Below are 55,904 nucleotides of genomic sequence, written 5' to 3'. Positions count from 1 at the left end.
CTTCGGCGACGCCTGGGATCGCGCGATGGCGCTCGTGGACGCCGGAGTCGACGTGCTGGTGGTCGACACCGCCAACGGCGACAGCGCCGGCGTGCTGGACATGGTGCGGCGGCTGAAGGCCGAGCCGGCCGCCGCGCACGTGGACGTGATCGGCGGCAACATCGCCACCCGCCAGGGCGCGGAGTCGTTGATCGCCGCGGGCGCCGACGCGGTGAAGGTCGGCGTCGGACCGGGCTCGATCTGCACCACCCGCGTCGTCGCCGGCGTCGGCGTGCCACAGGTGACCGCCGTGTACGAGGCGTCGTTGGCCGCCCGCGAGGCCGACGTGCCGGTGATCGCCGACGGCGGCCTGCAGTACTCCGGCGACATCGCCAAGGCGCTCGTCGCCGGCGCCGAGACCGTCATGCTCGGCTCCCTGCTGGCGGGCACCGACGAGAGCCCCGGCGACCTCGTCTACACCGGCGGCAAGCAGTACAAGTCCTACCGCGGCATGGGTTCGCTCGGCGCGCTGCAGACCCGCGGCACCCGCACCTCGTATTCCCGTGACCGGTACTTCCAGGCGGATGTGCCGAGCGACGAGCAGTTGATCGCCGAGGGCATCGAGGGTCAGGTGCCGTATCGGGGGCCGGTCGCCACCACGGTGTACCAGCTGCTCGGCGGGCTGCGGCAGTCGATGTTCTATACCGGCTCCCGCACCATCGACGAGTTGCGCGAACGCGGCCGCTTCGTGCGTATCACCGCCGCGGGCCTGAAGGAGTCGCATCCGCACGACGTGCAGATGGTGAACGAGGCGCCCAACTACCGCCGCTGACCCGCCCGCCGCTACGCTTCCGGCCACGAGCGGACGGCGCCCGGGGTAGGGGCGACAGCGGCATGAGCGGCACGCGCACCTCGGATCGGGCGCCGTCGATCCGCGACGTGGCCCTGGCCGCGGGAGTGTCGTACCAGACCGTCTCGCGCGTGCTCAACGACCACCCGCGCATCCGTCCCTCCACCGCCGAACGCGTACACGCCGCCATCGGTCAGCTTGGGTACCGGCCCAACCGTGCCGCGCGTGCGCTCGTCACCTCGCGCAGCCACACCATCGGCGTGCTCATCACGGCGCGCTCGCTGCACGGCCCGTTCAGCAGCTTCGTCGCCATCGAGCAGGCGGCGCGCGAGCGGGGCTATGCGATCTCGGCGACGCCCAACACCTCCGAGGACGCGGACGGCATCGCGTGGGCGCTCGACGGCCTGCTCTCGCGCGGGGTCGACGGGATCGTCGCGATCGCCCCCCAGGACGCCGCGCGGGCGGTCATCCGGCGGATCGCGTCCCGGGTGCCGCTGATCGCGCTGCAGGGCGGGCCGGACGAGGCTGATTCGCTGAGCGTCGATCAGCAGGACGGCGCCCGCGCGGCGACCCGTCACCTGATCGAGCTGGGGCACCGCCGAATCCTGCACCTGCCGGGTCCGGAGGGCTGGGCGGAGGCGGCGGAGCGCCGCAAGGGGTATCTGGCCGAGATGGCGCAGCACGGCCTCGATCCACTGCTCGGCCCGGCGGCGGATTGGACGCCCGACGGCGGCTACGCGGCCGGCCGAGCCGTCCTGCCGATCGACGGCGCACGGCGCTCCGGCGACGATTTCTCCGCGGTGTTCTCCGCCAACGACGAGATGGCCATCGGGTTCGTCGCCGCCGCGCGCGAGGCGGGGATCCGCGTGCCGCAGGACCTCAGCGTGGTCGGCTTCGACGACATCCCCACCGCGCGGTACGCGACGCCGCCGTTGACCACGGTGCGGCAGGACTTCACGGGAATCGGGCGGCAGGCGATCGCCACGCTGATCGACGCCATCGACCAGGTCGAGCCCGCTGAGGCCGCGCCGGTACGGCCGTTCGAGCTGATCGTGCGCGAGAGCACCGCCGCCGCGCATCACGATCTGGTCGCGACCCGCGATCCCGGGTTGACCGCGGCCGGTGGTGCACGCGTATGATCTGCCGCGCGCCCATGTGAACGTTTCGCATACGGCGGCGGGCGGCAACAGCCGCACCGGTTGAAATCCGGGCACATCACACCCGATGTGGCAGGATCCACAGCAGCAGTACACACAAAGGAGTGCGCATGGCACAGCTCGGTTCCGGTCGGCACGAAGTCGACCGTCGCGTCGTGATGAAGGGGCTCGGCCTCGGTGCCGTGGGGCTCGCCTCGGTCCCCCTGCTCGCGGCATGTTCTCCCAGCGGTAGCGGCACCGGTGGCGGTGGCGGCAGCCTCACGTTCGGTTCGAACGCATCCGACCCGGTCCCGAAGAAGGCGATCGCGACGTTCGCTGCGGCCTTCACGAAGAAGACCAAGGACACGGTCAAGATCAACACGACCGACCACACCACGTTCCAGAACAAGATCAGCAACTACCTGCAGGGCAGCCCCGACGACGCATTCACCTGGTTCGCCGGATACCGCATGCGCTACTACGCCAACAAGGGCCTGGTCGGCGACATCAGCGACGTGTGGCAGAAGATCGGCAGCAACTTCTCCGAAGGGCTGAAGAAGGCCTCCACGGCCGACGACGGCAAGCAGTACTTCGTGCCGAACTACAACTACCCCTGGGGCATCTTCTACCGGAAGTCCGTCTGGCAGGCCAAGGGCTACGAGATCCCCGGCACGTTCGACGAACTGATCAAGCTCTGCAAGAAGATGAAGTCCGACGGCCTCATCCCGATCGCGTTCGCCGACAAGGAGTTGTGGCCCGCGCTCGGCACGTTCGACTACCTGAACCTGCGCATCAACGGCTACCAGTTCCATGTCGACCTGTGCGCGCACAAGCAGGGCTGGGACACCCCGCAGGTCAAGGAGGTGTTCGACACCTGGAAGGAGTTGCTTCCGTACCAGGATCCGAACGCTCCCGGCCAGACGTGGCAGGAAGGTGCGCAGAAGGTCGTCGAGAAGAAGGCCGGAATGCACCTGCTGGGCTCCTTCATCACGCAGCAGTTCACGGACGGCAAGGTGCTCGACGACGTCGATTTCTTCCCGTTCCCTGCAGTGAAGGTGGAGGGGACTGACGCGATCGAGGCGCCGATCGACGGGTTCATGCTGTCGAAGAAGGGCGCTTCCAACCAGGCGGCCAAGGACTTCGTGGGCTTCCTCGGCACCGGAGCGGGTCAGGAGGCGTACAACTCGGTCGACAACGCGAACATCATGACCGCCAAGGACGCCGACACGTCCAAGTACTCGGCGTTCACGAAGAAGCTCGCCGGCGTGATCGCCGACGCGAAGTCGATCGCCCAGTTCTTCGACCGTGACGCGCTGCCGGCCATGGCGAACAACGTGCTGGAGCCGGCGGTGCTGAACTTCATCAAGAGCGGCAACATCGACCTGAAGAACGTTGAGTCGCAGGCGAAGTCGCTGTACGCCCAGGAATCGTGACCGCACCACTCGTCGCGCTTGGTGGCAACGGCGCCGCGTCGGAGGTCTCCCCTCCGGCGCGGCGGCGCCGCCTGCGCCAGCTCGGCAAGCGTGACCGTCTGGTCCTCGGGATCATGGTCGGTATTCCGACGCTCATTCAGCTGGTCTTCATCTGGCTGCCGATGCTCGCGTCGATCGGGCTCTCGTTCGCGAAATGGGATGGCCTGACCTTCGGTAACATCCGCCCGGCCGGTCTGGCCAACTACAACTTCGTGTTCAATCAGACGCCCGCATTCTGGCCGGCCGTCCTGCACAACATCGCTTGGCTGGCGTTCCTGGCCATCATCGGCACGCCACTCGGGCTGCTGCTGGCGGTGCTGCTGGATCAGAAGATCCGGGGCAGCCGCTTCTACCAGACCATCTTCTTCCTGCCGGTCATGCTCTCCGTCGCCCTGATCGGCATCATCTGGGAGCTCATCTACTCCCAGGACAACGGCCTGCTCAATTACGTGCTCGGCACCGCCGGCAAGCCCGGCGCGATCGACTGGTACGGCAACTCCGACTTCAACCTCTGGGCGGCGCTGGTCGCCGCAACCTGGCGCCACGCCGGCTACATCATGATCCTGTATTTAGCCGGGCTGAAGGGCGTCGATCCCAGCATCAAGGAAGCCGCCGCCCTGGACGGGGCGAACGGTCGGCAGGCGTTCTTCCGGGTCGTCTTCCCGTCGATGGCTGCCACCAACGTCATCATCGTGGTCATCACGGTGATCGAGTCGCTGCGCGCGTTCGACATCGTGTACGTCATCAACCGGGGACAGAACGGTCTGGAACTGCTGAGCGTCTTCGTGGTGCAGTACCTCGTCGGCGAGACGCAGGTGATCGGCATCGGAGCCGCGTTCGCGGTCGTGCTGCTCGTGATCTCGCTGGTACCGATCACCTTCTACCTGACCCGGACCTTCAGCACCAAGGAGCGGTGAGCCGCATGACCAGCAGTTCGGCTACGACCACGGTCGCCAGGCGCGTCACCACCCGGGTGAGCTCGTCCACCACCACCCACATTCGCGGCGGCGGCGGCGTGGTAGCCACCTACGTGTTCCTGACGGTGATGGCGGTCCTGTGGCTGGTCCCCCTGCTGTGGTCGCTGTACACGTCGCTTCGGCCCATCGCCGATACCAACAAGTACGGGTACTTCAGCATCGGTGGCAGCTTCAGCCTCCAGAACTACATCAACGCCTGGAACCAGGGCGGCTTCCCCACCTACTTCCTCAACTCGGTGGCCATCACGATCCCGACTGTGTTGCTGACCCTGTTCTTCGCCTCGATGATGGCGTTCGCCGTCAGCCGCTTCACCTGGCGGTTCAACACGACCCTGCTGATCGCCTTCACGGCCGGCAACCTGCTGCCGCCCCAGGTGCTCGCCGCCCCACTGTTCGAGATCTTCAAGCTCATCCAGCTGCCGTACTGGCTGTCCGACTCCGGCACGCTGCTCAATCAACTGGCCGCGGTGGTCATCGCGAACACCGCGTTCCAGATCGGCTTCTGCACTTTCGTGTTGTCCAACTTCATGAAGGCCATCCCCATGGAACTGACCGAGGCGGCACGGGTCGACGGAGCCGGCGTCTGGCGTCAGTACATCTCGGTGATCATGCCGCTGACGAGGCCCGCCCTGGCCGCGCTCGGCACGCTGGAAGTCATCTTCATCTACAACGACTACTTCTGGCCGCTCATCCTGATTCAGAGCGGCAACCGGCTGCCGATCACCACGGCCGTCAACAACCTGCAGGGCGAGTTCTTGACCAACTACAACCTGCTTGCCGCGGGTGCCGTCATCATCGTGCTGCCCACGCTGATCATCTATCTCGCGCTGCAGCGGCAGTTCATCGCAGGCCTCACCCTGGGCGCCAGCAAGGGCTGACCCGCTGGTATCGCGGTCAAGGGGTGTCCGGTCTTCGGGCACCCCTTCACCGCGCGTGAGCCCGATCCCACGTCCTTGAAAGGCGCATGCCCATGTCCGGCTCTCCGACCGCACCCGAGCAGCGCTATCTGGCGAACGGCGGCGTCGGCCTGCTGATCGACCTGACCGACGGCGACCCCGTCGTCGTGCACTGGGGAGCCGACCTCGGCTCGCCGGTGCCGGACGCCGGGGCGTTCACGGACGCCGTGGCCCGCTCCAGCTTCGATGTGCCCATCCGGCCGAGCATCGCGCCCCAGTCGGCACGCGGGTGGCTGGGCCGGCCCGCAGTCCGAGGTAGCCGGGACGGTCGTGCGTTCTCTCCCCTGTTCGTGCTCGAGCAGGTTTCGGGGAGCGACGCCGATCTGCAGATGCAGCTGGTCGACGACCTGACCGGGCTGCGGCTGCAGGTGGCGCTCGAGCTCACCCCGAGCGGACTGCTGCTCAGCACCTGCACCCTGACGAACACCGGCGACACGCCCTACCTGGTCGGTGGGCTCGACACCGCGCTGCCGATCCCCGACCACGCGGTCGAGGCGCTGGACACCACCGGACGGTGGGGGCGCGAGAAGCATCCGCAGCGCCGGCGGATCGACCAGGGACTCTGGGTGCGGGGTGGTCGGCACGGGCGCACCGGGCACGACGCGACGGCGGTGCTGGCCGCCGGCACCGCGGGCTTCGACTGGGGGACGGGCGAGGTCTGGGCGGTGCACCTCGGCTGGAGCGGCGACAGCGAGACGTTTCTGGAGCGGCTGCGCAGCGGGCAGGGACTGCTGGGCGGCGGCGAGCTGCTGCAGCCGGGCGAGGTCGTGCTCGCGCCCGGGGAGTCCCTGACGACGCCGACGCTGTACGCGGCTTACTCTGCGACCGGGCTCGACGGCGTCAGCGCCCGCTTCCACGACTGGATGCGCGCCCGCCCCCAGCACCCCGTGACTCCGCGGCCGGTGGTGCTGAACACCTGGGAGGCGGTCTACTTCGACCACCGTCTGCAACCGCTGCTCGAGCTGGCCGACACCGCCGCCGAGCTCGGCGTGGAGCGCTTCGTGCTGGACGACGGCTGGTTCACCCACCGGCGTCACGACCGGGCGGGACTCGGCGACTGGACCGTCGACGCCGGGGTGTGGCCGCAGGGGCTCGGGCCGCTGATCGACCATGTGCACGGCCTCGGCATGCAGTTCGGACTGTGGGTGGAGCCCGAGATGATCAACGCCGACTCCGACCTGGCGCGGGCGCATCCCGACTGGATCTCGGGACCCGGTGGCCGCGAGCCGCTGGAGTGGCGCAATCAGCAGGTGCTCGACATCGCAAACCCCGAGGCGGCCGCGCACATCCTGGGCGCCCTCGACGCGCTGCTCACCGAGTACCGCATCGACTACTTCAAATGGGACCAGAACCGCGACCAGCCCGAGCTCGGCTCCGCGGGCCGCGCCTCCTCGCACGACCAGACGCTCGCCATCTACGCGCTGCTCGACGAGCTGCACGCCCGGCATCCCGGGCTGGAGATCGAGAGCTGCTCCTCCGGCGGCGCGCGGGTCGACCTCGGCATCCTGCAGCGCACCGAGCGACTGTGGGCGTCCGACTCCAACGACGCGCTGGAGCGCCAGACGATCCAGCGGTGGACCGAACTGCTGGTGCCGCCGGAGCTGGTGGGCGCGCACGTCGGTCCGACGGTCTCGCACACGAGCGGGCGCGTGCACGCGATCTCGTTCCGGGTGCTCACCGCGATGCTCGGATCCTTCGGCATCGAGTGGGACGTGCGCACGGCGACCGCCGACGACCGCCGCGTGCTGACCGAGGGGATCGACTTCTACAAGCGGTATCGCGGTCTGCTGCACACCGGACGGATGGTGCGGCTGGACTCGCCGGATCCCACCCTGCAGACCACCGGAGTGGTCTCGACCGACCGCTCGCAGGCGGTGTTCATCGCCGCCAGCCTGGCCAGCGGCGCCGCCGAGATCCCGCCACGCCTGCGGCTGCGGGGCCTCGATCCCGCCCGCACGTATCGGGTCGAGCTCGGCCTGCCGATCGAGCCGGGCTCGGGCAGCGAGCGCACCGCCGTGCCGTGGCCCTCGACCGGGCTGACCGCGTCGGGTGCCGCGCTGCAGCACATCGGCGTGCCGATGCCCATGCTGTTCCCCGAGCACGCGCTCGTCCTGACTGTGGAGGCCATCGCATGACCGAACCCTTCGACCTGACCGCCATCGTGGGCACGGGCGGCATCGCGCCGCGCGCCCGGTTCGCCACCGACGCCACTCTGCTCAGCTTGAACGGCGACTGGTCGTTCGCCCTGTCGCCGTCGCTCGCCGAGGCGCCGGACGGGATCGAGTCGCCCGACTTCGACGACTCCGGCTGGGGCACCATCCCCGTGCCGTCCAGCTGGCCGGTGCAGGGCCACGGCAGCCCGGCCTACACGAATGTGGTGTTCCCGTTCCCCATCGACGTGCCGTTCGTGCCCGACGAGAACCCGACGGGCGACTTCCGGCGCCGCTTCACGTGGTCGGAGTCGGACGGCGGCGCGCTGCTGCGCTTCGACGGCGTCGACGCCGCCGGGCAGGTGTGGCTGAACGGCACCCTGCTCGGCACCACGCGCGGCAGCCGCCTGCCGACGGAGTTCGACGTCTCCGACGCGCTCCGGCCGGGGGAGAACCTGCTCGTCGTCCGGGTGACGCAGTGGGCCGCCACCAGCTACCTGGAGGACCAGGACATGTGGTGGCTGCCCGGCATCTTCCGCGACGTGACCCTGCAGGCAACACCGGCGGGCGGTGTTCACGACGTGGCCGTGCACGCGGACTGGGATGTCGACCGGGGTGCCGTGCTGCGGATCGATGCGGCGACCCGCGACGGGGCGCAGGCCCAGATCGCCATCCCGGCCCTCGGTCTCGCCGCCCTGGCCCCGGGGGAGGAGCACGTGATCGCCGGGGCCGCTCCCTGGACCGCGGAGACGCCCGCGCTGACCGAGGTCGTCGTCTCGACCGCGACGGAGACGGCGACGCTGCGCGTCGGCTTCCGCACGGTGACCATCGAGGACGCGCAGATCAAGGTCAACGGCACTCGCATCCGACTCCGCGGAGTCAACCGCCACGAGTCGCATCCCGACCTGGGCCGTGCCGTGCCGCTGACGGTCGCCCGCGCCGAGATGCTGCAGATGAAGCAGTACAACGTCAACGCCATCCGCACCTCGCACTACCCGCCGCACCCAGGCGTGCTCGACCTGGCCGACGAGCTGGGCTTCTGGCTGGTCGACGAGAGCGATCTGGAAACCCACGGCTTCGAGCTGATCGGCTGGCGGGACAACCCGAGCGACGACCCCGCGTGGCGGGACGCGTACCTGGACCGCATCACCCGCACCGTGCAGCGCGACCGCAACCACGCGAGTGTGATCCTGTGGTCGCTCGGCAACGAGTCCGGCACGGGAGGCAACCTGGCCGCCGCGGCGGCGCTGTCCCACTCGCTGGATCCCAGCCGACCGGTGCATTACGAGGGGGACTACGACTGCGAGTACGTGGACGTCTGGTCGCAGATGTACCCGACGCAGTCCCATGTGGACGCGGTCGGGCGGCGTGCGGAGCAGCCGCTCGCGGACGCGGCGCTGCAGGCCCGCAGGCACGCGATGCCGCACCTGCTCTGCGAGTACGCGCACGCGATGGGCACCGGCCCGGGAGGCCTGTCGGAGTACGAGGCGAGCTTCGACACGTACGACCGCACCCAGGGCGGATTCGTGTGGGAGTGGGTGGAGCACGGCATCCGGCAGCGGACCGCCGACGGACGGGCGTACTTCGCCTATGGCGGCGACTTCGGCGAGCCGTTGCACGACGGCAATTTCGTCGCCGACGGCCTGGTCGACGCCGACCGCGTGCCGCGGCCCGGCCTGGCCGACTACAAGAAGGTCGTCGAGCCGGTCAAGCTGACGATCGCGGACGACCGCGCATCGCTCACGATCCGCAACCGCTACGACTTCGTCGATACGGCCCACCTGGCGCTGACCTGGTCCGTCCAGGGCGGTGCCGGAGGCGATCTTCCGGTGCCGGCGATCGCACCCGGTGACTCCGCGACCGTGCCGCTGTCGAGCGAGGCGGCGGCCGGAGCGCTGTTCACCGTGCGCGCCGTCCTGGCGCAGGACGCCCCCTGGGCACCGGCCGGCCACGAGATCGCCTGGGCGCAGGCCGGAAGCCTGCCCGCGGCGCCGGCCGCCGGGCCGGGCAGCGATTCCGTCGCCCCCGAGACGGCGGGCGACGTCATCACCCTGGGCCCGGGCGTCTTCGACGCGAACACCGGACATCTGACCGCGCTCGGCGCGATCGAGGTCGACGGTCCGGTGGTCACCCTGTGGCGCGCGCCGACCGACAACGACCGGGGGGTCGCACAGGACCGCCTCGATCTGCCCTCGGACGCCGAGCTCTGGCGCCGCGGCGGCCTGCACCGCCTGCGCACGCGCGTTGCCTCGATCGACGCGACCGGCGATGTGCTGCGGGTGACGACCCACGTCGGCCCCGCCGGCACCGACCACCGGGTGCAGGTCGTGCTGGAGTGGACCTCGGACGGCACCGCGCTGTCCTGCTCCGCCACGGTGACTCCGCACGGCGACTGGCCGAGTGACTGGGCGCGGGTGGGGCTCGAGTTCGCGCTGCCCTGGGCAGCGGACGGGGTGGAGTGGGACGGCCTCGGCCCCGATCAGCACTACCCCGACACGGGCCAGGCGGCGAGGCTCGGCACCTTCCGGGTCGACTCCGCACGCGACCTGCACACCGACTACGTGCTGCCCCAGGAGAACGGGTCCCGCGCGCAGGTGACCCGGCTGCGCCTCGGCGCACCGAGCTCGTCGGGTGCGGCGCTGCAGGTGTCGGGCGAGGGGTTCAGCTTCACCGGCAGCCCGTGGACCTCGGCGGAACTCGACGCCGCCTTGCACACGGTCGACCTGCCCGAGGGCCGCGCCTTCACTCGGCTGACGATCGACCTCGCCGAGCACGGCATCGGCACCGCCTCCTGCGGCCCCGGCGTGCTGGACCCGTACCGGCTGACGCCGCGCACGGTGACCGGAGTACTCCGGCTGCAGGCCAGCGCCTCCCGGTAGCGTTTGCCGCTTTTTTGTCCCGGTCAGCCGACCGCATCCGTGTGCGGTTGCGGCGCGGTGCGCATCAGGTCGTCCACCATCGCCAGGATGTCGCGCATCGCGTCGGTGCGGGCGATCAGCGCGCCGAGTCGGACCCCGGCCCGCCGCATCGAATCGTCCCCGAGCACCCGCAGCACCGCCTCGCGGATCGCCTCGGGGCCGGGCCGCTGCGTGCCCAGGTTCACTCCCACGCCCGCCCATGCGACCCTGGCGGTGACCTCCAGCTTGTCCTCCGAGGTCCCGGAGACGACCATCGGCACCCCCCACCGCAATGCGTGGTGCACCGTGGCGAACCCGCCGTTCGTCACGACTACCTTCGCGGCGGCCAGCAGGTGGTGGTACGGCAGGAACCGCGTGACCCTGACGTTCTCGGGGAGCGGCCCGCCGAACGCGTCGGCCACGACCGACGGATCCGGCCCTCCGGTCGTCGCGACGACCAGGACCGGCGAGTCGGCCAGTGCGCGGATCGTCGGCACGATCAGTTCGGTCGGGTCGTCGTTCGTGTAGGTGCCCTGGGTGACATGGACGATGGGACGCGGGTCGGAGTAGTCCCACCAGTCGGGCAGTTCGCCGACCGGTGGCGGGGGCAGCGGTCCGACGAACCGGATGCGCGGGTGCAGGCGGCGCCGGGGATATTCGAACTGCGGCACCGACATGTGCGCATAGGCGTCCGTGATGAAGGCCAGGTCGAACAGCCGCCCGGTCGGGCGGACGCCGAGGATCCGCTGCACCTCGTCGCGGAAGTCGCGCAGGGTGTGCCGCAGCACCGCGTCGGAGGCAGCGGTCAGCAGGCCGTTGCGCACACGGTTCAAGGGCCCGTCGAGCGGTGCCAGGCCGGCCCCGTACGGAGCGGTGTCGGGGCTCGACTGCGGCAGCGGGAACAGGCCGATCGACAGGACCGCGGGACGGGACTCGCGGGGGAGCAGCCCCAGCATCGAGGCGCCGAGGAACAGCGGCTCCGTGACGACGATGTCGATCTGCAGGGCGCGTACATGCTCCATCACCGCCTCGTGGTCGATCGCGACCGGATCGAGGAAGATCGCTCGAAGCGCCTGGCCCAGCTCGCGCACCCCGCCGTCCCGGCGGAGCGGCCTGACGAGGTCGGTGCCGTCGTAGGGCAGCACGAGCAGCGTCGCACCGCTCGCGGCGATCTGCGGGGCGAACTCGCGCCCGTTGAGCACCCACACGGAGTCACCACGGGCGGTCAGCGCGGTGGCGATCTGCAGCAGCGGCAGGAGGAACCCGGCGTTCCGGGAGCTCGTGATGAGGACCCGTGCCACCCGGTGCATCCTTCTCCTTCCACGGGCATGGGAGGGGGTCGCCGCGCCGCGGGCGCCGACCCGCCGGGGGCGGAGTCCTTGGGACTGAAGGCATGGAGGCGGCGTCGAAGCCGCGCGGTAGGTCTGCGTCACCCCGGCACTTCACGGAGGCGGACCACTCATCGATGCGTGCTCGCTGGAGAAGCCCATGCGCTCGGGCCCCCGGGCGGGCGCTGGATAGGGTTGCCGCGTGAGCATGGACTTCGAGATCGGGCGCGGCAAGCGTGCCCGTCGCGTCTACGCGTTCGACGATGTGGCGGTCATCCCGTCGCGACGCACCCGCGACCCGCAGGACGTCTCCATCGCCTGGGGCATCGACGCCTTCCACTTCGAGGTGCCGTTCCTCTCGGCCCCCATGGACTCGGTCAGCTCGCCGGCCACCGCGATCGCGATCGGCCGCCTCGGCGGCCTGGGCGTGCTCGGCCTGGAGGGGCTGTGGACGCGGTACGACGACCCGCAGCCGTTGCTGGAGGAGATCCGCGAGCTGCCCGCCGACCAGGTGACCCGGGGCATGCAGCGGATCTACGCGGCACCCATCCGGGCCGACCTCATCCGCCTGCGCCTGGCCGAGATCCGTGACGCGGGCGTACCGGTCGCGGCGGCGCTGTCGCCGCAGCGGACCCGGGAGTTCTCCGCGGAGGTGATCGAGGCGGGAGTCGACCTGTTCGTCATCCGCGGGACCACGGTCTCGGCGCAGCACGTCTCCAAGGCGACCGAGCCGCTGAACCTCAAGCAGTTCATCTACGAACTCGACGTGCCGGTGATCGTCGGCGGGGCCGCCACCTACACGGCCGCCCTGCACCTGATGCGCACCGGAGCCGCGGGTGTGCTGGTCGGCTTCGGCGGCGGCGCCGCGACCACCACCCGGACGGCGCTCGGCATCCATGCACCGATGGCCACGGCGGTGGCGGATGTCGCCGGTGCGCGGCGGGACTACCTGGACGAGTCCGGCGGCCGCTACGTGCACGTGATCGCCGACGGGGGCCTCGGCAACTCCGGCGACATCGTCAAGGCGCTGGCGATGGGTGCCGACGCGGTCATGCTGGGCACCACCCTGGCGCGGTCGACGGAGGCGCCGGGCGGCGGCTGGCATTGGGGAACCGAGGCCTACCACGACCAGCTGCCCCGCGGCGGCCGGGTCTGGGTCGGCCAGGCCGCGCCGCTGCAGCAGGTGCTGTTCGGCCCCGCCTCCGTCCCCGACGGCACCGTCAACTTGGCCGGCGCCCTGCGTCGCGCGATGGCGACCACCGGCTACTCCGACGTCAAGGAGTTCCAGCGCGTCGAGGTGGTGGTCGCGCCCTACCTGGGGGGCTGACCGCTCGGCCGCCCTGCCTGCCGAGAAATACAGGCGATCTCGAGTTCCGGAGCAGGTCTGCGGCGCGTCGCGCCTTCATTGCTCGGGATCGCCTGAATTCCTCGGGACACAGGCGCGCCGGCTCGATCGGCGCACGGGGTAGCCTCGCTGCCGGACGGAGGCGATGGGATGACCGCGGTGCAGCCGGATGCGCCCACCCTGGGGTCGGCGATGCTGCGCCCCCGCTCCATCGGGATGCTGCTCGTCGCGCTGGCCGTCGCGGCCCTCTTCGCCGGCCTCGGGCAGTGGCAGCTGCAGCGCGCGACCGCGACCGGCACGGTGGTGCACCGGACCACCGAGACCGTCGTCCCCCTGCAGCGGGTCGCGACTCCGCAGACCGAGCAGCGGAGCGCCTCCGTCGGTCAGTCGGTGCGCACGAGCGGCAGCTGGGTCGCCGGCGACTTCCTGGTCGTCGCGGACCGGTTGAACCGCGGCCGCGAGGGGTACTGGGTGACCGGCCACGCCGTCACCGGCGACCCGGCCGGGGCGCAGCTCGCCGTCGCTCTGGGCTGGGCGCCGGACCGCGGGGCGGCCGACGCGGCGGTCGCCGCTCTGAACCGCTCCGCTCCCACGGCCGGCGTGCTGACCGGCCGGTACATCGACAGCGACGTGCCGGCGGACACCGGCACACCCGGCGACGAGGGCAGCAGCGTGGGCGCCCGAGTCGGCGCCACTCCCACAGTCATGGCGGTGCCGCAACTGCTGAACCTGTGGCGCGGCGACACCGGGGGTCCCGTCTACAACGGCTACCTCACCCTGCGGGCGGCGCCCGCGGGACTGACGGACATCGACTCCCCGCCGCCGTCGCAGCAGGTGGAGCTCAACCTGCTGAACCTGTTCTACGCCGCCGAGTGGGCCCTGTTCGCCCTGGTCGCCTTCTACGTCTGGTACCGGCTGGTGCGCGACCGGTGGGAGTTGGAGCTGACGGCGGAGGACGAGGAGCCGGAGTCGGAGCCGGAGCCGGAGCTGGCTGCCCTGCAGCCGGACGGCGCGCAGCCGGACGCTCAGCAGCAGCGCCGACAGGACCAGGCGCGCTCGCCGGTCTGAACGCCCCGGGATCGCCGGTCTGATCCGCCGCGCGGCGCCCGAGTTGGCGGCGCGTACCATCGCAGCCATGGCGCGCGTGCCCCCGATCCGGGACTTTCCGACGATCCGGCGCAGCCTCACCTTCTACCGCGTCTTCGCCTACGCGACAGGCGTGGCCCTGCTGGTGCTGTGCCTGGAGATCGTCGTCAAATACCTGCTCGGGTATGAACTGCAGGCGTTCGGCCCCGGGGCGCCGCTGCAACTGGTGCCGCGGGACCGGGTGCAGGGCGTCAACCTCTCCGCGGTGGTGCAGTTCGTGCACGGCTACCTGTACTTGACCTACCTCGTCAGCGACTTCGTGCTGATCACCGTGATGCGGTATCCGATCACGCGCTTCCTGGTGATCGCGGCGGGCGGCGTGATCCCGCTGCTGTCGTTCTTCACCGAGCGGCGCGTGCGCCGCGAGATCACCGCGTACCTCGACCAGCGCGAGGCGGCGGCCCGGGACCGGGTGGCGGCCCAGCCCTTCCGCGCGGCTCGCTCCGGACCCGCCTAGGACACCCGGTCGGGACTCGCACCTCCGGGCGCCCGCAGGTGCGAGTCCCGAAGCGGTGTGGCAGCGGCCGGCGGCGCCTGGTCCGTCGAGCGCACGGGTGTCGGGGGCGCTCATAGACTTTCGGCGTGCAGCCGGCGCCCCGCGAGTCCCTACCCGCGAATGCTGCCGGGTCGGGGTCCGGCGAGGCGAATCCGGTGCTCGTGATCGACTTCGGCGCCCAGTACGCCCAACTGATCGCCCGGCGCGTGAGGGAGGCGAACGTCTACTCCGAGATCGTGCCGCACACGGTCACGGCCGACGAGATCCGCGCGCGCAATCCGGCAGGCATCGTGCTCTCCGGCGGGCCGTCCAGCGTGTACGAGCCGGGCTCGCCGGGACTCGATCCCGGCATCCTCGAGCTCGGGGTGCCGGTGCTCGGCATCTGCTACGGCTTCCAGGTGATGGCGCAGCAGCTGGGCGGCACCGTCGCGCGAACAGGTCAGCGCGAATACGGCTCCACGGCGGTCCGCATCGCCGACGCCCCAACCGGCGGAGGGAGCCTGCTCGACGGCGGGCCGCGGGCGCAGACCGTCTGGATGAGTCACGGCGACTCGGTGTCGTCGGCGCCGGAGGGGTTCGAGGTGCTCGCCAGCAGCTCCGCGACTCCTGTCGCGGCCTTCGCCAGCGTGCAGCGGCGGTTGTACGGGGTGCAGTGGCACCCCGAGGTGAAGCACAGCGATTACGGCCAGCGGGTGCTGGAGAACTTTCTGCACGACGCCGCCGGCATCGCTCCGGAGTGGAACAGCGGCAACGTGATCGCCGAGCAGGTGGAGCGCATCCGTGCCCAGGTGGGCGATGCGCGGGTGATCTGCGGCCTCTCCGGCGGCGTCGATTCGGCGGTCGCCGCGGCGCTGGTGCAGCGGGCCGTCGGCGACCGGCTCACCTGCGTCTTCGTGGATCACGGTCTGCTGCGGCAGGACGAGGCGCAGCAGGTCGAGCAGGACTATGTTGCGGCGACCGGGGTGCGGCTGGTGGTCGTCGACGAGAGCGAGCGCTTCCTGGACGCACTCGACGGCGTCAGCGACCCGGAGCAGAAGCGCAAGATCATCGGCCGCGAGTTCATCCGCGCCTTCGAGCGCGCGGCGGCGGGTGTCGTCGCCGAGGCGGCGGACGACGGCGCAGCGGTGCGGTTCCTGGTGCAGGGCACGCTCTATCCGGATGTCGTGGAGTCCGGCGGAGGTAGCGGCACCGCGACCATCAAGAGCCACCACAATGTCGGCGGGCTGCCCGAGGACCTGGACTTCGAGCTGGTGGAGCCGCTCCGGGCCCTGTTCAAGGACGAGGTGCGGGCCATCGGGCGGCAGCTGGGACTGCCCGAGGTGATCGTCGGGCGGCAGCCGTTTCCCGGCCCCGGCCTCGGTATCCGCATCGTCGGTGCCGTCACGGCCGAGCGTCTGGCGACCCTGCGGCGGGCCGATGCGATCGTTCGCGAGGAGTTGAGCGGCGCGGGTCTGGACGCGGACATCTGGCAGTGCCCGGTGGTGCTGCTGGCCGACGTGCGCTCGGTGGGGGTGCAGGGCGACGGTCGCACGTACGGGCACCCCGTCGTGCTGCGGCCGGTCTCCAGCGAGGATGCGATGACCGCGGATTGGACGCGCGTGCCCTACGACCTGCTCGCCCGAATCTCGGGCCGCATCACCAACGAGGTGGCGGGCGTCAACCGGGTGGTCCTGGACGTCACGTCCAAACCCCCGGGCACGATCGAATGGGAGTGACGAGAACCCACCCCAGCTACGGAGATCCGGAGCGACACGCCGCGTTCGTGCCGAATCGTCCGTAGTGACGGAGGTCGCTCCGTAGTTGTGGTGGATGTCCGTACTTGGGGTGGGGTGCGAAAGGGAGCAGACGACGATGGCGGCCACCACCCGAAGGTGATGACCGCCATCGTGTGCGTGAAGGTCAGCGGCGGTTCAGGATCGCGAAGATGCGCAGGAACTCGACGTACAGCCAGACGATCGTCACCATCAGGCCGAACGCGCCGGTCCAGCCGTACTTGGCGGGCAGTCCGCGGCGGACGCCCTGCTGGATCTGATCGAAGTCGAGCACCAGCGAGTAGGCGGCCAGGACCACCGCGAGCAGGCCGACGATCAGCCCGAGCGGGATCCCGAAGAGGGTGACGCTGCTCGAGATACCGAAGGCCGAGTTCGTGCCGCCGAAGAGCTGGATGCCCAGCTCGACCAGCCGGAAGACGGAGTAGGCGATGATCGCGATCATGAAGATCTTCGTCGCGCGGGCGGAGGCGCGGATCTTGCCGCTGGCGAACAGCGCCAGCGTGACGGCGACGGTGACCAGGGTGGCGACCACCGCCTGGATGGCGACGCCCGGGTAGAGCCGCTCGAAGATCGCGGTGATGCCGCCGACGAACAGACCCTCGAGCGCCGCGTAGGCGACGATGAGCGGCACGGACGGCTCACGCTTGAACGTGTTCACCAAGGCGAGCACGAAGCCCCCGATCGCACCGACGATCGCGAGCGCCGGAACCATCCAGCCGACCACGCCGGTCACGAGCAGTACCGCGAACAGCGCGACGGTCTTGACCGCGGTGTCCTGGTAGGTCATGCGACCGAGGTCCGCCGGGTCGGCGGCGGGGCGGTTGTAGAGGTCTTCCAGCGAGGCGGCCGTGACGGTGCTGTTGCGCCGGAAGGCCGGGTTGTTGGAGAGGGCGGGGTTCGCCATTGTTCCTGTTCCTTGTCGAGGGGCGGATCCGGCTCGTGCCGATCCTGAACTGACGAATCTAGGGTGCGAGACCCCGGGTCCGTCATCGACCACGTTATGGGTTCGGCAAGGATCCGGCGAGCGGGTCCGCCCAGGGCGTACCGACATCACCGGGCGCCGCACACACCCGGTTCACCGGAGCGTCACTTCGGGTTCCTACCGTGATTGCGTGTCCGCTCCGCTCGTCATCGGCCATCGCGGCGCTCCCGGCTACCGGCCGGAGCACACCCGGGCCGCGTTCGAGCTGGCGATCGCTCAGGGCGCCGACGCGGTGGAGGTCGACGTGGTGCCGACGCGGGACGGCCAGCTGGTCGTCCGGCACGATGCGGGCCTCGCCGGCACGACCGACGTGGCGGCCCATCCGCAGTTCGCGGACCGCCGAACCGTGCGCACCGTGGACGGCAAGCGCGTTCGCGACTGGTTCGCCGACGACCTCGACTGGGCGGAGCTGCAGCAGTTGCGCGCCCGCGAGCGCCTGCCCCGTCTGCGCCCGGGCAGCGCCGCCCACGACGGCGAGGAGGGCATCCTGCGGTTGGCCGACGTGCTGCGGATCGCTCGGGACGGCGGCGTGCGCACCGTGGTGGAGTTGAAGCACGCGACCGCGTTCGCCGAGCGCGGCCTGCCGCTCGACGAGCTGCTCGCTGCGGAGGTGCCGCCGGGCGACCGCGGCGACACCATCGTGGAGAGCTTCGAGCAGCAGGTGCTGCGCGACCTGGCGAGGCGCGGCTGGTCCGCGCCGCTGATCTCCCTGATGAAGGCGTGGGGCACGCCGCCCGACAGCGAGACGACCTACCGGGACCAGCGGCGGGACCTGGCCGGGTTCGCCGGGTTCGCGGGGCTGAGCGTGCACACCTCGCTCGCGCGGCGCTCCCTCGTCGAGCGTGCCGGCGCTCACGGGCTCGACGTCTGGGTCTGGACGCTGCGTCCCGAGAACGCATTCCTGCCGCCGCGCCACTGGTCGGTGGGCGGTCCGGCGACACATGGGAACTACGCACGGCACTGGCGCGAGATCGCCGTCAGCGGTGTGGCGGGGGTCTTCACGGACCATCCGGACCTGGCTCGGGCGGCCTTCGCGTCGACGCCCTCCCGTGTCTGACCCCCCGCTTACACTGCCGCTGTGGTTCAGACCGTGCAGCCCTCCTCGGCGCTGCTCACGGGGCTCAACCCGCAGCAGCGCGAGGCCGTGCTGTACCGGGGCAACGCCCTGCTGATCGTCGCGGGTGCCGGCTCCGGCAAGACCCGCGTGCTGACGCACCGCATCGCCAGCCTGATCGAGACGCGCGAGGCGTGGCCCAGCCAGGTGCTGGCGATCACCTTCACCAACAAGGCCGCCCGCGAGATGCGCGAGCGAGTGCAGGCGCTGGTCGGCGGCAAGGCCGAGAGCATGTGGATCAGCACCTTCCACTCCGCGTGCGTGCGCATCCTGCGCCGCGAGGCCGAAGCGTTCGGGTACGCCAAGAGCTTCACCATCTACGACGCGGGCGACAGCCGGGCGCTCGTCAAGCGCATCATCAAGGAACTGCAGGCCGACGTGTTCGGCTTCTCGGTGCCCAGCGCCCTTGCCCGCATCTCGCGGCTCAAGAACGAGCTCGTCGATGCCGACACCTTCGCGCGCGAGGCCAACCTGGCAGATCCGAAGGAGGAGATGTTCCTCCAGATCTTCCGCCAGTACACGCGCACGCTGCAGGCGGCCAGCGCGTTCGACTTCGACGACCTGATCGGCCAGACCGTCTACCTGTTCCGGGCGTTCCCGCACATCGCCGAGCTGTACCAGCGGCGGTTCCGCCACATCCTGGTCGACGAGTACCAGGACACGAATCACGCGCAGTACGCCCTCATCCGCGAGCTCACCAAGGCACCGGCCGGCAGCGGCGCTACTGGGATGGGCGCCGGTGGGACGAGCACCGACGGGATCGGCCCGGCCGCACTCACCGTCGTGGGCGACTCCGACCAGTCCATCTACGCGTTCCGTGGCGCGGACATCCGCAACATCGTCGAGTTCGAGCACGACTTCCCCGACGCCCGGGTGGTCAAGCTGGAGCAGAACTATCGCTCCACGCAGACCATCCTCGATGCGGCGAACGCGGTGATCGCCAATAACTTCGACCGCATCGCCAAGAACCTGTTCACCACCGGCGGTCCCGGAGCCAAGATCACGGGCTTCACCGGGTACTCGGGCCACGACGAGGCGCAGTTCGTCGCCGACGAGGTGGAGCAGCTGCACCGGGACGGCACGCAGTACCGCGACATCGCGGTCTTCTACCGAACCAACGCGCAGACCCGGGCGCTGGAGGACATCTTCATCCGCAGCGCCGTGCCGTACCGCATCCTGGGCGGCACCAAGTTCTACGAGCGGGCCGAGATCAAGGATGCGTTCGCCTACCTGATCGCCGTCGCCAACCCGGCCGACTCGCTCGCGGTGCGGCGCATCCTGAACACGCCGCGGCGGGGCATCGGGCCGGCCACCGAGACGCAGATCGCCGGCTACGCCGACGACCACGGCATCACCTTCCGCGACGCGCTGCGTCATGCGGACGAGCTGGGGCTGGGGCCCAAGGTGACCGGCGCGATCACCGAGCTGTCCGAACTGCTCGACGCGGCTACCGTGCTCACGGTGCCGCCCGCGCAGGACGCGGCTCCGATTCCGGTGTTCGACGTGCTGGCGCTGCTGCTGCAGAAGAGCGGCTACGTCGACGCGCTGCGGGCCAGCCGCGACCCGCAGGACGAGGCGCGGCTGGAGAACATCGAGGAGCTGCTGGCGGTCACCAAGGAGTTCCAGCGCGACAATCCCGACGGGCTGCTGATCGACTTTCTGACCGAGGTGTCGCTGGTCGCGGCCGTCGACGAGTTGGACGATGCCAGCGGCACCGTGTCCCTGATGACGCTGCACACGGCCAAGGGGCTGGAGTTCGACGCGGTGTTCGTGACGGGCATCGAGGAGGAGCTGCTGCCGCACCGCATGTCGGCGAACGAGCCCGGCGGCCCGGCCGAGGAGCGGCGCCTCTTCTATGTCGGCATCACGCGGGCGCGCAAGCGGCTGTTCCTCTCCCTGGCGATGACCCGGTCCAGCTATGGCGACACCTCCGTCTCGTCGCCCAGCCGGTTCCTGGCCGAGGTGCCGGCGGAGTTGATCGACTGGAAGCAGTCGCCCGGCATGGCCGGACCCGGGGCGGCGGCGCCCCGGCGGGCGGTCGGCAGCCTCTCCTTCAGCGGCGGCCGAGGGGCTGCTGCGGACGGGGCGTCGGCCAAGCCGAAGGCCGAGTGGGCCAACCGCGTCACCGCGCAGGTGCGCGACAACGGCGACCTCGAACTGGCGATCGGCGACCGCATCCGGCACGTCGACTTCGGCGAGGGCCGCGTGCAGGCGGTCACGGGCGTCGCGGCCAAGCGCATCGCCGACGTGCTCTTCGAGAGCGCCGGGCGCAAGCGGCTGCTGATCAAGATCGCGCCCATCGAGAAGCTCTGATGCTCGATCGCCGAGTGAGCGCCGAGCTCCGCCCCTTCGCCGATTCGGACGAGGAGCAGGTAGTGGCGCTCTGGCACGCGTGCGGCCTCGTCCGGCCGTGGAACGACCCGCACCGCGACATCGCCCGCAAACGCCTGGTGCAGCCGGAGCTGTTCCTGGTCGCCGACGACGGCGCCGTCGCCGCGACCGCGATGGCCGGCTACGACGGGCACCGGGGCTGGGTTTATTACGTCGCCGTTCGGTCCGACCTGCGGGGGTGCGGACTGGGGCGACGCATGATGGCCGAGGTGGAAGTGCGGCTGCTCGCGCTCGGGTGCCCGAAGGTGAACGTGCAGATCCGCTCCGGCAACGAGCCCGTGACCGCGTTCTACGACCGGCTGGGCTACGCGCCCGATGGAGCGTCGGGCCTCGGCAAGCGGCTGATCCCAGACGGGTAGGCGCTGACGGGTAGGCGCTGAAGGGTAGGCGCTGAAGGGTAGGCCCTGACGGGTAGTCACACACGGCTAGGCACAGACGGGTCATCGCCCCACATGCGGCGGAGGGCGTCCAGCGGCGCGGGGCTAGGCTCGGCGGCGGCTTTCGACCCGTCAGGAGCGCCACATGGATCTGTACGAGTACCAGGCCCGCGACCTGTTCGAGCGGTACGGGGTTCCCGTGCTCGCGGGCATCGTGGCGGACACGCCGGACGAGGTGCGCGCTGCAGCGGAGCGGCTCGGCGGCACGGTCGTCGTCAAGGCGCAGGTGAAGGTCGGCGGCCGTGGCAAGGCCGGCGGCGTCAAGGTCGCGCACGGTCCCGACGAGGCGGTCGCCGCGGCGCAGCAGATCCTGGGCCTCGACATCAAGGGGCACACGGTGCACCGGGTGATGGTGGCCGCGGGTGCCCGGATCGACCGCGAGTTCTACTTCTCCGTGCTGCTCGACCGCGCCAACCGCTCCTACCTCTCCCTCGCCTCCTACGAGGGTGGGATGGAGATCGAGGAGCTGGCCGTCGAGCGGCCGGAGGCACTGGCCCGCATCGAGGTCGACCCGATCGCGGGCATCGACGCCGAGACTGCCACGTCGATCGCTCGCGCCGCCAAGTTCCCGGAGGAGCTCGTCGACGGCGTCGCCGTGGTGATCGAACGGCTGTGGACCGTCTACCGCGACGAGGACGCCACGCTCGTGGAGGTCAATCCGCTGGTGCTGACCGAGTCCGGCGAGATCGTCGCCCTCGACGGCAAGGTCTCCCTGGACGAGAACGCCGACTTCCGGCACCCGGAGCACGCCGACCTGGTCGATGCGGCCGAGTCCGATCCGCTCGAGGCGAAGGCGAAGGCCAGCAACCTGAACTACGTCAAGCTGGACGGCCAGGTGGGCGTGATCGGCAACGGCGCCGGCCTGGTCATGTCGACGCTCGACGTGGTCAGCCAGGCGGGGGAGCGGCACGGCGGGGTGAAGCCGGCCAACTTCCTGGACATCGGCGGCGGCGCGTCCGCCGAGGTGATGGCTGCGGGCCTCGACGTGATCCTGTCCGATCCGCAGGTGAAGAGCGTGTTCGTCAACGTCTTCGGCGGCATCACCGCGTGCGACGCGGTCGCCAACGGCATCGTCGGCGCACTGGGGACGCTGGGCGACAGTGCCAGCAAGCCCCTGGTCGTGCGGCTGGACGGCAACAACGTGGAGGAGGGCCGCCGCATCCTGGCCGATGCCGCCCATCCGCTCGTCACCGTCGTGGACACCATGGACGCCGCCGCCGACCGCGCCGCCGAGCTGGCCGCGGCCTGACGGCCGACCCGCGCCGCCTCGCTCCCCAGCCTTCAACCGAACGGACACCTGTCATGTCGATCCTGCTGGACGCCGACTCGAAGATCATCGTGCAGGGCCTCACCGGCTCGGAGGGCACCAAGCACGCCACCCGCATGCTCGCCTCCGGCGCCCAGGTGGTGGGCGGCGTCAACCCGCGCAAGGCCGGGACGACCGTGCAGATCGGCGACGCCACCCTGCCGATCTTCGGCACCGTCGCGGAGGCGATGATCGAGACCGGCGCCGACGTGTCCGTCATCTTCGTGCCGCCGGCATTCGCCAAGGCCGCGGTCGTCGAGGCGGTGGAGGCGGCCATCCCGCTGGCCGTGGTCATCACTGAGGGCATCCCCGTGAAGGACTCCGCGGAGTTCTGGGCGCTCGCCAAGTCGAAGGGCGGGGCGACCCGCATCATCGGCCCCAACTGCCCCGGCGTGATCAGCCCCGGCAAGTCGAACGCCGGCATCATCCCGGCGACGATCGCCGGCCCCGGCCCGATCGGTCTCGTCTCCAAGTCGGGCACCCTGACCTACCAGATGATGTACGAGCTGGCCGACATCGGCATTTCGACGGCGGTCGGCATCGGCGGCGACCCGATCATCGGTACCACCCATATCGACGCGCTGCGGGCGTTCGAGGCGGACCCCGACACGAAGGCGATCGTGATGATCGGCGAGATCGGCGGCGACGCCGAGGAGCGCGCCGCGGACTTCATCCGCTCCAACGTCTCCAAGCCGGTCGTCGCGTACGTCGCCGGGTTCACGGCGCCCGAGGGGAAGACCATGGGCCACGCCGGCGCCATCGTCTCCGGTTCCGCCGGCACCGCGCAGGCCAAGAAGGAGGCCCTGGAGGCCGCCGGAGTCAAGGTGGGCCGCACGCCGAGCGAGACCGCCGCCCTGATGCGCGAGGTCTTCGCCGCCTGACCCCGCCGCTCACCGCCCGGGCCCGGCCGGCCCGAGCTGCGGGTGCGTCGAACCCGGGACCCCGGCCTCCGCCAGGCGCTCGACATTCCAAACAGGACCAAGCAGGACAGCAGGACAGGGTCCCGACAGCAGGTCGGTGGTCGACCAGGAGCCTGCTGTTTGGACCTGGTCCTGCTGACGGGACGGCGCCGGAGGCGACGGAGTCGGAGTGGGAGGCGCGAGCCCGGCGCCGGGCGGCCTACCGTCGGGGGCATCACCGAGACCACCGCTTCGACGAGGGCGACCGGGGCGGACCACGTGCCCGGAGCCGACAGCGCGACGCGGCCGAGCAGCGCGCAGCGCGTCGGCCGGGGCACCGCGCTGCTCGTCGGCGTGCTCGACGCGGCCCTGACCTTACTGGTGCCCGTGGCCGTGCTGGTGGTCGTCGCGCTGCTGGTCTGGGCCGTGGATGCCGGTGCCCGGCCGGGCTGGACGGGGTACTACTCGGCCGCCGCCGACCTGTGGTTCGTGGGCCACGGCGTCGACATCGCGTTCCGGCCGCCCGGAGTCGCCCCGTTCACCGTCACGATCGCGGCGCTCGGACCGGCGCTCGTCACGGTGCTGGCCGGCCTGCGCGCCGGTCGACGAGCCCGCCGCACGGTCGCACCGGGTGGCGTCGTGCTGGTGGGCACCGCGACCGTCGCATCCCTCGCCGCGCTGCTGCTGCTGACCGCGTCCCGGCCGATCGCCGCGCCGGACCCCGTGCAGGCGATCGCGCTGCCGGCGATCCTGTACGCCGCGGCCGCACTGCCGGGTGCGCTGCTCGGGCGAGGCGCCCTCCGTCCCGAAGGGGCGCTCGCGGATGCGGTGCGCCTGGGGCTCGGAGCCGCGACGGCGGTCGTGGCCGCCGCCGCGCTCGCGGTCGCGGTGCTGCTGATCGGTTCGCTGCCCGCGGTCGTCTCGCTGTTCGAGTCCGTGCACGCCGGCGCCACCGGCGGCCTCGCCCTGACCGCCGTCCAGCTGGCGCTGCTGCCCACGACGGTGGTCTGGGCGGTCGCCTTCCTGGTCGGTCCGGGCTTCGCACTGGGCGCCGGCTCCTCCATCGGTCCGCTGGGCACCCATCTTGGGCCGGTGCCGTCGCTGCCCATCCTCGGGGCGCTGCCGACCGGCTCGGCGCCGATCGATCTGGCCGTCGTGCTCGTGCCGATCGTCGCCGGCTTCGTCGTCGGAGTGCTGACCGCGCGACGCTCCGAACGGCCCCTGCCCGGCCTGCGACTGCTCGGCATCGGCCTGCTCGGCGGCCTGGTCGGCGGCGCCCTGCTCGCGCTGCTCGCTGCTGCGGCGTCGGGCGCGATGGGGCCCGGCCGGCTCGCCGTCGCCGGGCCGGATGCGCTGCTCGTCGGCTGCGTCGCGGCGCTCGAGATCGCGATCCCCGCCGTGCTCGGTCTCGTCACGGGGATGCGCGGCCGCGCGGCGACCCCCGGCGACGTCACCTGGCGGATGGACCAGCAGCCCTAGACGAGCGGATGGAGATCGAGTAGGCGCAGGGCGAGCAGGCAGAAGGGAGTGAACGCGGCCGAGCAGGCGGAGGGACGACCCCGCTCGTTAGGCTGCTGGCCGTGCTGCGCGTCGTCGTCCTGATCTCGGGCGGCGGCTCCAACCTGCGGGCCCTGCTGCAGCGCTGCGACGACCCGGCGTTCCCGGCGCACGTGGTGGCGGTCGGCGCCGATCGGGAGGCGGACGGCCTGGTGCACGCCGACGAGTTCGGCGTGCCCACCTTTCTGACCCTCTACCCGAGGTATCCCGACCGCGACGCGTGGGGAACCGCCCTGCTGACGGCAGTGCGCATCTGGGAACCCGACCTGGTCGTGCTGTCCGGCTTCATGCGGCTGCTGCCGGCCGCGGTGGTCGACGCGCTTGCCCCACGGCTGATCAACACCCACCCGGCCTATCTGCCGGAGTTCCCTGGAGCCCACGCCGTGCGCGACGCCCTGGCGGCGGAAGCGACGAGCACCGGCGCCAGCGTCATCGTCGTCGACCACGGCGTCGACACGGGCCCGATCCTGGCCCGGGAGCGCGTCGACGTGCACCCGGACGACACGGAGGCGAGTTTGCACGACCGCATCAAGCAGGTGGAGCGGCGTCTGCTGGCCGACGTGCTGGCCGGCATCGCGCAGGGCCGGATCGACCCCGCCACGGCGGCAGCGGCATGAGCGGCGGCATGAGTGCTGGCGAGCGCGACCGGATTCCGGTCCGGCGAGCGCTGCTGAGCGTCAGCGACAAGGCCGGCCTCGTCGAGCTGGGCGCGGCACTGACGGCGGAGGGCGTCGAGCTGGTCTCCACCGGTTCCACGGCGGCCGCCCTGCGCGATGCCGGCCTGCCCGTCACCGAGGTGGCCGAGGTCACCGGGTTCCCGGAGTCGCTGGATGGGCGCGTGAAGACCCTGCACCCCGCCGTACATGCGGGCCTACTGGCCGACCTGCGCCGGCCGGCGCACCGCGCGCAGCTGGACGAGTTGCACATCGCACCCTTTGAACTGGCGGTCTCCAGCCTGTACCCCTTCGAGCAGGCCGTCGCGAGCGGCGCGGCCGAGCCCGCGGTGATCGAGCAGATCGACATCGGCGGACCCGCCCTGGTGCGGTCGGCGGCGAAGAACCACGCGAACGTCGCCATCGTGGTCGAGCCCGGCCAATATGCGGAGGTGGTGCAGGCGGTCCGCGACGGCGGGACGACGCCGGCGCTCCGCCGCCGCCTGGCCGCAGCCGCCTTTGCCCGCATCGCCCAGTACGACGCGGCGGTCGCCGACTGGTTCCGGCGCGACGGCGATCCCGACCCCGATCCCGACCCCGATCCCGACCCCGACCCCGACCCCGACCCCGATCCCGACCCCGTAGCCGAGGTCGCCGGCTCCTACCGCTTCGACGCGACCCCACTGCGGTACGGCGAGAACGCGCACCAGGCGGCGTCACTCCTCCGGCCTGCCGGGCTGACCGTCCCCGGCCGGCCCGGCCTCGCTCAGGCGCAACAGCTGCACGGCCGCGAGATGAGCTACAACAACTACGTCGACGCAGACGCCGCGATCCGGGCCGTGTTCGACTTCGCCGAACCGGCCGTGGCGATCATCAAGCACGCCAACCCCTGCGGGATCGCGGTCGCCGGAGCGAACGCCCCCGACCCGATCGCCGCGGCCCACCGCAAGGCCAACGACTGCGATCCAGTGTCCGCCTTCGGCGGCGTCATCGCCGCGAACCGCGCGGTCACCCTCGGCATGGCCGAGGCCGTCGCGCAGATCTTCACCGAGGTGATCGTCGCCCCGGACTATGAGCCGGCGGCGCTCCTGGTGCTCGCCGGACGCAAGAACCTGCGCATCCTGCGGCTGCCGGAGGGATTCGCGCTGCCCGAGCAGGAGTTCAAGCAGGTCTCCGGCGGTGTGCTCGTGCAGCAGCCCGACCGCTTCACCGGGTTCGATCCGCACGCCTGGCGGCAGGTCACCGGCGACAGCGTGGACGAGTCGACGAAGGCCGACCTGACGTTCGCCTGGCGAGCCTGTCGCTCGGTGAAGTCGAACGCGATCCTGCTCGCCGCGAAGGGGGCCAGCGTCGGCATCGGCATGGGCCAGGTGAACCGGGTGGACTCCTGCCACCTGGCGGTCGGCCGCGCGGGGGAGCGGGCTGCCGGCTCCGTCGCCGCCTCCGACGCCTACTTCCCGTTCGCCGACGGCGCGGAGGTGCTGCTGCGCGCCGGCGTGCGGGCCATCGTGCAGCCCGGCGGCTCGGTGCGCGACGACGAGGTGATCGCGGCCGTGACCGCAGCGGGCGTCCCGATGTTCTTCACCGGGGAGCGCCACTTCTTCCACTGAGCGCCGGCTTGGCGCGAGTCGAGCGGAGGCAGGCCTGCGCGTTGCGGGGTCGGTATTTCGCGACGTAAGCTGGAGGGCTGTCGCGGCGGGTCCGTGGCAGCTGGCCGTACGCCTTCGCGTGCCGCCGCGACGGACAGGAGGTCGGCCAATGTCGAACATCGCGATCGACGCCGTGACGCTGCTCCCGACCGGCATCATCCCCGTCGCCAGCACCCGTGCCCGTGACGGTGCACGCGTGCCGTACGTTCCCGGGCCGCTCGTGCCCGGTCGCGCCGCCTGACTGGCGCACCAGCAGCACCGCTCCGCCCCACCGCCGCATCGTCGCGCCGCCGTTCGACTCGACCGCCGTTCACCTTCTGGCCCGGCGCGATCCCGTCGGCGCCCCATCACGTCCGCAGCACGCGCAGCCTGCGAGGAAACCTCATGACCAGTCCAGACAGTCCCTCAACAACGGGGCAACCGCGCGCCCGGCAACCCTCCGCCGGCCAGCCGACCACGCTGCAGGCGATGCGGCGCCTCGTCGTCTTCGCCCGTCCCGCCGCACCGTCCATCCTGCTCGGCATCCTCGTCGCGCTCGGCGCCGCCATCGTCTCGCTCGCCATTCCTCAGGTGCTCGAGCGACTCGTCGACGGCCCGCTGAAGAACGGCGACCCCTCCGCGGTCCCCGGCGCGGTGCTGCTGGTCGCGGTGCTCGGCATCCTCGAGGCCGTGCTGATCGCCCTCCGCCGCCTGTCCGTGGTCGGCCCCGCGACGAACGTGGAGGCCGCGATCCGCCGCGCCCTGTACGCCAAGCTGCAGGACCTGCCGGTCGCCTTCCACGACCGGTGGCCGAGCGGGCAGCTGCTGTCGCGGTCGATGAGCGACCTCAGCCTGATCCGGCGCTTCATCGCGTTCGGGTTCGTCTACCTGGTCGTGAACGTGCTGACCGTGATCATCGGATTCGTTCTGCTGCTCAGCATGAACCCGGTGCTCGCCCTGGTGTTCATCGTGTGCTCCATCCCGCTCTGGATCAACGGGTTCCGCTTCGAGCGCCGCTACCACGTGGTCGCGCGGCGCAGCCAGGACCAGCAGGGCGACCTGGCGACCCTGGTCGAGGAGTCGGTGCACGGCATCCGCGTGCTGAAGGCCTTCGGGCGCGGCCGGCACGCCCTCTCGAACTTCGCGGCCCGAGCGGAGGAGTTGCGCGGCACGGAGATCGAGAAGGCGCAGGCGCTCGCGGGCATCTGGCTGTGGCTGCTGCTCGTGCCCGACGTCGCCTTCGCGCTCTGCCTGCTCGTCGGAGTGTGGCAGGCGTCGGTGGGCGGCATCACCGTCGGCGGCCTGGTCGCCTTCTTCGCCACAGGCACCGTGCTGCGGTTCCCGCTGGAGTCCATCGGGTTCCTGCTGTCGATGCTCTTCGACTCCCGCACCGCCACCGACCGCCTGTTCGAGGTGCTGGACGAGCAGAACACGATCACCGACCCCGCCGACCCGCGGCACGTGCAGCGCGCGCTCGGCCGGCTGACGTTCGAGGGCGTGCACTTCCACTACCCCGATGCGCCTGCGGGCAGCCCCGACCTGCTGGACGGCGTCGACCTGGCGATCGAGCCAGGCGAGACGATGGCGCTCGTCGGTATCACCGGCGCGGGCAAGACCACGGTCGTCGAGTTGGCCGGCCGCCTGTACGACGTGACCGGCGGGTCCGTGAAGCTGGACGGCATCGACCTGCGCGACTTCGACCGCGAGGAGCTGCGGCGGCACATCGCCATGGCGTTCGAGGACGCGACCCTGTTCTCCGCCTCCGTGCGCGACAACGTGCTGCTCGGCCGCCCCGACGCGGGCGAGGACGTGCTGCGCGACGCGATCGACATCGCCCAGGCGTCGTTCGTCTACGACCTGCCGAACGGCGTCGAGACGACGGTCGGCGAGGAGGGGCTCAGCCTCTCCGGTGGGCAGCGGCAGCGCCTCGCGCTCGCCCGCGCGGTCGCCGCCGATCCCAGCGTGCTCGTGCTCGACGATCCGCTCTCCGCGCTCGACGTCGACACCGAGGCGCTCGTCGAGGCCGCCCTGCGTCGGGTGCTCACCCGGACGACGGCGCTGATCGTCGCCCACCGCCCCTCCACCGTGCAGTTGGCCGACCGGGTCGCACTGCTGCAGAACGGCCGCGTCGTCGCGGTCGGCACCCACTCCGAGCTGCTCGCGACCAGCGAGCAGTACCGCTACGTGATCTCCAGCCTCGACGAGCAGCCGATCGACGGCAGACCGATCGAGGATCGCACCGAGGACCTGACGGAGGTGACCGCGTGAGCACCGTCACCGGAGTCGCGGGCGAGGAGCGCACCGACCTGAACCGCGTCGAGAGCGCAGCGCTCCGCCGTCGATCGGTGCGGCTGCTCGGCAGTCTGCTCAGCCCCCTGCAGCGACAGCTGCTGATCACCGCCGTCGTCGTGCTGATCAGCACCGCGGCGCAGGTGCTCGGCCCCGCCATCATCGCCTGGGGCATCGATACGGGGCTGCCCGCGCTGTTGAAGGGCCAGCCGATCCCGCTGGTCGGCGCGGTCGTGATCTACCTGATCGCGGGGGTCGCCGCCGGCGTGCTGATGGCCGCCTACACCGTGCAGACGGCGCGGATCAGCCAGGCGATCCTGATCGACCTGCGCAAGCGGGTCTTCCAGCAGACGCAGCGCCTCAGCCTGGACTTCCACGAGTCGTACACGTCCGGCCGCATCATCTCGCGGCAGACGAGCGACCTGGACTCCATCCGCGAGTTGCTCGACGGCGGCATCAACGAGCTGGCGCAGGGCGTGCTGTACATGCTGTTCACGGCTGTCGCCCTGACGCTGCTCGACTGGCGCAGCGGCGCCGTGCTGGCCCTGTCGTTCATCCCGCTGACCTTCATCATCCGTTGGTTCCAGAAGCGGTCCCAGGCCGTGTTCCGCGAGTCCCGCACGGCCTCCGCCCGGCTGATCGTGCACTTCGTCGAGACGATGACCGGCATCCGGGCGGTGCAGGCGTTCCGCAAGGAGCCGCGCAACGAGCGGGAGTACGGCGCCCTCACCGAGGACTACCGCCGCATCAACGCCTCCGCGATCCGCCTCTTCGGCGTGCTGGACCCCGGCCTCGTGCTGATCGGCAACATCACCGTCGCCGCCGTGCTGCTGGTCGGCGGCTTCCGCGCCGCCGAGGGCGGGCTCGCGATCGGGTCGCTGCTGGCCGCGGTGCTCTACACCCGGCGGTTCTTCGACCCGATGGAGCAGCTCGCCACCTTCTACAACTCTTACCAGTCGGCGGAGGCGGCGCTGGAGAAGATCTCCGGGGTACTCGAGGAGCGCCCGAGCGTTCCCGAGCCCGTGTCGCCCACCGCGCTGCCGTCCGCTCGCGGCCATCTGCGGTTCGAACGGGTCCGCTTCGCGTACCAGACGGGCCGCGAGGTGCTGCCCACCTTCGACCTCGACGTGCCCGGCGGTCAGACGATCGCCCTCGTCGGCTCCACCGGCGCCGGCAAGTCCACCCTCGCCAAGCTGATCGCCCGCTTCTACGACCCGAGCGACGGCGCCATCATGGTCGACGGCATCGACCTGCGCGAGCTGGCCGGCAACGACCTGCGTCGCGCGATCGTCATGGTCACCCAGGAGGCGTACCTGTTCTCCGGCTCCGTCGCCGACAACATCGCGCTCGGCAAGCCCGGCGCGGGGCGCGACCAGATCGAGGCCGCCGCCCGAGCGGTCGGCGCCGACGGATTCATCCGCTCGCTGCCGAATGGGTACGACACCGACGTGAACAAGCGCGGCGGCCGCGTCTCCGCCGGACAGCGGCAGCTGATCTCGTTCGCCCGCGCCTTCCTGGCGGACCCGGCCGTGCTGATCCTGGACGAGGCGACCGCCTCGCTCGACATCCCCAGCGAACGACTGGTGCAGGAGGCGTTGCAGACGCTGCTCGCCGACCGCACCGCCCTGATCATCGCCCACCGGCTGTCCACCGTCGCGATCGCAGACCGCGTGCTCGTGATGGAGCACGGCCGCATCGTCGAGGACGGCACCCCCGACGACCTGATCGCCGGCACCGGCCGCTTCGCCGCCCTGCATGCGGCATGGCGCGGGAGCCTCGTGTGATGGTCGCCGCGTGCTCGACTGCTGTCTTCAGGTTCGGGTGAGGTGTTCCAGGAGTTGGGCCGGCGCGTCTTCGGGGAGCAGGTGGCCCGCACCGTCGATCCAGGTGAGGCCGCGGTTCGGAATGTGCTGCTCCAGCCACTCGCCATACGGTGGCGGCAGGATCCGGTCGTCGCGGCCCCAGAGCAGGGTCACGGGGATATCGATCGCGGCGAGCAGATGTTCGTACTCCGCGGTGTCCGCCTGGCTCAGCTGCCGGTACTGGCGATAGAACGCGGCCTGGCCGCCCGCGCCGAGCCACGGCTGCAGATAGGTCTCGAGCACGCCGGGCCGGTACCCCTGTCGTGTCCCGTTGCGCAAGTGCGCGGCTACCAGCGCCTCGTGCGCATAGGCGGGCAGTCGTTCGAAGACCTCGTGATGCTCGCGGATCAGCGCGAACAGGCCACGCTCCCACTCGCCGCCGGTCACAGCGTCGAAGAGGGTCAGATCGGAGTATGCGGCGCCCTCGAGCAGCAGCGCGCGCAGCGCGATGGCACCGCCGATGTCACACGCGACGATGCTCGGCCGATCGAGGCCCCAGCGCCGCAGCAGCTCGGCGAAGTTGCGTCCTTGCGCGGCGAGGGTCAGGTCCTGGCCCTCGTGTCGGTCCGACTGGCCATACCCGAGCAGGTCGAACACGAGCACCCGCCGGCCGCTGCGGCCGAGCGCGACCGCGATGTCGCGCCACAGGTACGACGAGTACGGCGTGCCGTGCACGAGCACCACGGGCGCTCCCACGCCGAACGCCCGCCACCGCACCACGCCGTCGGGCAGCCGGACCGATTCGTTCAGCGTCCACGTCATGTGCCAGCCCTTCGCCGGTCGTGCATCAGGCCGATCGCCCCTCAACCGATCGTGCGTCAGAGCGTGCATCAGCAGGCGACCAAGCGGCGCGGGGGAGGTCGATGCGGTAGGCCGCCGGGGTGTCGGTGGGGAGCAGCGGGGTGCCCTCCGCCTCGTATCGGGTGCGCGCCTCCGCCTCCAAGCCCGTCGGCGGATGGCCGTCGGCTCGGATCACCCGCCACCAGGGCACGCCCGAGCCGTGGTATCGCAGCACCATGCCGACCGCACGGGCCCCCGGCCGGCCGAACACCCACGCGACGTCGCCGTACGTCATCACCCGGCCCGGCGGGATGCGCCAGACCACCTCCAGCACCGCCTCGGTGTAGTCGCCGCCGCGGTCGAACACCCGTGCCATGAAGCCCCTCCCGTGGTCGTGCCCCGATCCGAGACGTCCGACCAGGCGCGCGCCTGGTCAGCTGACGCGAATTCGGGCGGACGGGTCAGAGGGCCAGCGCGCCCAGCGTCTCGCCGAACTGGGTCTCGCCGACGGGCGTGAACCCGATGCGCAAGAAGAACGACTCCGGGCCGTCGTCGCCCGGCTCCCAGATGACCGTCATGCGGTCGAAGCCCCGCGACCGCGCCTCCTCCGCCAGGCCGTGCACCGCGAATCGGCCGATGCCGCGCCCCTGTTGGTCGGCGCGCACATTGAGCCGCCACACGCAGCAGCGGAACTCCTCGCTCGCGGCGTTCGGATCCAGGTTGCCCATGATGGAGCCGACCACCTGGTCGCCGTCCATCACCACCCGCGGCCACGACGTCGACGGGTCCACCGACTGCTCCGCGTGCGCGTAGGAGACGGGCGTCGCGAACGCCTGCTGGCCCGGCTTCAGGTTCAGCGAATTGGCCGCCACGATGTTCGCCGCGTTCAGCGGTTCCAGTCGCAGGGCTGCCACGCAGGTCAGGCTACTGCCCCGCCCGATCCCGCCGCAGCGCAACCGGGTGCGCTCGCCGCCCCCCCCAGCGGTTCGCCCGTCCCGCCCTCCCGCGAGCGTCCAGATGGGCGCCGATAAGGTGAACGTCGCCCGCGAGACCGCTTCCGGGCGCCGAGACACGGGAGTCACGCACATGGCGAAGATCAAGGTCGAGGGAACCGTCGTCGAACTCGACGGCGACGAGATGACCCGCATCATCTGGCAGTCGATCAAGGACACCCTGATCCACCCCTACCTCGACATCGACCTGGAGTATTACGACCTCGGCATCGAGAAGCGCGATGAGACCGACGACCAGATCACCGTCGACGCCGCGAACGCGATCCTCAAGCACGGTGTCGGCGTCAAGTGCGCCACGATCACCCCGGACGAGGCCCGGGTCGCGGAGTTCGGCCTGAAGAAGATGTGGCGCAGCCCCAACGGCACCATCCGCAACATCCTGGGCGGCGTCATCTTCCGCGAGCCGATCATCATCTCGAACATCCCCCGGCTGGTCCCCGGCTGGAACAAGCCGATCGTCGTCGGCCGCCACGCGTTCGGCGACCAGTACCGCGCGACCGACTTCCGGTTCGAGGGCCGCGGCACGCTCACGATCAGCTTCCAGCCCGAGGATGGCTCGGAGGCGCAGTCGTTCGAGGTCTTCCAGAGCCCCGGCAGCGGCGTGGCGATGGCCATGTACAACCTGGACGACTCCATCCGCGACTTCGCGCGCGCCAGCCTGAACTACGGCCTGGACCGCAACTACCCGGTCTACCTCTCCACCAAGAACACGATCCTGAAGGCCTACGACGGCCGGTTCAAGGACTTGTTCCAGGAGGTGTTCGAGGCCGAGTTCAAGGAACGGTTCGACGCCGCCGGCCTCACCTACGAGCACCGCCTGATCGACGACATGGTCGCCTCCAGTCTCAAGTGGGAGGGTGGCTACGTCTGGGCGTGCAAGAACTACGACGGCGACGTGCAGAGCGACACCGTCGCGCAGGGCTTCGGCTCGCTCGGCCTGATGACGAGCGTGCTCAGCACCCCGGACGGCAAGATCGTGGAGGCCGAGGCAGCCCACGGCACCGTCACGCGGCACTATCGGCAGCACCAGGCCGGCAAGCCCACCTCCACGAACCCGATCGCGTCGATCTACGCGTGGACCCGCGGGCTGGCCCACCGCGGCAAGCTCGACGGCAACCAGGAGCTGATCGACTTCGCCGCGACCCTCGAGGACGTGGTCATCAAGACGGTCGAGGGCGGCTCGATGACCAAGGACCTCGCGGGGCTCGTCGGTCGCGAGCAGCAGTGGGAGACGACGGAGCAGTTCCTGGCGTCCATCACGACCAACCTGCAGGCCCGACTGGGCTGAACGCCGGCGCTACCGCGCGTTCTTGCTGTTGTTGAAGTGCGCCGTGACCTGCGTCTGGGTCAGGATCGCGCTGTAGACGGCGGTGTTGTCGAGCGACCCGGGCCAGCTCGTGTTCGTCGGCCCCGAGTTCGCAGAGGTGCCGGAGGCGGTGTTCAGGCTGTTCCCCGCCGTTTGCAGGTCGCCGACGGCGTCGCTTCCGACCCGCCAGTACCCGCCGTAGGACGAGGACGTGCGAGCCGATACTCCGGTCGCCTGACTCACGCCGTCGATGTAGAGGACCCGGGCTCCCTGGGCGTTGCCGCCGACGACCGAGACGTCGACGAGGTGCCACGTCCCGTCGTTGTAGGTGCTGCCGGTGCAGATCGAAGCCGGGTTGCCGAAGTTCATCTCGAAGCAGACATGGCCCGCATTGTCCATGTACGCGACCCGGTCGTATGTCGTCGACGACCCGTTCGGCATGTTCCCGTAGCCGATCATGCGACCGCCGCCCGTGGTGCCGTTGGCGGCGGTCTTGAACCAGGTCTCGATCGTGATGTCGGTCGGGGGCGCCGTCGTGTACGTCAAGAAGGCCCCACCCGATGTCGCCGTCGTCGTGAAGACGGGGCTGGCGTTCGCGATGCAGGTTCCGGCCGTCCGCGTTCCACTCAGCATCACTGCGCCGCGGTTGTTTCCGGAGGAGTCGGTGAAGCTCGTGCCCGACGCCTCGTTGTAGGCCCAGTAGAAGTAGGGCGAGTCCGCGGGTGACCGCGTGAAGCACGGGTAGGTGGTCGTGTTCACCGTCGTCAGCTGCGACGCGGTCGTCGCGGTGAAGGCGGCGGCCGCCGACCCGCCGACGACTGCCAAGGCGGTCGCGACACCGGCGACGAGCGCGGTCAGCGTCCGGCGTCGGGGCGATCCGACGGCGGCGCGCGCCACCGCTCCCGTCCAGTGCCGGAACGAACCGGGGGCCGCTCTCATCGGGTTCTGCCTCATTGGTTCTGCGCCTCCCAGGTCAGGGTGAAGGCGGTCGAGGAACCCTGCGTGGTGTTCGGCGCGGTCGACGACACGGCGTAGTCGACCCTGAAGTCGCGCGACTCGTTGACGCCGCCGGTCGGCGTCCACGTACCGAGACCTGTGGCGAACGACGACGCGGAGCCCGCACCGAGGAGCGTGCCGGTGTACAGCGTCGCTCCGGATGCGAGGGGGGTGAAGTCGGTGCAGAGCGAGTTCGTCCCCGTGCCCTGCGAGATCGTCACCGAGATGTAGGAGGACAGTGAATTCGTGTTCGCGCCCAGCGAGTCGTACAACCTCACCGTCGAGGGCAGCGATCCCGTGGAAGTCACCGTGAAGCAGCGTGAGCCGGTGGCGCCAGCAGATCCGGCGGTGGTGGGACCGGCGGCGGTGACCGTGGCATTCGCCGTGACGGTGTCGTTGTTCGTGAGGTTCAGGGTGCCGGCGCTGAATGAGCTCGTCGGGTTCGATGTGGTGCTGCTGAAGGCCACGTCCGCGCCGGTCAGCAGCAGCGAGCTGAGGCCCACGACCAGGGGGACGGCGACGAAGCCGGCGCGACGGCGCCAGACGGTCCCCCTGCTTTGCACTGCTCCCCCTCAGGAATCGGACCCGTAGCCTTCCCCCCGGAAGCCGTAGGCCCTCGCTCAGGGTACGCCGGTAGAACGATCGGTCGTCCCCCCAATTCGAGCCACTCGACGGCGCGGTTCCGCGGGTCCGGCCGTCGCCGCAGTGCCCGATCCCGCGCCGACCTCCAAGCGCTCGGCCCTCAGCGGAAGATGATCGTGCGGCGTCCATCGAGCAGCACTCGCGACTCCGCGAACCAGGTCACCGCCTGGGTGAGGGTGCGGCTCTCCTCGTCCTGACCGACCGCGATCAGGCGGCCCACGTCCGCACTGTGGTCGACGCGCACCACGTTCTGCTCGATGATCGGTCCCTCGTCCAGGTCGCTCGTGACGAAGTGCGCCGTGGCGCCGATCAGCTTCACTCCGCGAGCGTGCGCCTGCCGATACGGGTTGGCTCCCTTGAACCCGGGCAGGAAGGAGTGGTGGATGTTGATCATGCGTCCGGCGAGCAGCGCGCACGTCGCCGGCGAGATGATCTGCATGTACCGCGCGAGCACCACCAGTTCGATGTCGTGCTCGTCGACCGCCGCGAGCAGCCGACGCTCGAACGCAGCCTTGTCCTCGGGTCCGGCGATCGGATGCGCCTCGAACGGCACTCCGTAGAACCCGGCCAGGTCGGCCAGCTCGCTGTGGTTGCTGAGCACCAGGGGAACGTTCACCGGCAGGTCGCCGGAGCGCTGTCGGAACAGCAGGTCGCTCAGGCAGTGACCTGCGGTTGAGACGAGCACCAGGGTTCGGAGCGGCCGGCCGACCGTATCGAGCCGCCACTCGATACCGAACCGCTCCGCCGTCTGTGCCAGACAGGCCGCGAACTCGTCGTACGTCACCTGCGCCTGCACTTGCAGGCGCATGAAGAACCGGCCCGTGTCGCCGCTTGTGAACTGCTGCGACTCGGTGATGTTGCCGCCGGCGGTCACGACGGCGCCGCTGACCGCGTGCACGATGCCCGGCCGGTCGGCGCAAACCAGCGAAAGCACCCAGTGGGTCGGCGCCTCGATCGTCTGGGTTTCGGCCGGCTGGGCCCCGGCCGGCTGGGCTCCGGTCGGCTGGGCCGCCGTCGGCGCGGGCTCGCTCACGGCGCTCACTGTAGCCACCGGTCAGGACGGCACCCCGGATTCGTCGCCTATTCTGCTGGCAGCACGAGAGGGACCCATGGCTGAACGCTCCACCTCCGCCGCCCGCACGACCACCGACGCCGTCGTCGACGCCCGTCCGGTGGCGGAGGCGATCGTCGCCGCGGTCGCCACCGTGATCGACGGCAAGAACGATGTGATCCGTGCCGCGCTCGCAGTGATGATCGCGGGCGGCCACCTGTTGATCGAGGATGTACCCGGCGTCGGCAAGACGATGCTCGCCAAGGCCCTCGCCCGGGCGACGGGCGGCTCGGTCAGCCGCATCCAGTTCACGCCCGACCTGCTGCCGTCCGACGTGACCGGCGTCTCGATCTTCGACCAGGCAGGCGGCCGATTCGAGTTCAAGCCGGGAGCCGTCTTCGCCAACGTGGTTGTCGGCGACGAGATCAACCGCGCCTCACCGAAGACGCAGGCCGCGCTGCTGGAGAGCATGGAGGAGGCGCAGGTGACGGTCGACGGCACCACGTGGCCGCTGCCCGAACCGTTCACCGTCGTCGCCACCCAGAACCCCGTCGATATGGAGGGGACGTACCTGCTGCCCGAGGCGCAGCGCGACCGCTTCATGGCGCGCATCTCCATGGGCTACCCCGATCAGGCCGCCGAGCGCGCGATGCTGCGCTCCCACGACCGCAGCGACCCGATCGACGCGCTGATCCCGGTCGTCACCACCGAGCAGTTCTCCGCGCTCGCCCGCAGTGCCCGTTCGGTCTTCGTCTCGCACGCCGTCGAGACGTACGTGCTCGCGATCGTCGGCGCCACGAGGTCGCATCCCGACGTGCGGTTGGGTGCCAGCCCGCGCGCCAGCCTGCAGCTGATGCGCGCAGCGAAGGCGGTCGCACTGCTCGACGGCCGCGACTTCGTGCTGCCCGACGACGTGGAATCGCTCGCCCGCACGGTGCTGGCGCACCGGATCGTGCTACGACGGCAGGCCGTCGAACGGCGCGACGCGCAGATCGAGGCCGCCGAGCACGTCATCGACCGGATCGTCGCCACGACCACCGTGCCACTGCAGTGACCGCATCGCGCCGTCGTTCGGTGCGGCTCACCCCGCGCGGCTGGGCGCTGCTCGTGTCCGCCGGCATCGCCGCAATCACCGCGTACGCGCTCGGCTGGCCGGCACTGCTGGCCACGGCGGCGTTCGTGGCCGCGCTCGTGCTGGTCGGCGTGGTCGCGGTCACCGTGTCTCCGGTGCGGCTCGGCGTCACCCGCCGGGTCGTGCCCGAGACCGCGTCGCCGGGCATCCCGGTGGACGTGCACCTGCAGGTAGCCGGCTCCGCGCTGTCGGCGGAGTGGCGGGACCGGCTCCCTGACCGGGTCGCGGTGATCGGGGCGGCGGCCGGCGTGCTGCCCACGATGCGTCCAGGCGCTGCACCGGCCGACGTCTCCTACGGGGTCGCGGCCGCTCGGCGGGGACTGCTCGCGATCGGGCCGCTGGAGATCGACCGGCTCGATCCCCTGGGTGTCGCGATCGCCCGCCGGTCCGCCGGCGAGACGACGACGCTCACCGTGCTGCCCACCGTGCATCCGGTCGGACCGCCGGTGCTGCACGCCCGCGTCGACCTGGATCCGGCCGACTCCACCGCCACCGGTGCGACGGGCGACCAGCGGGACGCGATCGCCCGCGAATATCGCCCGGGCGACGCCCTGCGCACCGTCGACTGGCGTTCCACCGCCCATCGTGGCGAACTGATGGTGCGCTCCGAGACGGCCGTGCTGGCCACCTCGACGGCGATCGCCTTCGACGTGCGCGAGCACGTCTGGGCCAGCGGCAGCGACTTCGAATGGGCCGTGGAATGCGTCGCGTCGCTGATCGCGCACGCCGGCAGCGGTCGCGGCGTCGCCCGACTGATCACCGATCCGCGCCACGGCGTCGCCGACGAGCCCGAGACCGGATTCGCCGTGCTCGCCACGATCGAGCGGGCGACCGGCGGTCGACCGCTCCGCGAGCTGGTCACCGCGTCTCTCGGGGTGGACGTGCAGGTGCTGCACCTCGTCACCGGGCAGGGCGCGGCGGGCGAGCTGCGGGATCTGCCGCGGCTGACGGGCGGCATCGCGGGCGTCGTCTCGATCGTCGGCAGCGCATCGGGCGCCGTGCCCGCTCCCCGGGGCTGGCGTGCCGCCGGACTCGATCCCCGTCGGCCCGTGTCGGAGGCGTGGCAGGACCGTGCCTGAGCATCGCAACGACGCGGGCGTCAGCGCCGCCGGGCTGATCTCCGTGCTGATCGCGGGGCTCTCGTTCATCCCGATCGTGCAGGGCTCGCTCTGGTGGCTCGCCGGCGCCACCATGGCCACAGCGGCGGTGCTCGCGACCGCGGCAGGACGGCGGCTCGGGATGCCGAACCCCGCCGCCGCGCTGCTCGGCCTGACCACCATCCCGCTGCTCGCCACCGCCTTCGACGGCGAGGGTCGCGGCATCGCGTTGATCCTGCCGACCGCGGAGTCGTCCGACGCGGTCATGCGCGCGGTGCTCGCCGCGGTCGCCCAGATATCCACGGACAGCGTGCCGGCGATGCCCACCGAGGGCATCCTGTTGATCGTCGCGATCGGCTTCGCCCTGGCCGCCATCATCGTGGACACCGTCGCGGTCGGGTACCGGGCGCCGCTCGGCGCGATGCTCGTCCCCCTCGCGCTCGCGGTGGTACCCGGCAAGGCGCTGCGCACCGACACGAGCGGCGTGCTGCTGGTCGCCGTCGCCCTCGCCGTACTGGCCGTGATCGCGGCTGACCGCCGCCGCCGCCTGCTGCCGGCGCGCGTCGCCGGGCTCGGCGTCGCCGCCGCCGGCGCCACCGTGCTCGCCCTGCTGGTCCAGCTCGTGCTGCCCGTGCCGTACGTGGAGGATGCCGGTGCGGCACCGGGCCCACTGTTCGGCGCGGGGGTCGATCCGCTGATCCGCCTCGGCCAGAACCTGCGGCAGGGCGCCGACACCCCGGTGCTCAGCTACACGACCACCAGCACCCAGCCGGTGTATCTGCGGCTGGCCGTGCTGGAGCGGTTCAGCGGAACGACGTGGCGCCCGAACGACGCGGACGGGAACCGCGACCTGCTGCGCCCGCCCGCCGCCGCCGGACTCTCCACCGCCGCGGTCACGCCGGTCACCACCCGCGTCTCGGCGGCGTCACCCGGCTCGATCACCGAGCGCCTGCCGCTGCCCTACCCGGCCACCTCCGTGCAGGTGCCGGGCCGGTTCGCCTGGGACGAGCGCGGCCTCACCCTGGTCAGGCGCGTCGACGTCACACCCGTGACCGACTACACCGTCCAGAGCAACGACGTGCGCGCCACGGCTGCGCAACTGCGCGCCGCCACCAGCCCGTCGCCCGCGGGCGACGACCAGTCGCTCGACCTGCCGGCGACCGTCCCCGGCCGTATCACGAGTACGGCCGCAGCTTGGACGAAGGGTGCGGCGACGCCGTACGCAGAGGCCCTCGCCATCCAGAACCACCTGACGAGCACCGACTTCCGGTACGACGAGGCGACCCCGGCGCAGCAGAACTACAACGGCGACGGACTCGCCGTGATCGACAAGTTCCTGCAGGTGAAGGCCGGCTACTGCATCCACTACGCCTCCACCATGGCCGTGATGGCGCGGGTGCTGAAGATTCCCGCCCGGGTCGTCGTCGGCTACCAGCCCGGGGTGCGTGAAGCCGGTCCGACGGCCCGCTTCGCGGTGTCCAGCAACGACCTGCACGCGTGGCCGGAGCTGTACTTCGCCGGCATCGGGTGGACGCGGTTCGAGCCGACGCCCGGTCGCGGTGACGTGCCGGCGTACGCCCCACTACCGAGTTCGGCGGCGGCCGCGTCGGCGGATCCGAAGGCGAGTCAGGCCTCCGCGACGCCGTCCGCGGCGCCGTCGACCGCCGCGAACGATCCGGCGACCGGCGATCCCGCCCGCACCGCCCGCGAGACCGCGACGGCGTGGCTGCAGGCGCTCGGCATCGGCGCGCTGGTGGTCGTGGTGCTGCTGCTGCCCGGAACGGCCCGCGTACTCCGGCGCCGGCGGCGCTTCGGCCGGTTCCCCGATCCCGGCACCGCCGGCCTGGCCTGGCGCGAGGTGCTGGACACCGCCGCCGACCTCGGCGTGCCCCTGCCGGTCGGCGCCTCACCGCGGGTCACCGCCGCCGCCCTGCACCGCGCACTCGGTCAGGATGCGGCAGCGCTGCGGTCGGTGGACGCGCTCCGCTCGGCGTACGAGCGAGCCGTGTTCGGCGCCCGGGATCCCTCGATCGACGCCGCCGACGTCAAGCGCGTGCTCGACCGACTCCGCGAACGCGCCGGCGTCGCACAGCGGGCCGCCGCGACGCTCGCACCGCGCAGCCTCGTCGGCGCCCCCGACAGCACCGTGGGTAGAGTGGTGAACGTCGCAACTGGCGTTCGGGTGGTCACCACCGGGGAGCGACGAGCACGATCGCGTCGCACGCCTGGGCCGCAGTAAGCACCGGGTCCCTCGAAAAGACGGACCCCCTGGAAGACTGTGTAGCTGGAAGACCGTCCGCGTCAGAAGAAACGGAGCGACCATGTCGCAGTCGTTCGCAACCCGTCCCGACCTCACCGGCCCGGTCACCACCCCTCCGGTCGTCACGCTCGGTGAGTCCCTCGAGTCGGTCGATCCCGAGATCGCCGAGGTGCTCCGTCAGGAGCTGCACCGCCAGCGCACCACGCTGGAGATGATCGCCAGCGAGAACTTCGTGCCGCGGGCCGTCTTGCAGGCGCAGGGCAGCGTGCTGACCAACAAGTACGCCGAGGGGTACCCGGGCAAGCGGTACTACGGCGGCTGCGAGTTCGTCGACGTCGCCGAGCAGCTCGCCATCGACCGCGCGAAGGCGCTGTTCGGTGCCGGCTACGCCAACGTGCAGCCGCACTCCGGCGCCACCGCCAACGCCGCGGTGCTCGCCGCGCTCGCTCAGCCGGGCGACACCATCCTCGGCCTCGAGCTGTCGCACGGCGGCCACCTGACCCACGGCATGAAGCTCAACTTCTCCGGCAAGCTCTACCACGCGGTCACCTACGGGGTCGACCCGCAGTCGTTCCTGATCGACATGGACCGCGTGCGCGATCTGGCGCGCGAGCACCGTCCGACGGTGCTGATCGCCGGCTGGTCGGCCTACCCGCGGCACCTCGACTTCGCCGCCTTCCGCGACATCGCCGACGAGGTGGGCGCCAAGCTCTGGGTCGACATGGCGCACTTCGCCGGCCTGGTCGCCGCCGGCCTGCACCCCTCCCCGGTGCCCCACGCCGACGTCGTCTCCTCCACCGTGCACAAGACGCTCGGCGGCCCGCGGTCCGGCGTGATCCTGGCCCGGGACGAGACGTACGCGAAGAAGTTGAACTCGGCGGTCTTCCCGGGCCAGCAGGGCGGCCCGCTGATGCACGTCATCGCCGGCAAGGCGACCGCGTTCAAGCTGGCTGCGACGGAGGAGTTCCGCGACCGGCAGGTGCGCACGGTGCAGGGCGCGCGGGTGCTCGCGGAGCGGCTGATGGCGCCGGATGCGCGGGCCGCCGGCGTGGGCGTACTGACCGGAGGCACCGACGTGCACCTGGTGCTCGCCGACCTGCGAGCGTCGCAGGTGGACGGGCGCGCGGCGGAGGATCTGCTGCACGAGGCGGGCATCACCGTCAACCGCAACGCCGTACCATTCGACCCGCGGCCCCCGATGACCACGTCCGGCGTGCGGATCGGCACGGCGGCGCTCGCCTCCCGCGGCTTCGACGAGCCGGCGTTCACCGTGGTGGCCGACATCATCGCCCGCGTGCTGCAGCCGGACCCCGACATCGCCGGGCTCCGCGCCGAGGTCACCGAACTGGCCGGCCGCTTCCCGCTCTACGAGGGCCTGGAACGCTGGTAGCCGGAGCGCGGTGGTACGCGGAGCGCGGTGGTAGGCGGAGGGCGTAGTCGGCGGCGGAGCGCCCGCCGGACCCGCACGTCTCAGTCGGTGACGGCAGCCGGGTCGGCGGACGTCAGCCAGGCCTGCACGGTCTGATCCAGCAGCACCGCGATCGTCATCGGGCCGACGCCGCCCGGCACCGGAGTGATTAGGGAGGCGCGCTGACGGGCGCCCTCGAACTCGACGTCGCCCACGCCACCGGGGTTGTATCCGGCGTCGATCACCACCGCACCCGGCTTGATCCACTCGCCGGGAATCAGCCCGGCCCGGCCGACCGCCGCGACCAGCAGGTCGGCTCGCTCGACATGGCCGCGCAGGTCGCGGGTCAGCCGATGGCAGCTGGTCACGGTCGCACCGCGGGCCAGGAGCAGCGCGCTCAGGGGCTTGCCGAGGATCGGCCCCTGGCCCACGACGACGGCGTGCAGGCCGGCCGGCTGCACGTCGTAGGCGTCGAGCAGGCGCAGGATGCCGCCGGGCGTCGCGGACGCGAATCCGGGCGTGTGGAACTCCATGCGGGCGAACGAGGCGTAGGTGACGCCGTCGACGTCCTTATGCACCGGGATCGCCTCGAACGCTGCCCGCTCGTCAATGTGGTCGGGTACCGGATGCTGCAGCAGCACGCCGTCGACGCCGGGATCGGCACTCAGCCCCTGGATGACCGCGACGAGTTCGGCGGTCGTGGTCGAGGCGGGCAGGTCGATGCGTCGCGGCTCCATGCCGACCCGCTGCGCTCGACGCACTTTCATGCGCACGTAGGTATGCGACGACGGGTCGTCGCCGACCAGCACGGTCGCGATCACCGGCGGCCGGCGACCCGTGGCCAGCCCGTCGGCGACCTGCGCCGCGATGCGCGTCAGGGTGGACTCGGCCAGCGCGGCGCCGTCCATCAGGTCTGCGGCCATGGCCTTCTCTCGCGTCGCGGACAGTCGGCGAGTGGTGCGCCGACTGCCGTTCCACCGTATCGCGGCGGCACCGGGCGTCGTCGTGCCGACTCTCTGCGGGGTAGGGCGCAGCGCGGACGCCGTACGGTGATCGCATGACCCCGGCGACCGGAGCGCAGCACGTCCTCCACCGCGAGGGGACCGCGGGCCCGGTCACTGCGACCGTCGCCGAACTGGCGGCGGGCCTCCGGCGGGTCTCGGTGGCCGGGGTCGAGCTCGTGCAGGACTACGCGCCGGACGCGCCGCCCTCCTATGCCTCCGGCATCGTGCTGGTCCCGTGGCCGAACCGGGTGGCCGGGGCGCGCTGGAAGCTCGACGGCGCGACACAGCAACTCGACGTCACGGAGCCGTCGATGGGCAACGCGAGCCACGGGCTGCTGCGCAACACGGGATACCGGGTGACGGACCAGGCCGAGGACGCGGTCACGCTGTCGGCGCCGGTCTTCCCGCAGCACGGCTATCCGTTCCACCTCAACACCTCCGTGCGGTACGAGCTGACCGACGACGGCTTGACGGTCACCCACCGCATCCACAACGCCTCCGACCGCCCGGCGCCCGTCGGCATCGGAGCGCACCCCTACCTGCGGGTCGGCGACGTCCCCGTGCGCGACCTGGTGCTGACCGTGCACGCCGACACCTACTTCGTCGTGGACGAGCGGCAGATCCCGGTGGAGGAGCGCCCGGTGGACGGCACCCCCTTCGACCTGCGCAGCGGCCTGCCCCTGACGGCCGCGACGCTCGACACCCCGCTCGGCGGCCTACGACTCATCGACGGCGCCATCCGGCATCGCCTCACCGCACCGGACGGCAGCGGGACGGAGCTGTGGGCGGATGCGGATTTCGCCTACACCCAGGTCTTCACGAACGAGCACTACGTGGCCGCGGACGGCACCGTGGACGCGATCGCGATCGAGCCGATGACCTGCGCCCCCGACGCCTTCAACAGCGGCCTCGGCCTCCGCTGGCTGCAGCCCGACGAGCAGTGGGTCACCCGCTGGGGCATCCGCCGCCTCCCCGCCTGACGCCCGGCCCTTCGCCGCCGCCGCGACCGCCGCAGGCCCGCCGACAGCACAACAGCAGGACAGGGTCCCGACAGCAGGTTCCTGGTCGACCACGGGCCTGCGAACGGGACCCGGTCCTGCTGACGGGACCTGCGGTTGTGTCCCGCTGACGGCACAGTCCTGCTGACGGGACCTTCGGAAGTCAGCGGGTCGAGTGCCGCGCGAGTTCCCGCTGGGCGTGCACGGCCAGTTCGCGCAGGGCCTGCACGTCGGCCTCCGAGGTCTCGTGCGGTTCCAGGTCCCAGACGCAGAGCGACCCGATCCGCTGCCCGTCGGGCGACTCCACCGGGATCCCGGCGTAGAAGCGGATGCCCGGGGCGCCCGCCACGAACGGGTGCTCGCGGATCCGCTCGTCCTGCCGGCCGTCCCCGACGATCAGGCCTTCGGGCTGCTGGAGCGTGATGTTGCAGAGCGACAGGGTGCGCGGCAGCTGCCCGCGGGGGATGCCGTTGGCGGCCTTCGTCCACTGCCGATCGCGGTCGATGAAGTTCAGTTCGGCGGCGCGGGCGTCGAACAGCTTGCGGGCCCGCTCCACGATGCTGTCGAACCCCTCATCCTCGGCGGTGTCGAGTACGCCGGTGGCGTGCAGTGCGCGAACACGCCGATCCTCGGTCTCGGCACTGCCGACGGAGTCGACCGCTTCTACGGGGAAGTCCGCCAGGTGGGGGAGTAACTCCACCGCAACGGCGTCCGACCAGGACTCTGTGCGGTTCCCCGTCCGCTGTCCGGCGTTCAGTTCGACGAGCACGGTGCGCTCGTGGATCTCGCAGACCGCCGCGCAGGCGTCGCGCACCGGCGCGGACCAGTCGGCGTCGTCCGGACGGGCCGTGGACAGCACAGCGATATGCGTCAAGAACGACGTCTCGGACTGCAGGACGTCCAGCATGCGACCCAGGTGCCGGCGCCAGTGCCCCGTCATCTGGCGACGCCAGGAACGACCCGGATCGAACGCGATGATGACTGCGCTGTAGCGCCAGAGCCGTGCCTGCCCCAGCGTTCGCACCGACGCGGGGATGGTCATGTCCGGACCGACGCGCAGGTCGATCTCGACGCCTCGTCCGGTTTCGGCCTGCAGTCGGTCGGCCAGACGGCCGGGCAGTGAGGAGATCTCGACCCCCGACCCCCAGCCGAGCATCGGGTCGTCGCCGATCACCAGGATCTTGGCCGGATGAGGCCCTCGCCGGGTGGTCTGCGCGATGGCCGTCGGGGTGGTGCGGCGGCGGGCTGTGGGGACGACACCGGCGGTGGGGCGGCGATCCGTCGGCTCCGATCGCGGCACGTCGGCACGCTAATGCACGGTCCGCGGCGTGTCGCGCAGCGACACGAGCAGAGAGCCTTTACGACGCCTGCGACTTCAGCCGATTTGGGCGCGGCTCGGGCCGATGCCGGTCGAACCGCCGCCACGCGGACGCCGGGCTCCGGGCTCAGGGGTACAGCAGGCGTCCGAGCGCGCAGCCCGCGAGCCTGCTTCGCGGCGTTCGCCGCGGTCATCCGTCGGCCAACCCGCACAGAAGATGAGGCGGGAGATCACCTAGCCCGGCCCCGTGTCGGTCACGCCGTTCTCCCCTGGGCGCCCGAGATGCACCATGACGTTCGGACGATCGTCCAGAGCCTGGGATGCTCGGACAGGCATTCCGGGCCGCCCGGTGTCGGCTGGGCCGAGTCACCCTCACGACACGATCGAAAGACCACACCATGAATCGTCGACTCACCCTGCTGTTCGCTGTGGCGGGCGGCGCCGCGGTCGGCAACCTGTACTGGTCCCAGCCGCTGCTGGATTTCATCGCCCGGGATCTGCACACCGACACGGCCGCGGCCGGGTGGCTGGTGACGGCGACCCAGCTCGGCTACGCCGTCGGCGTCTTCCTGTTCGTCCCCCTCGGCGACCTGCTCGACCGCCATGTGCTCGTGCCGGTCGCCCTGCTCGCAGCCGCCGCCGCGCTCGGTGCGAGTGCGCTGGCGTCGACATTCGGAGTACTGCTGGTCACGCTCGCGCTCGTCGGTCTGACGACCGTGTCCGGGCAGATCCTCGCGCCGCTCGCGGGCGACCTTGCGGACGACACGAACCGAGGCCGGGTGGTCGGCACCGTCGTCTCCGGAATCCTGGTCGGGATCCTCGTGTCGCGGACCGTCAGCGGGCTGATCGCCGGTGCGGCCGGATGGCGGGCGATCTATGTCGTCGCGGCTGTGCTGGCGCTCGTCCTCGCCGCGCTGCTGTTCCGGTCGATCCCGCCCCTCGCGCCGCGCACGCGCCTCCCGTACCCGGCACTGCTCGCCTCCGTGTTCCGGATCGTGCGCCACGAGCGGTCCGTCCGTTGGAGTCTCGTGCTCGGGGGCACCTCGTTCGGCGTCTTCACGCTGTTCTGGACGGCGCTGACCTTTCTGCTGAGCGCCCCGCCCTTCTCCTTCTCGGTCACGGCGATCGGCCTGTTCGGTCTGGTCGGTCTCGCCGGTGCGGCCGCAGCGCAACGTGCGGGCCGGCTGCAGGACCGAGGCCTGGGGCTCCCCACGATCGGCTTCGCCTGGGTACTCGTCCTGGTGGCCTTCGTGGTCGCCGGGCTCGGTGCCGCCTCCGTCATCGTGCTGATCGTCGCGATCCTGGTGCTGGACATCGCGATCCAGGGGCACAACATCACGGTGCAGACGCGCATGTTCCAGGTGGACCCGACTGCCCGGAGCCGCCTGAACACGGCGTTCGTCACGAGCAACTTCATCTGCGGCGCCATCGGGTCCGGGCTCGCCTCGTTCCTGTGGGCGCGCGGCGGCTGGACCGCGGTGACCGTCGCCGGCGCGATCCTCAGCGGCTTCGCGCTGACGGTCTGGGCCGTCGGACGCCGCGGCGCCCTCGACATCCGAGCGGCGACCTCGGGGCCTTGACCCGGCGGACCCTGGGGAGAGCGGCAGGTCGGGTGCGGCGCCGGAGGGCCACCGCGTCACTTCCGGGCTTCGAGTCAGGCGGCGAGGTGGAAGGTGGTCGCGAAGCGGTCGAGCAGGTCGCCGTGCCCGCGCAGCACCTCGACGACGCCGGTCGCGATCGCGCGCTCTGGGGCGAGCTCGCCCCTTTGAGTCGCGCCGCCAGGATGTTGCTCGGGATCCGGGGGAGTCCCGCGGCGAGTTCGCCGCGGCGCGGCCCCACGAGCAGGTCGCGGACGATGAGCAGGGCCCATCGCTCGTCGACCAGCTCGAGAGCCTGCGTGATGCCGGAGTACTGCCCGTAGTCGCGTGCGGCCAACAGACCCTCAAGCCTGCTGGCTCGCGAAGGCCGCGGGGCCCTGCTCCGCGGCGACCGGGTCCATCCAGCCGAAGTCGACGATATTGCCGTCGGGATCGGCGAGTCCCCGCTGGTACATGAAGCCGTAGTCCGACGCCGGGCCGAGCTCGGAGCCGCCCGCAGCGACGCCGGCCGCCACCGCGACGTCGACGGCTTCTCTGCTGTCGACGAAGATCGCGGTCCCCGAGGTGGGGTTGACCGCCGGGTCGCCGATCGGCAACTCGGTCATCGTCTGGAGGAACTCGCGGACCTGGATCATGAAGTAGCTGTGGTCCTCCTCGACAACGACGCAGGCCGCGTTGTGATCGGTGAAGAGCGGGTTGATGCGGAATCCGACGGCGGTGTAGAACGCCTTCGCGCGCTCCAGGTCGGTCACCGGCAGGTTGACGAACATCGTGGTCATCGTGGTCTCCCTCTCATGCTTCCTGTCCTTGACGAGGCTCACACTTACAAAAGCAAGTGCCAAGTCAAGGCTTTGGCGTCTGGGCCTCGGACGGGGTCGCAGGATGGACGAGTACGCGTGAACCTTTCTCGTCGAGTCGGGCAACAACCAGTGTGAGTACCGGTGCCGAAGTCATCCGCGAGTCGCTGGCGCGTCCCGCATCGTTCGCGGAGCGCGACGACCGGACGGGGAAGCACTCGTCTTCTGTTGCTCACCGGACGACGTGCACCGGAGACCGCGACGAGCTTTGGCGTGCTGCTTGCTCAGGCTGGTTTCGCGCTCGGAGCCACGATCGGCGGCATCATCATCGACGTGCTCGGCATCGCGACGATCCCGCTCATCGCGCTCGCGTTCGTCATCGTCTCGGTGGTCCTCGCCGTCACGCTCCGGCGAGTGGTCGGGGAAGCGGAGCAGCAGACAGCTCTCGAGACCTCGCGCTCACCCGCAGGGGAGCGCAGAGCGCGGCCCTGTGGGAGTCGCCTTGGAATCAGTGCCCGTTGAAGTCCTCGTCGGTGATGTGCTCGAGCCACGTCGTGGTCGTGGCTGGGTCGTCGCCGCTCTCGAGCATCGCGATGTGCTCCATGAACCTGCCCTCGGCGCTTCACCTGTTCGCCGACCGGGCTCGCGCCGGCGCCTACGGCGTCCGCTTCCTCTACCTCGGCGCCATGATCGGGTTCTTCTTCTACACGAGGAGGCGGGTGCCGCATCGGGTCTGTTGAACACCGCGCACCAACTCGGCAGCTGCATCGGACTCACCGTCCTGACTTCGTCGGCCGCCGGAGCCGCATCGGTGGTCGGTGCCGTACACGTCGCGCTGACCGGCTCGTCGCTCCTGCTGGTGATCGGACTCGTCGTCGCGGCACTCGTCATAGCGCCGACCGTCGCGGGCCGTCGCCGCTGACGATATGGAACGAGCACCGGGGAGCAAACCGAGCAGGCAAGCCGATCGAGTGGGCCCCGTGGGGCTCGAACCCACGACCCAGGGATTAAAAGTCCCTTGCTCTGCCAACTGAGCTAGAGGCCCGCGGCGTCAGGATACCCGCGGGCCTTCAGCGTCAGCCAGGTCAGACGTTGCGTCGGATGAACCGCAGCAGGAACACGATGATCGCGATCACCAGGATGATGCCGCCGATGTAGAGAAGGAAGCTCAGCGTGTGTGCGACGCCGCCGGTGATGAGCAGGATGATCGCGATGATGGCGAGGATGACGACAAGAGCGTTCAAAGGAGGAGCCTTTCAGACGGGGTCGAAGAACAACCACCGAACGCTACTCGGTTGTCGTGCGGGTTACCAGGGAACAATCGGGGAACGCTCAACCCTCACCCTCTGGTTGCAGCCGAGGGCGCAGCAGGCGCTCGTAGGGTGGACGGCATGACGGAAGCGTTCCATCGGCCGGTGCGGATGCCCGCCAACCGCTTCGACGCCGTGCAGGGCGGTGAAGATCCGGCCGTGCTCGTCCGCTCGGCGCACGAGACGGCGATCGCGCTCGTCTCGCGCGTCCGCGCGGATCCCGACCCGCAGGTCGTGGAGCGGCTGGTCGCGTTCGCCGAGCGCGAGGGGATCGACGCCGTCGCCGAGCTGTGGTCGCGCGCCGCGCCGGCGACACTGCCGGGGGCGCTCTGGCGGCTGTATCTGCTGCGCGAGATGATCCGCCACGACTCCGCCGGCATCGCTCTGGCGTTCGAGCGCGGGGTGGCCCGGCTCTCCTCCATCGACCCCGTGATCGCCGGAGCGCCGAACCCCGCGGGGCCGGAGGAGTTGCTGGCCGTCGCAGACGAGATCCTGCGCGGCGTGTTCCAGGGCGACCTGGGTGTGGCGCTGGACCGGGCGGCGGCTTTCGCACGTGTCACCGCCGCCGGCAGCACCGATCTGGCGGACGACGCGGACGCCACCGAGCCGGACCGCGCTCAGACCCTCACCAAGCGTGCCGCACGCCTGGCGACGATGGCCGAGGAGCTCTCCGCCAGCGCCGGCCTCTGGCGCGGCGGCGCCCTCGACTGACGTCACCCGGTTCGCCGCCCTCACCGCCCTCCAGCTGTCGCGCGGTACCTGGGTGTCGCGCGGTAGGCGTGCACACCGCGCGAAGCCACACCCACCGCGCGGAGTGCGGTTTCCGTAGCGACGGGTGCCGGATCGCGAACCGGCGTCAGCGGGTACAATCGAGCGTGGCCTTCGGGTCGCCCGCCGGGCCGCAGTAACCCCGGGCTCCATATTCAGCCGCTTCGAGCGGTCTCGCGCCGAGAGGCGTTTCTGCGGTCCGGCACCCCTGCCGTCGCGACGTCCGACCGCCCGCGCCCAAACCGCTTGCGTCGCCGCTCCGAAGACCTTTGCGAGACGCGGCCCGGCCGGTATCCACCGCGGCCCACTTCGAGTGCAACCCGCTTCGAGGTGGGCCGCGTATCCGGCGGACGGATGGCGCCGCACCGAACGAAGGACGGTGGCATGCTTGCAGTCGTGGCCTCTGAGATCGGGGACGCCGTCCCCGTGGGCGCCGCGTCCCACGAGCAGCTCCTCGCACGGGTCGCTCAGGGCGACCGGGCGGCGTTCGCCGTGCTCTATGACGGCACCGTGAATCGTGTGCTGGGCCTGATCCGGCGTCTGCTGGTCGACCCGGCTCAGTCGGAGGAGGTGGCCCAAGAGGTCTACCTCGAAATCTGGCAGTCCGCGACCCGATACGAGCCCACGCGCGGATCCGCGATCACCTGGATGCTGACGCTCGCCCACCGCCGCGCCGTCGATCGGGTGCGGTCGGCGCAGGCCAGCCGGATGCGCGACACCCGCATCGGCATCCGCGACTTCGGTCGCGAGTACGACCAGGTGGCCGAAGCCGCCGAGATCCGCATCGAGAGCGACCGAGTCAAGGTGGCCCTCGCCAAGCTGACGCAGTTGCAGCGCCAGGCGGTGACGCTCGCCTACTTCAAAGGTCTCAGCCACAGCGAGGTCGCTGCCCTGCTCCACGTACCGATCGGTACGGTGAAAACCCGTCTGCGCGACGGGATGATCCGGCTTCGCGACGAACTGGGGGTGGCGACGTGACCAAGCCCGCCCGTGATGCCCACCAGCTGAGTGGCGCGTACGTGCTCGACGCGCTCACCCCGACCGAGGTGGATTCGATGGAGACCGCGATGCGGTCGTCCGAGGACCTGCGCAGCGAGGTCGCCGAACTGACCGACACAGCCGTGCTGCTCGGATTGGCCGTTCCGCCCGTCGAGCCCTCCGACCTGCTGCGCGAGCGCTTGCTCGCCCTGGTCGACGTCACGCCGCAACTCCCTCCGCTGGTCGCCGTCGCCGAACTCGACGAGCCCGCCGAGCCGGAGAGCGCCGCCCGGCGGGTCGAGCCTCAGCATGGAGCGACCGTCACCGCGGGTCCTCGGCAGTGGTTCACACGTGAACGGTTCACGCGGCCCTCCGTCCTGCTGGCCGCCGCTGCTGCCGTCGCGCTGCTGATCGGCGGAAGCGTGCTGGTGCAGCGCGTGATCGTGCCGTCACCCGAGCAGGCGGAGGCGTCGCAGTTCGCATCGCTCAGTTCCGCGCCCGACCTGGAGCACCAGCAGGCGGCCGTGGCAGGTGGCGGCACCGCGACCGTCTCCTGGTCCGATCAGCAGCGCACCGCAGCGGTGGTCCTCGCCGGCGAGCGGGCGGTGCCGTCGGGCAAGGTGCTCCAGGTGTGGTGCCTGGACGGTGATACAGCCACCTCGGCCGGCATCTACCAGCCCGCGCAGGGTCACACCTACGACATGCTGCAGTGCTTCCCGCAGTCCGGCGATCGCGTCGGCGTCACCGTCGAGCCCGCGGGCGGTTCCAAGCAGCCGACCACCACGCCGATCGCGACCATCCCGCTCAGCTGACGGCCGCTCCTTCCTGCGCCTGCAGGTCCCGCCGCCTCCGGATCCCGCCTCTGCCGAGATTCGCGTCACCTGCCCGTGCGCGCGCAGAGGCAGTCGACCCGAATCTCGGCAGACGCCGTAGGTCAGCCGAAGCGGCCGGAGACGTAGTCCTCGGTCGCCTGCACGCTGGGACGCGAGAACATGGTCGTGGTGTCGTCGTACTCGATCAGCTTGCCCGGCTTGCCGGTTCCCGCGATGTTGAAGAACGCGGTGCGGTCCGAGACCCGGCTGGCCTGCTGCATGTTGTGGGTCACGATCACGATCGTGTAGTTGGCCTTCAACTCCTCGATCAGATCCTCGATCGCGAGGGTGGAGATCGGGTCGAGGGCCGAGCACGGCTCGTCCATCAGCAGCACGTCGGGGGAGACCGCGATCGCGCGGGCGATGCAGAGCCGCTGCTGTTGCCCGCCCGACAGGCCGTTGCCCGGCAGGCCCAGTCGGTCTTTGACCTCGTTCCACAGGTTCGCGCCCTGCAGCGAGCGCTCTACCAGGTCGTCGCCGTCGCTTTTGGAGATGCGCTTGTTGTTCAGCTTCACACCGGCCAGCACGTTGTCGCGGATGGACATGGTCGGGAACGGGTTGGGGCGCTGGAACACCATGCCCACCTGCCGCCGCACGAGCACCGGGTCGACGCCGGGGCCGTACAGGTTGCTGCCGTCGACGAGCACTTCGCCCTCGACGTGCGCTCCGGGGATGACCTCGTGCATGCGATTCAACGTGCGCAGGAAGGTCGACTTGCCGCAGCCGGAGGGACCGATCAACGCGGTGACGCTCCTCGGCTCCATGGTCAGGGAGACGCCCTCGACAGCCAGGAACTTGCCGTAGTAGACGTCCAGGTCGTTGACGACGATGCGCTTCGACAAATCATGAGCCTTTCGAGCTGCGGACCGCCCGAGTCAACGGGAGGCCATCTTGGGTGCGAAGAAGCGGGCGATCACGCGGGCGACGATGTTCAGCAGCACGACGATCAGCATCAGGACCAGAGCAGCGGTCCACGCCCGGTTGAAGAACGGACCCGTGGGTGTGCCCGGGTTCGTCAACTGCGTGTACGCGAAGACGGGAAGAGACATCATCTGCTGGCTGAACAGGTTGTAGTTCATGGTGTCCGTGAAGCCCGCGATCAGCAGCAGGGGGGCGGTCTCACCGATGATCCGCGCAACGCCCAGCATCACGCCGGTGACGATGCCGGCGAGCGCCGTGGGCAGCACGACCTTGCTGATGGTGAGCCACCGCGGGACACCCAGCGCGTATGCAGCTTCCCGCAGCTCCATCGGGACGAGCTTCAGCATCTCCTCGCTGGACCGCACCACGATCGGAACCATCAGGAGGCAGAGCGCGATCGCTCCGCCGAAGCCGGACCGGTAGCCGGCGTTGCCGGTGATGAGCAGGAAGAGCGCGTACGCGAACAGGCCGGCGACGATCGACGGGATACCCGTCATCACGTCGACGAGGAAGGTGATGCCGCGCGCGATCGGCCCTCGGCCGTACTCGACCAGGTAGATCGCTGCGAGCAGGCCGATCGGGACGGAGATCACGGTCGCGGCCAACGTGATCTCCACGGTGCCGACGACGGCGTGGATCGCGCCGCCGCCCGGCCCCGTCACGTTGCGCATCGATTCGTTGAAGAACGACGGGTCGAACCGCGCGGCACCTCGAGCGATCACCGTGATCAGCAGGCTGACGAGCGGGATGAGCGCGATGCCGAAGGCGGTGCAGACCAACGCGGTGACGACGCGGTCCTTCGCGCGCCTGGAGCCCTCGACGAGGAACGAGGCCACGTACGTGACCGCGACCCAGAGCAGCAGACCGAAGAAGATCGCGCCCGTCACGTTGTAGGCGGCGGTCATGCCCGCCAGCAGGAACACCAGGAACAGCCCTCCGGTGACGACCAGGCTGAGCACCAGCAGGCCGACGGGGGAGTAGCGCGGCAGCTGCCCGGCACGGATTCCGCTGGAGACGGCGGTGGTCGAGGCCATCAGATGCCCTTTCCGTGGCCTCGGCCACCGACGATCGCCCGGGAGGCGGCGTTCACGATGAAGGTGATCACGAACAGGATCAGACCGGTCGCGATCAGGACGTTGACGGCGGTGCCGTACGAGTCGGGGAACTGCAGCGCGATGTTCGCCGCGATTGTGGTCGGGTTCTCGCTCTTCAGCAGGAAGGCCGAGACGATGACGCTCGGGGACAGGACGAGAGCGACGGCGAAGGTCTCGCCGAGCGCTCGACCGAGGCCGAGCATCGAGGCGGCCACGATGCCGGAGCGGCCGAACGGCAGCACGGCGATGCGGATCATCTCCCAGCGGGTCGCTCCGAGCGCGAGCGCGGCCTCCTCGTTCAGCCGAGGTGTCTGCAGGAAGATCTCGCGCGACAGTGACGTGATGATCGGGATGACCATCACCGAGAGCACGAGCGCCGCGGTGAGGATCGTCCGGCCGGTCGGCGAGGCGGGGCCGGCGAACAGCGGGAACCAGCCGAACGCGCTGGTCAGGAACACGTAGAACGGCTGCACGAACGGCGCGAACACGAAGATGCCCCATGCGCCGTAGACGACGCTCGGGATGGCCGCCAGCAGATCGATGATCGCGCCGAGGCCGCGCGCGATGCGCCGCGGCGCGTAGTGCGAGATGAAGAGCGCGATCGCGATGGAGAACGGAACCGCGAAGAGCAGCGCGAGCAGCGCCGCCCAGATGGTGCCGAAGACGAGCGGGCCGACGTAGGCCCAGAAGTTCGGGTAGGCGCCGTTCGAGTCGATGTCGGTGGATTTGGCACCGATCGCGGGGATGCTCTGCGCGACGAGGAAGATCGCGACCGCGGCGAGGGCGACCAGGATCACGAGGCCGCCGCCGAGCGCTGCGCCGGAGAAGATCGTGTCGCCGAAGCGGCGGGGGGCTCGGATCTTGGGAGGGGCCGAGGTGGCGGTCATCAGGTCCTTCGACGGGGGTTGACCATGGCGCGATGCTAGCGGCCCCGGACAC

General features: G+C 70.8%; 50 protein-coding genes, 1 tRNA gene, 5 pseudogenes and 1 riboswitch (1 of these 57 cut by a window edge). Of the genes and pseudogenes, 36 read left to right on the top strand and 20 right to left on the bottom strand.

Annotated features, from left to right (window positions below):
* From guaB to ACFE7H_RS10975, 7 genes are all read left to right on the top strand, one after another.
* Positions 1-811, top strand: the 3' portion of a protein-coding gene (guaB, locus tag ACFE7H_RS11005; RefSeq protein WP_375401274.1) for an IMP dehydrogenase. It extends 689 nt beyond the left edge of the window; the window shows 811 of its 1,500 coding nt (coding positions 690-1,500); its start codon lies off the left edge, out of view; its stop codon occupies positions 809-811.
* Positions 812-873: 62 nt separating this feature from the next.
* Positions 874-1,968, top strand: a complete 1,095-nt coding sequence (locus ACFE7H_RS11000; protein WP_375401273.1) for a LacI family DNA-binding transcriptional regulator — start codon at positions 874-876, stop codon at positions 1,966-1,968.
* A 128-nt stretch (positions 1,969-2,096) separates the two neighbouring features.
* Positions 2,097-3,398 carry an ABC transporter substrate-binding protein gene (locus tag ACFE7H_RS10995; protein ID WP_375401272.1) on the top strand — a complete coding sequence of 434 codons (1,302 nt, stop codon included), beginning with the start codon at positions 2,097-2,099 and terminating at the stop codon, positions 3,396-3,398.
* The gene (locus ACFE7H_RS10990; protein WP_375401271.1) at positions 3,395-4,354 is read left to right on the top strand and encodes a carbohydrate ABC transporter permease; all 960 of its coding nucleotides are present in this window, start codon (positions 3,395-3,397) and stop codon (positions 4,352-4,354) included. The genes ACFE7H_RS10995 and ACFE7H_RS10990 overlap by 4 nt, the downstream gene beginning before the upstream one ends.
* A 5-nt stretch (positions 4,355-4,359) precedes the next feature.
* On the top strand, positions 4,360-5,292 hold the full coding sequence (locus ACFE7H_RS10985; RefSeq protein WP_375401270.1) for a carbohydrate ABC transporter permease: 933 nt from the start codon (positions 4,360-4,362) through the stop codon (positions 5,290-5,292).
* A gap of 92 nt (positions 5,293-5,384) precedes the next feature.
* Positions 5,385-7,505, top strand: coding sequence for an alpha-galactosidase (locus ACFE7H_RS10980; protein ID WP_375401269.1), 2,121 nt, complete (start codon positions 5,385-5,387; stop codon positions 7,503-7,505).
* Positions 7,502-10,399 carry a glycoside hydrolase family 2 TIM barrel-domain containing protein gene (locus ACFE7H_RS10975; protein ID WP_375401268.1) on the top strand — a complete coding sequence of 966 codons (2,898 nt, stop codon included), beginning with the start codon at positions 7,502-7,504 and terminating at the stop codon, positions 10,397-10,399. Before ACFE7H_RS10980 ends, ACFE7H_RS10975 begins: the two co-directional genes overlap by 4 nt.
* A gap of 23 nt (positions 10,400-10,422) precedes the next feature.
* On the opposite strand, the gene ACFE7H_RS10970 is transcribed toward ACFE7H_RS10975, so the two are convergent.
* Positions 10,423-11,718 carry a nucleotide disphospho-sugar-binding domain-containing protein gene (locus tag ACFE7H_RS10970; protein WP_375401267.1) on the bottom strand — a complete coding sequence of 432 codons (1,296 nt, stop codon included), beginning with the start codon at positions 11,716-11,718 and terminating at the stop codon, positions 10,423-10,425.
* A 235-nt stretch (positions 11,719-11,953) separates the two neighbouring features.
* Here ACFE7H_RS10970 and ACFE7H_RS10965 point away from each other — a divergent pair, with 235 nt between their 5' ends.
* The 4 genes from ACFE7H_RS10965 to guaA all read left to right on the top strand — a co-directional run bounded on the left by ACFE7H_RS10965 (position 11,954) and on the right by guaA (position 16,447).
* A complete protein-coding gene (locus tag ACFE7H_RS10965; RefSeq protein WP_375401311.1) occupies positions 11,954-13,072 on the top strand; it encodes a GuaB3 family IMP dehydrogenase-related protein in 1,119 nt (372 codons plus the stop codon).
* Positions 13,073-13,240: 168 nt separating this feature from the next.
* The gene (locus ACFE7H_RS10960; protein ID WP_375401266.1) at positions 13,241-14,158 is read left to right on the top strand and encodes an SURF1 family cytochrome oxidase biogenesis protein; all 918 of its coding nucleotides are present in this window, start codon (positions 13,241-13,243) and stop codon (positions 14,156-14,158) included.
* Positions 14,159-14,225: 67 nt separating this feature from the next.
* Positions 14,226-14,693, top strand: coding sequence for a DUF3817 domain-containing protein (locus tag ACFE7H_RS10955; RefSeq protein ID WP_375401265.1), 468 nt, complete (start codon positions 14,226-14,228; stop codon positions 14,691-14,693).
* A 194-nt stretch (positions 14,694-14,887) separates the two neighbouring features.
* A complete protein-coding gene (gene guaA / locus ACFE7H_RS10950; protein ID WP_375401310.1) occupies positions 14,888-16,447 on the top strand; it encodes a glutamine-hydrolyzing GMP synthase in 1,560 nt (519 codons plus the stop codon).
* Between the two features lie 184 nt (positions 16,448-16,631).
* Here guaA and ACFE7H_RS10945 read toward each other — a convergent pair whose 3' ends face one another.
* The gene (locus ACFE7H_RS10945; RefSeq protein WP_375401264.1) at positions 16,632-17,408 is read right to left on the bottom strand and encodes a Bax inhibitor-1/YccA family protein; all 777 of its coding nucleotides are present in this window, start codon (positions 17,406-17,408) and stop codon (positions 16,632-16,634) included.
* Between the two features lie 208 nt (positions 17,409-17,616).
* Here ACFE7H_RS10945 and ACFE7H_RS10940 point away from each other — a divergent pair, with 208 nt between their 5' ends.
* The 11 genes and pseudogenes from ACFE7H_RS10940 (at position 17,617) to ACFE7H_RS10890 (ending at position 31,544) form a co-directional block, all read left to right on the top strand.
* A complete protein-coding gene (locus ACFE7H_RS10940; protein WP_375401263.1) occupies positions 17,617-18,543 on the top strand; it encodes a glycerophosphodiester phosphodiesterase family protein in 927 nt (308 codons plus the stop codon).
* A gap of 21 nt (positions 18,544-18,564) precedes the next feature.
* On the top strand, positions 18,565-20,913 hold the full coding sequence (locus ACFE7H_RS10935; protein ID WP_375401262.1) for an ATP-dependent helicase: 2,349 nt from the start codon (positions 18,565-18,567) through the stop codon (positions 20,911-20,913).
* Entirely contained in the window at positions 20,913-21,350 is a 438-nt protein-coding gene (locus ACFE7H_RS10930) for a GNAT family acetyltransferase (protein ID WP_375401261.1), read from the top strand. Before ACFE7H_RS10935 ends, ACFE7H_RS10930 begins: the two co-directional genes overlap by 1 nt.
* A 160-nt stretch (positions 21,351-21,510) precedes the next feature.
* Positions 21,511-22,677: pseudogene (gene sucC / locus ACFE7H_RS10925) on the top strand (ADP-forming succinate--CoA ligase subunit beta); the annotation flags it as partial.
* Positions 22,678-22,730: 53 nt separating this feature from the next.
* The gene (gene sucD / locus ACFE7H_RS10920) at positions 22,731-23,615 is read left to right on the top strand and encodes a succinate--CoA ligase subunit alpha (RefSeq protein ID WP_375401260.1); all 885 of its coding nucleotides are present in this window, start codon (positions 22,731-22,733) and stop codon (positions 23,613-23,615) included.
* A 297-nt stretch (positions 23,616-23,912) separates the two neighbouring features.
* On the top strand, positions 23,913-25,112 hold the full coding sequence (locus tag ACFE7H_RS10915; protein ID WP_375401259.1) for a DUF6350 family protein: 1,200 nt from the start codon (positions 23,913-23,915) through the stop codon (positions 25,110-25,112).
* 101 nt (positions 25,113-25,213) lie between these two features.
* The gene (gene purN, locus ACFE7H_RS10910; RefSeq protein ID WP_375401258.1) at positions 25,214-25,807 is read left to right on the top strand and encodes a phosphoribosylglycinamide formyltransferase; all 594 of its coding nucleotides are present in this window, start codon (positions 25,214-25,216) and stop codon (positions 25,805-25,807) included.
* Positions 25,804-27,453: a bifunctional phosphoribosylaminoimidazolecarboxamide formyltransferase/IMP cyclohydrolase gene (gene purH / locus ACFE7H_RS10905; RefSeq protein WP_375401257.1), complete on the top strand. Its 1,650-nt coding sequence runs from the start codon at positions 25,804-25,806 to the stop codon at positions 27,451-27,453. Before purN ends, purH begins: the two co-directional genes overlap by 4 nt.
* Positions 27,454-27,601: 148 nt before the next feature.
* Positions 27,602-27,733 (top strand): hypothetical protein, encoded by a 132-nt coding sequence (locus ACFE7H_RS10900; RefSeq protein WP_375401256.1) that lies wholly within the window; start codon positions 27,602-27,604, stop codon positions 27,731-27,733.
* A gap of 143 nt (positions 27,734-27,876) precedes the next feature.
* Positions 27,877-29,739: an ABC transporter ATP-binding protein gene (locus ACFE7H_RS10895; protein WP_375401255.1), complete on the top strand. Its 1,863-nt coding sequence runs from the start codon at positions 27,877-27,879 to the stop codon at positions 29,737-29,739.
* Positions 29,736-31,544 (top strand): ABC transporter ATP-binding protein, encoded by a 1,809-nt coding sequence (locus ACFE7H_RS10890; RefSeq protein WP_375401254.1) that lies wholly within the window; start codon positions 29,736-29,738, stop codon positions 31,542-31,544. The genes ACFE7H_RS10895 and ACFE7H_RS10890 overlap by 4 nt, the downstream gene beginning before the upstream one ends.
* Before the next feature lie 27 nt (positions 31,545-31,571).
* Here ACFE7H_RS10890 and ACFE7H_RS10885 read toward each other — a convergent pair whose 3' ends face one another.
* The 3 genes from ACFE7H_RS10885 to ACFE7H_RS10875 form a co-directional block, all read right to left on the bottom strand.
* The gene (locus ACFE7H_RS10885; protein ID WP_375401253.1) at positions 31,572-32,384 is read right to left on the bottom strand and encodes an alpha/beta fold hydrolase; all 813 of its coding nucleotides are present in this window, start codon (positions 32,382-32,384) and stop codon (positions 31,572-31,574) included.
* 25 nt (positions 32,385-32,409) lie between these two features.
* Positions 32,410-32,778, bottom strand: coding sequence for an MGMT family protein (locus tag ACFE7H_RS10880; RefSeq protein WP_375401252.1), 369 nt, complete (start codon positions 32,776-32,778; stop codon positions 32,410-32,412).
* Positions 32,779-32,863: 85 nt separating this feature from the next.
* Positions 32,864-33,316: a GNAT family N-acetyltransferase gene (locus ACFE7H_RS10875; protein ID WP_375401251.1), complete on the bottom strand. Its 453-nt coding sequence runs from the start codon at positions 33,314-33,316 to the stop codon at positions 32,864-32,866.
* Between the two features lie 172 nt (positions 33,317-33,488).
* Between ACFE7H_RS10875 and ACFE7H_RS10870 the strand changes: the two genes are divergently transcribed.
* Positions 33,489-34,703 (top strand): NADP-dependent isocitrate dehydrogenase, encoded by a 1,215-nt coding sequence (locus ACFE7H_RS10870; RefSeq protein ID WP_375401250.1) that lies wholly within the window; start codon positions 33,489-33,491, stop codon positions 34,701-34,703.
* A gap of 9 nt (positions 34,704-34,712) precedes the next feature.
* Here the strand turns inward: ACFE7H_RS10870 and ACFE7H_RS10865 are convergent, their stop codons facing one another.
* From ACFE7H_RS10865 to purU, 3 genes are all read right to left on the bottom strand, one after another.
* Positions 34,713-35,660, bottom strand: coding sequence for a LamG-like jellyroll fold domain-containing protein (locus ACFE7H_RS10865; protein ID WP_375401249.1), 948 nt, complete (start codon positions 35,658-35,660; stop codon positions 34,713-34,715).
* 11 nt (positions 35,661-35,671) lie between these two features.
* On the bottom strand, positions 35,672-36,280 hold the full coding sequence (locus ACFE7H_RS10860; RefSeq protein WP_375401248.1) for a hypothetical protein: 609 nt from the start codon (positions 36,278-36,280) through the stop codon (positions 35,672-35,674).
* A gap of 179 nt (positions 36,281-36,459) precedes the next feature.
* Positions 36,460-37,314, bottom strand: a complete 855-nt coding sequence (gene purU / locus ACFE7H_RS10855; protein WP_375401309.1) for a formyltetrahydrofolate deformylase — start codon at positions 37,312-37,314, stop codon at positions 36,460-36,462.
* A gap of 154 nt (positions 37,315-37,468) precedes the next feature.
* Here purU and ACFE7H_RS10850 point away from each other — a divergent pair, with 154 nt between their 5' ends.
* The 3 genes and pseudogenes from ACFE7H_RS10850 to ACFE7H_RS10840 all read left to right on the top strand — a co-directional run.
* On the top strand, positions 37,469-38,464 hold the full coding sequence (locus ACFE7H_RS10850; RefSeq protein WP_375401247.1) for an AAA family ATPase: 996 nt from the start codon (positions 37,469-37,471) through the stop codon (positions 38,462-38,464).
* Positions 38,461-39,621 carry a DUF58 domain-containing protein gene (locus ACFE7H_RS10845; RefSeq protein WP_375401246.1) on the top strand — a complete coding sequence of 387 codons (1,161 nt, stop codon included), beginning with the start codon at positions 38,461-38,463 and terminating at the stop codon, positions 39,619-39,621. The genes ACFE7H_RS10850 and ACFE7H_RS10845 overlap by 4 nt, the downstream gene beginning before the upstream one ends.
* Positions 39,563-40,669, top strand: a pseudogene (locus tag ACFE7H_RS10840) (DUF3488 domain-containing protein); the annotation flags it as partial. The gene ACFE7H_RS10845 and the pseudogene ACFE7H_RS10840, both read left to right, overlap by 59 nt.
* A 26-nt stretch (positions 40,670-40,695) precedes the next feature.
* Here the strand turns inward: ACFE7H_RS10840 and ACFE7H_RS10835 are convergent.
* Positions 40,696-40,878: a hypothetical protein gene (locus ACFE7H_RS10835; protein ID WP_375401245.1), complete on the bottom strand. Its 183-nt coding sequence runs from the start codon at positions 40,876-40,878 to the stop codon at positions 40,696-40,698.
* Here ACFE7H_RS10835 and ACFE7H_RS10830 point away from each other — a divergent pair.
* Positions 40,790-41,125 (top strand): annotated as a pseudogene (locus tag ACFE7H_RS10830) (transglutaminase family protein); the annotation flags it as partial. The gene ACFE7H_RS10835 and the pseudogene ACFE7H_RS10830 overlap by 89 nt on opposite strands.
* A 140-nt stretch (positions 41,126-41,265) precedes the next feature.
* Here ACFE7H_RS10830 and ACFE7H_RS10825 read toward each other — a convergent pair.
* Entirely contained in the window at positions 41,266-41,508 is a 243-nt protein-coding gene (locus tag ACFE7H_RS10825; protein WP_375401244.1) for a hypothetical protein, read from the bottom strand.
* Between the two features lie 288 nt (positions 41,509-41,796).
* Positions 41,797-41,877, top strand: a riboswitch (ZMP/ZTP riboswitch).
* Between the two features lie 83 nt (positions 41,878-41,960).
* Between ACFE7H_RS10825 and glyA the strand changes: the two genes are divergently transcribed.
* Positions 41,961-43,289, top strand: coding sequence for a serine hydroxymethyltransferase (gene glyA / locus ACFE7H_RS10820; protein ID WP_375401243.1), 1,329 nt, complete (start codon positions 41,961-41,963; stop codon positions 43,287-43,289).
* A gap of 80 nt (positions 43,290-43,369) precedes the next feature.
* On the opposite strand, the gene ACFE7H_RS10815 is transcribed toward glyA, so the two are convergent.
* Positions 43,370-44,230, bottom strand: a complete 861-nt coding sequence (locus tag ACFE7H_RS10815) for a bifunctional 5,10-methylenetetrahydrofolate dehydrogenase/5,10-methenyltetrahydrofolate cyclohydrolase (RefSeq protein ID WP_375401242.1) — start codon at positions 44,228-44,230, stop codon at positions 43,370-43,372.
* Between the two features lie 134 nt (positions 44,231-44,364).
* On the opposite strand from ACFE7H_RS10815, the gene ACFE7H_RS10810 reads away from it, so the two are divergent.
* Positions 44,365-45,291, top strand: a complete 927-nt coding sequence (locus ACFE7H_RS10810; protein WP_375401241.1) for an aldose 1-epimerase family protein — start codon at positions 44,365-44,367, stop codon at positions 45,289-45,291.
* 181 nt (positions 45,292-45,472) lie between these two features.
* Here ACFE7H_RS10810 and ACFE7H_RS10805 read toward each other — a convergent pair whose 3' ends face one another.
* On the bottom strand, positions 45,473-46,609 hold the full coding sequence (locus ACFE7H_RS10805; protein WP_375401240.1) for a GAF domain-containing protein: 1,137 nt from the start codon (positions 46,607-46,609) through the stop codon (positions 45,473-45,475).
* A gap of 416 nt (positions 46,610-47,025) precedes the next feature.
* Between ACFE7H_RS10805 and ACFE7H_RS10800 the strand changes: the two genes are divergently transcribed.
* Entirely contained in the window at positions 47,026-48,207 is a 1,182-nt protein-coding gene (locus ACFE7H_RS10800) for an MFS transporter (protein WP_375401239.1), read from the top strand.
* A gap of 142 nt (positions 48,208-48,349) precedes the next feature.
* Here the strand turns inward: ACFE7H_RS10800 and ACFE7H_RS10795 are convergent.
* Both ACFE7H_RS10795 and ACFE7H_RS10790 read right to left on the bottom strand, forming a co-directional pair.
* A pseudogene (locus ACFE7H_RS10795) lies at positions 48,350-48,562 on the bottom strand (winged helix-turn-helix transcriptional regulator); the annotation flags it as partial.
* 7 nt (positions 48,563-48,569) lie between these two features.
* On the bottom strand, positions 48,570-49,004 hold the full coding sequence (locus ACFE7H_RS10790) for a VOC family protein (protein ID WP_375401238.1): 435 nt from the start codon (positions 49,002-49,004) through the stop codon (positions 48,570-48,572).
* Positions 49,005-49,250: 246 nt separating this feature from the next.
* On the opposite strand from ACFE7H_RS10790, the gene ACFE7H_RS10785 reads away from it, so the two are divergent.
* On the top strand, positions 49,251-49,544 hold the full coding sequence (locus ACFE7H_RS10785; protein ID WP_375401237.1) for a hypothetical protein: 294 nt from the start codon (positions 49,251-49,253) through the stop codon (positions 49,542-49,544).
* Here ACFE7H_RS10785 and ACFE7H_RS10780 read toward each other — a convergent pair.
* Positions 49,531-49,644 (bottom strand): annotated as a pseudogene (locus tag ACFE7H_RS10780) (cupin domain-containing protein); the annotation flags it as partial. The gene ACFE7H_RS10785 and the pseudogene ACFE7H_RS10780 overlap by 14 nt on opposite strands.
* On the opposite strand from ACFE7H_RS10780, the gene ACFE7H_RS10775 reads away from it, so the two are divergent.
* Together ACFE7H_RS10775 and ACFE7H_RS10770 are read left to right on the top strand one after the other, a co-directional pair.
* Positions 49,625-49,762, top strand: coding sequence for a hypothetical protein (locus ACFE7H_RS10775; RefSeq protein ID WP_375401236.1), 138 nt, complete (start codon positions 49,625-49,627; stop codon positions 49,760-49,762). The pseudogene ACFE7H_RS10780 and the gene ACFE7H_RS10775 sit on opposite strands and share 20 nt — an antisense overlap.
* Positions 49,759-49,944 (top strand): hypothetical protein, encoded by a 186-nt coding sequence (locus tag ACFE7H_RS10770; protein ID WP_375401235.1) that lies wholly within the window; start codon positions 49,759-49,761, stop codon positions 49,942-49,944. Before ACFE7H_RS10775 ends, ACFE7H_RS10770 begins: the two co-directional genes overlap by 4 nt.
* Positions 49,945-49,994: 50 nt before the next feature.
* On the opposite strand, the gene ACFE7H_RS10765 is transcribed toward ACFE7H_RS10770, so the two are convergent.
* A tRNA-Lys gene (locus tag ACFE7H_RS10765) sits at positions 49,995-50,067 on the bottom strand.
* A gap of 40 nt (positions 50,068-50,107) precedes the next feature.
* Positions 50,108-50,266 carry a hypothetical protein gene (locus tag ACFE7H_RS10760; RefSeq protein WP_375401234.1) on the bottom strand — a complete coding sequence of 53 codons (159 nt, stop codon included), beginning with the start codon at positions 50,264-50,266 and terminating at the stop codon, positions 50,108-50,110.
* Positions 50,267-50,413: 147 nt separating this feature from the next.
* On the opposite strand from ACFE7H_RS10760, the gene ACFE7H_RS10755 reads away from it, so the two are divergent.
* The 3 genes from ACFE7H_RS10755 to ACFE7H_RS10745 all read left to right on the top strand — a co-directional run bounded on the left by ACFE7H_RS10755 (position 50,414) and on the right by ACFE7H_RS10745 (position 52,890).
* Positions 50,414-51,043 carry a DNA-directed RNA polymerase subunit beta gene (locus tag ACFE7H_RS10755; RefSeq protein WP_375401233.1) on the top strand — a complete coding sequence of 210 codons (630 nt, stop codon included), beginning with the start codon at positions 50,414-50,416 and terminating at the stop codon, positions 51,041-51,043.
* 441 nt (positions 51,044-51,484) lie between these two features.
* Positions 51,485-52,078, top strand: a complete 594-nt coding sequence (gene sigK, locus ACFE7H_RS10750; RefSeq protein ID WP_375401232.1) for an ECF RNA polymerase sigma factor SigK — start codon at positions 51,485-51,487, stop codon at positions 52,076-52,078.
* Positions 52,075-52,890, top strand: coding sequence for an anti-sigma factor domain-containing protein (locus ACFE7H_RS10745; RefSeq protein WP_375401231.1), 816 nt, complete (start codon positions 52,075-52,077; stop codon positions 52,888-52,890). Before sigK ends, ACFE7H_RS10745 begins: the two co-directional genes overlap by 4 nt.
* 122 nt (positions 52,891-53,012) lie before the next feature.
* Here ACFE7H_RS10745 and pstB read toward each other — a convergent pair whose 3' ends face one another.
* Genes pstB through pstC form a run of 3 tightly spaced genes read right to left on the bottom strand, consistent with a single transcriptional unit; the run spans position 53,013 to position 55,852 of the window.
* Complete coding sequence (gene pstB / locus ACFE7H_RS10740) at positions 53,013-53,792, bottom strand: phosphate ABC transporter ATP-binding protein PstB (RefSeq protein ID WP_375401230.1); 780 nt, start codon at positions 53,790-53,792, stop codon at positions 53,013-53,015.
* A 33-nt stretch (positions 53,793-53,825) separates the two neighbouring features.
* Positions 53,826-54,905: a phosphate ABC transporter permease PstA gene (gene pstA, locus ACFE7H_RS10735; RefSeq protein WP_375401229.1), complete on the bottom strand. Its 1,080-nt coding sequence runs from the start codon at positions 54,903-54,905 to the stop codon at positions 53,826-53,828.
* The gene (gene pstC, locus ACFE7H_RS10730) at positions 54,905-55,852 is read right to left on the bottom strand and encodes a phosphate ABC transporter permease subunit PstC (RefSeq protein WP_375401228.1); all 948 of its coding nucleotides are present in this window, start codon (positions 55,850-55,852) and stop codon (positions 54,905-54,907) included. Before pstC ends, pstA begins: the two co-directional genes overlap by 1 nt.
* Between the last annotated feature and the right edge of the window lie 52 nt (positions 55,853-55,904).

Source organism: uncultured Amnibacterium sp., from assembly GCF_964250715.1.
Taxonomy (GTDB): domain Bacteria; phylum Actinomycetota; class Actinomycetes; order Actinomycetales; family Microbacteriaceae; genus Amnibacterium.
This window is presented reverse-complemented; position numbering and strand designations above follow the sequence as displayed.

Excerpts from the sequence above, each read along its gene's own strand:
- ACFE7H_RS11000 (WP_375401273.1), top strand. The coding sequence starts at position 874 with ATGAGCGGCACGCGCACCTCGGATCGGGCGCCGTCGATCCGCGACGTG.
- ACFE7H_RS10995 (WP_375401272.1), top strand. The coding sequence starts at position 2,097 with ATGGCACAGCTCGGTTCCGGTCGGCACGAAGTCGACCGTCGCGTCGTG.
- ACFE7H_RS10985 (WP_375401270.1), top strand. The coding sequence starts at position 4,360 with ATGACCAGCAGTTCGGCTACGACCACGGTCGCCAGGCGCGTCACCACC.
- ACFE7H_RS10980 (WP_375401269.1), top strand. The coding sequence starts at position 5,385 with ATGTCCGGCTCTCCGACCGCACCCGAGCAGCGCTATCTGGCGAACGGC.
- ACFE7H_RS10975 (WP_375401268.1), top strand. The coding sequence starts at position 7,502 with ATGACCGAACCCTTCGACCTGACCGCCATCGTGGGCACGGGCGGCATC.
- ACFE7H_RS10965 (WP_375401311.1), top strand. The coding sequence starts at position 11,954 with ATGGACTTCGAGATCGGGCGCGGCAAGCGTGCCCGTCGCGTCTACGCG.
- ACFE7H_RS10960 (WP_375401266.1), top strand. The coding sequence starts at position 13,241 with ATGACCGCGGTGCAGCCGGATGCGCCCACCCTGGGGTCGGCGATGCTG.
- ACFE7H_RS10955 (WP_375401265.1), top strand. The coding sequence starts at position 14,226 with ATGGCGCGCGTGCCCCCGATCCGGGACTTTCCGACGATCCGGCGCAGC.
- ACFE7H_RS10945 (WP_375401264.1), bottom strand. The coding sequence starts at position 17,408 with ATGGCGAACCCCGCCCTCTCCAACAACCCGGCCTTCCGGCGCAACAGC.
- ACFE7H_RS10930 (WP_375401261.1), top strand. The coding sequence starts at position 20,913 with ATGCTCGATCGCCGAGTGAGCGCCGAGCTCCGCCCCTTCGCCGATTCG.
- sucD (WP_375401260.1), top strand. The coding sequence starts at position 22,731 with ATGTCGATCCTGCTGGACGCCGACTCGAAGATCATCGTGCAGGGCCTC.
- purH (WP_375401257.1), top strand. The coding sequence starts at position 25,804 with ATGAGCGGCGGCATGAGTGCTGGCGAGCGCGACCGGATTCCGGTCCGG.
- ACFE7H_RS10900 (WP_375401256.1), top strand. The coding sequence starts at position 27,602 with ATGTCGAACATCGCGATCGACGCCGTGACGCTGCTCCCGACCGGCATC.
- ACFE7H_RS10895 (WP_375401255.1), top strand. The coding sequence starts at position 27,877 with ATGACCAGTCCAGACAGTCCCTCAACAACGGGGCAACCGCGCGCCCGG.
- ACFE7H_RS10885 (WP_375401253.1), bottom strand. The coding sequence starts at position 32,384 with ATGACGTGGACGCTGAACGAATCGGTCCGGCTGCCCGACGGCGTGGTG.
- ACFE7H_RS10880 (WP_375401252.1), bottom strand. The coding sequence starts at position 32,778 with ATGGCACGGGTGTTCGACCGCGGCGGCGACTACACCGAGGCGGTGCTG.
- ACFE7H_RS10870 (WP_375401250.1), top strand. The coding sequence starts at position 33,489 with ATGGCGAAGATCAAGGTCGAGGGAACCGTCGTCGAACTCGACGGCGAC.
- ACFE7H_RS10865 (WP_375401249.1), bottom strand. The coding sequence starts at position 35,660 with ATGAGAGCGGCCCCCGGTTCGTTCCGGCACTGGACGGGAGCGGTGGCG.
- ACFE7H_RS10850 (WP_375401247.1), top strand. The coding sequence starts at position 37,469 with ATGGCTGAACGCTCCACCTCCGCCGCCCGCACGACCACCGACGCCGTC.
- ACFE7H_RS10835 (WP_375401245.1), bottom strand. The coding sequence starts at position 40,878 with ATGGCGAGGGCCTCTGCGTACGGCGTCGCCGCACCCTTCGTCCAAGCT.
- glyA (WP_375401243.1), top strand. The coding sequence starts at position 41,961 with ATGTCGCAGTCGTTCGCAACCCGTCCCGACCTCACCGGCCCGGTCACC.
- ACFE7H_RS10815 (WP_375401242.1), bottom strand. The coding sequence starts at position 44,230 with ATGGCCGCAGACCTGATGGACGGCGCCGCGCTGGCCGAGTCCACCCTG.
- ACFE7H_RS10810 (WP_375401241.1), top strand. The coding sequence starts at position 44,365 with ATGACCCCGGCGACCGGAGCGCAGCACGTCCTCCACCGCGAGGGGACC.
- ACFE7H_RS10800 (WP_375401239.1), top strand. The coding sequence starts at position 47,026 with ATGAATCGTCGACTCACCCTGCTGTTCGCTGTGGCGGGCGGCGCCGCG.
- ACFE7H_RS10790 (WP_375401238.1), bottom strand. The coding sequence starts at position 49,004 with ATGACCACGATGTTCGTCAACCTGCCGGTGACCGACCTGGAGCGCGCG.
- ACFE7H_RS10775 (WP_375401236.1), top strand. The coding sequence starts at position 49,625 with ATGAACCTGCCCTCGGCGCTTCACCTGTTCGCCGACCGGGCTCGCGCC.
- ACFE7H_RS10755 (WP_375401233.1), top strand. The coding sequence starts at position 50,414 with ATGACGGAAGCGTTCCATCGGCCGGTGCGGATGCCCGCCAACCGCTTC.
- sigK (WP_375401232.1), top strand. The coding sequence starts at position 51,485 with ATGCTTGCAGTCGTGGCCTCTGAGATCGGGGACGCCGTCCCCGTGGGC.
- pstA (WP_375401229.1), bottom strand. The coding sequence starts at position 54,905 with ATGGCCTCGACCACCGCCGTCTCCAGCGGAATCCGTGCCGGGCAGCTG.
- pstC (WP_375401228.1), bottom strand. The coding sequence starts at position 55,852 with ATGACCGCCACCTCGGCCCCTCCCAAGATCCGAGCCCCCCGCCGCTTC.